Below are 57,671 nucleotides of genomic sequence, written 5' to 3'. Positions count from 1 at the left end.
GGCTACATCGCGTCCGCCAATGCCATGAGCCTTACGGCCCACCAGCAATTGATCAACACCGGCAAAGGCATCATCAGCACCCAGCAGGGTCTGACGATCAGCGGCGGTGCGGTGGACAACACCACCGGCAGCCTGCTCAGCCAGAGCGGCATCACTGCAACCTTGAGCGAGGAATTGAACAACCAGGATGGCAGCATCATCACTCAGACCGATGACGTGAACATCGATGCCAAGGCCGTCGATAACCGTGGCGGCGTTTTGGCGAGTGTCGCGGGCAAGCTCAAGACCACCCTGGCGACAGTGTTGGATAACGGCAAGTCGCTCAGTACGCCCGGAGAGGCGGGGCTGATTCAGGCTCAGTCGCTCGACCTCGGTGCCCAGCAGGCCGTGCTCAACAACGGCGGCCAAGTGTCTGCCCTGAATGGCGATGCCCTGATCACCAGCGCCACCCTCGACAACCAGGGCGGCGCCTTGCTGGCCAAGCAACAGCTGGTGGTACGCGCTTACGACCTCAACAACACCCAAGGCCGCGCGGCCGGCGACGCCATCGATTTCGGCCTGACCGGCGCACTGAACAACCAGTCGGGCCTGGTCGAGGGCAGCAGCGGTTTGCTGATCGACGCCGCCTCCATCAACAACCAGAACGGCAAGTTGCGTTCCCTGGGCCAACAAGGCACCGCCAGCGTGGCCAGTGCGCAGTTGCTGGATAACCAGAGCGGCATGATCGAAGCTGCTAACCATGACGTCTCGTTGCGCATGGCCAGCTTCAATAATACGGGGGGCAACATCCAGCACGTCGGCACCGGGACCTTTGGCGTCGATCTGGCGAAGTTCAGCAACATCGGCGGCAGCATTGCCACTGCCGGCACACTGACCATCGATGCGGCCAAGTGGGACAACAGCACCGACGTTCAGGCCGATGTACTGAACGTCACCGTAGGCCAGTTCAACCAGGCCGCTACCGGCAAGCTTGCCGCCAGCCAGCGTTTCACCGGTCAGGGCGACACCTGGACCAATGCCGGGCGCATCACCAGTGGCGGGGCGTTCTCCCTGACCGCGACCAACGTCATCAACACCGGTACCCTCGGCGGTGCCGGCAAGGTGGATCTGAACGCCGAAGCCGTGCGCAATGACCACGGCCTGATCTTCAGCGGCACTGACATGGCGCTGCGCTTCAAGAACCTGACCAATTACTACGCCGATATCTACAGCCTGGGCGGCCTGAGCATGATGGCGCGCGACGGCGTGGCACGCAGTGCGTCGTTGGAAAACATCTCCAGCCATATTGAAGCCACCAACGACGTGCTGGTGCGCAGCGACAGCGTCATCAACCGCAAGGACGTATTCAGCACCGTCGACGAGGCGGTGTCGGGCTATCTCAGCGTGACCTGTTACGACTGCGGCGGGGACCACCACAACGTCGACTACGTGGCGCACGAAGTTTCCAAAAGTGTAGTGGTGACCGATTCGGCCAGTTCCTCGATCCAGAGTGGCGCCAAATTGACCATTGACGGGTCCAGCGTGCTCAACAAATACAGCACCATGGCTTCGGCCGCGGATCTGCTGATCACCGCCGACAACTTCGCCAACATCGGCGCTACCACCGGCACCAGTACACGCACGCGCACCTGGAACACCGGGCGTATTACCGACGGTACGGACGAGCGCTTTCGTGCGAACTGGATCTATCCCTACAATGCACAACCCAACCCCAAGGTATTACCGGTAGGTGCGCTCAATTCCTTCAGCCTGGTAGGTGATACCACCACTGTGACTCCGGGTACGCCCATTGCCTCGGTGATTCAAGCGGGCGGCAATGTAAGCATCCAGGCTAGCCAGCAGCTGGAAAACAGCAGCATCGTGCAGTTCACGCCGCCGGCTCCCGTCACCGACAAGGGCGGCGCCACTGCGGTGAACAAGCCCGCCGTGGTCGTGCTGAACCCACAACTGCCACCGGACCTGGCACAGCAACAAGTCAATCCGACCACACTGCCGGGCTTCACATTGCCGAGCGGTACGAACGGCTTGTTCCACGTAGTCGACAGCGCCGCTGCTGCCAAAAACAGCCAGGACCTGAGCAAGGCCAGCATCCAGGGCTCGGATGCCAGCCGAGTGATCGTCGGTCCCAAATACCTGGTGGAAACCAACTCGGCCTTCACCGACCTCAAGCAATTCATGAGCTCGGACTACCTGCTCGGCCATCTCGGCTATGACCCGGAAACCAGCTGGAAACGCCTGGGAGACGGCCTCTACGAGCAACGCCTGGTCCAGCAAGCCGTCACTGCCCGTACGGGCCAGCGCTTTATCGATGGCCAGACCACCGATGAGGGCATGTTCAAGTACCTGATGAACAACGCCATCGCCAGCAAGGAACAACTCAACCTGGCCGTCGGCGTGACCCTCACGCCACAACAAGTCGCCGCACTGACCCACGACATCGTCTGGATGGAAGACCAGGTGGTCAATGGCGAGCACGTGCTGGTGCCCGTGTTGTACATGGCCCAGGCGAACAACCGCCTGACGGCGGATGGTGCGTTGATCCAGGGCAAGGATGTGACGCTGATCGCCGGCGCCGACCTGAAGAACGCCGGGACCTTGCGCGCCAGTGACAGCCTGTCGGTGGCAGCGGGAAATAACCTGGTGAACACCCGTCTGGCCGAGGCAGGAGAAAAGCTCAAGCTGGTTGCGGGCAAGGACCTGGTGAACATGCAGGGCGGCATCCTCAAGGGTAAGGATGTCGAACTGAGTACGCTCACGGGGGATATCCGCAATGATCGAACCATCACCACGGTTGAGAACAGTGGAAAAGGGTTCAGCTCAAAGACGGCTGTCGTCGATAGCGCTGCGCGGGTAGAAGCCGGGCGCGATCTGACGATGCACGCGGGTGGTGACCTACTCAACGTAGGCGGCGCCATTACTGCTGGAAACAATGCAGACCTGAGCGCAGGCAAGGATGTTGTTATCGCGGCGGCTCGCGAAGAGACCGGGTCGATGCGCCAGGATAAGCGGCATTTCTGGGAGCAAAGCCAGACGGTTCAGCATGCCAGTGAGGTCAGGGTCGGTGGGGATTTGGAAATCGCCGCCACGAAAGATTTGGCGATCGTTGCTAGCAATGTAACAGCCGAAGGCGATATCAATCTTTCGGGCAACGACGTGAGCTTACTTGCCGCAGCCAATGAAGCATCGAGTGAATACCGTTACAAACGCAGCGGGAAAAAAGTTAGCCAGGAAGAGGATCATGTCAAACAACAGTCCACAACGATAAATGCGGGCGGTGACGTCAATGTCACTGCGCGTAATGATCTGTCGATGGTGTCGAGCAAGCTAATCGCTGGGCAGGAAGCCTATCTGGTCGCGACAAACAAGCTAAATCTGCTTGCAGAGCAGGACCGCGATCATTCCCTCTACGATATGAAAAAGAAAGGGAGCTGGGGAAGCAACGCGGCGAAGCGCGACGAAATAACGCAAAACACGAACGTAGGTAGTGAAATTAAGACCGGCGGCGATCTTACGCTCAAGAGCGGTGGCGATCAGCACTATCAAGTGGCAACACTGAATAGCGGTAAAGACCTGACGTTGGATAGTGGTGGTCGCATCGTATTTGAAGGCGTGAAGGATTTACACGATGAAAGCCACACCAAGAGTAAAGGTGACTTGGCTTGGTACAAGATGAAGGGCGAGGGGAGAACAGATGAAACTCTTCGACAAAGCGCTCTTATTGCTCAAGGCAAGCTTGTCATCAAAGCTGCCGAAGGCATTCGCATTGACATTAAACAAGTTGATCAACAGAGCGTAAGTCAGACTATCGATGCGATGGTCCAGGCCGACCCAAGTCTCGCTTGGATGAAGCAGGCGGAGGCCCGCGGCGACATAGATTGGCGTCAGGTCAAAGAAATCCACGATAGCTTCAAGTACGAGTCTTCTGGGTTGGGTGCAGGTGCAAAGATTGCCATCGCAATCTTGATGTCCTTCATCCTCGGCCCAGCAGGTTTCGGGTTACAGGGCGCCAACTTGGCCGTGGCGACAAGCCTGAGTACTACGGCAGTCACAAGTACCATTGATAACAAGGGAAATCTTGGGTTAGCAGTGAAGGAAACGTTCAGCGCGGGTAGCCTGAAAAATGCGGCAATTGCGGGCTTCACTGCTGGGATGCTGGATTACGCCAACGACAATTGGTTTGCGGCCGCTGATAAGGCCGGCACAGTTGCACAAGGTGTCCAGCCTTCTACAGGTTCCGCACTGAGCACGACTAATAGCTCCCAGGACATTTTCCATTGGAGTAGCGCGACTGACGCAGCTACCAGGGTAGTTGGGCGAGCACTGATTACCAGCGGAATCTCGACGGCCATAGGTGGTGGTAGTTTTGGCAGCAATTTCAATGCTGCCTTGCTCGGGGAGGCTGGGAATATGGCTATGGCCACCGGCTTCAATTGGGTCGGCGACACCATTACTTTCCCAAATGGAAGTGTTCAGAAAATTGCTGCTCACGCGATCATGGGCGGTCTACTGGCAGAGCTGACTGGAAGCGATTTTAAAACGGGAGCCGCAGCGGCAGGGCTAAACGAAGCCTTGATCAACGGAATGGCGGCCATAGCCGGAAAAAATAAAGAGTTGCAGTTGGTGCTTTCTCAGCTTACCGGCCTGGTGGGAGCGGCCGCTGTCGGGGGGGATCTCAATGCAGGCTCGGTGATTGCTCAGAAGGCGACAACGTTTAACTATCTTTATCACGAAGAAGTCAAAGAAATGCTTCGGGAGATTGAAAGCAAACAAACTGAGGCTGAGAAGCAGGAGGTAAAAGATCGCTATAATGCGCTGAGTGCGAAGAGAGATGCCGAGCTGGATGAGCTTTGTATCAGATCTCCCGACCAATGCCGGGCAATTTCTATTCAGCTTGCCGAAGACTATCAAAAGTCCGTAGATTTGATCTCAAAGCTACGACACGAGGGAAATCCTGCCGCAGGAACAGTAGCTTGGTTTATAGATGTAAATTTTGCATCTACTGCCACTATCGGCGCGATAATCAAATCAAAGGGAGGTGGGCCGTTAACGCTTTTGGCTGCTGAGGCGGTTAAAGCTGGTGTTTTCATCGTACCCGGCAGGCGTCCGGGTGCTACGAAGGAAGGGAGTACTTCTCCTGAACCAGAAATACTCAATGTCAAATTAAGAGTCACGAAAAATCAAACCCGCTTAGGTGGTGAGCCAGGGGAGCCGGGTATTACCATTACCTACAAAGACGGCACCTCATTTGACATGACCAGGACGCGCGTGAAAGAGACGGAGCCGAATCCGTATGTCGAAGGCGGCATTCGCCCTGTGAAATTCGAAAAGGCAATTGACAATTCTGGGAAAAAACGGGCACCTACTCAGCAGGAACTAGAATGGTTTAATAATATAAAATGGGATTGATTTTATGATTGATTCAATATTGGGGGCGCGCGTTGTGGTGCTCGAAGATAGTGTGTATGGCCCATACATAATAGTGTCCGGCTTTGAGGATAGTAGCATTCTCGAAGATTTGTTGGATGATAAGTACCACATACCATATTGGATAAAAAGGCCAGCACCTCTTTTGAGTCTGGGCGGTAACGAGTACTACTTTGGCTGGGTTGTGGATACAGTAAAGCTTCAAAAAATACTTGATTCAATAGGTTAGGTGGGTAGGATTTTATGTTTGATAGAAAATCCGATCGTCATGTAGTGGTAAGTATTGATGAGGTTTATGGACCTTATTTTGAGATTTTTTCGGAAGTTGAGCCACTTTGGTTGGAGGAAATTCTTCAGGGAAAATTTTATCTGCCTTACTGGGTTGTTAAGAGAAAGGCTGATGACGCCTTTACTATACTTGGCTACTATTTTGGTGCGGCTGCTGATCCGGAGAAATTGCAGCGGATATTAGATGTAATTGATTTTGAAGCATATGGTAATGCGAAGTGACGGATTTTATGTAAATATCCAATTGTTTTCTCAAGGGTTGAATAGAGATATTTGCTGAATGAGAAAGTTTGATGCGGTTTGACTTTGTTTGGCTAACTCGCCCAGGGGGACTAATGGTTAAGTATTTTGTTTTTCTTGCTGTTTTGCTTTCAGCTCTTTCGGGGTGCACGAATACTGTAGGTATTGACCTGAAGAAGCTGGATTCGTCTAACACCGCTATAGCCCGCTCGTTCGAACAAGCTATCAAGATTGCTCCGTCAACGCCTTTGCCTGTGAACCGTGGCTTATTTCCGGAGCGGTGGAGCGTCGGAGTAACGGACCCACGACTGGAAATTGAGCAACCGCTTGGTAATTACCGGGTTTTTGATTTCAAATTACGCAAGGGGCAAGCCTACGTCATCAATGTTGTTTCAATGTGCAATAACATGTGTTTCGGGTTTTCGAAAACAATACTGAAACCGCGCGTGGCGGTGGTTGATGGGCAGGGTAGTGTGGTTGCAGACCACCTCGCCGGGCGTAATCCGTTGGTGATCGAATGGTCCGGCGTTGCTCCAGCCGACGGCAGGTATTTTCTGATTGTGGCTGCGGATAATCAGTCGCCAGGCGCGACGGTATTGACCGTGAACGCCCCTGTACCTGGATATACCGGAATGGCAGTGCCGGTGGGTATGGCGAGTGCCCCGTTCGGCAAGGTCATAGCCTATGTGGAGTTTCCTGATGGCTGAGATTTTTTAAAGTAACGCCGCAATCGTCGTTTAAGCCTTCGACCCCGGCGCGTTTTATCTCCCACAGCGAAGCCTCAGACCCGACACGAGGCTACGAGCCGCGATAGTCGAGAAAACTGAAGCCCCGGTTCATTGCAAGCAGCGAGGGTGGAGTTCAAACACTCAACGGATTGTGCGTTCAATGTGTTGATCGCGACGATGTCTTCGTTGAGTAACTCGATCACTGATCGCTGCTGTTCGATAGCCGGTCGGCGACAGCCACGCGTAGGTGCTGTCGTACCTGAAAGCGGTGGCTAGGGTTGAATGAGCGCTCTGGTTTGCCTGGCGATTGCAAGGCACGAGGTCAGGCCCGGGGATTCGATGCCGAAGAGGTTGATCAACCCGGGGATGCCATGCTCCTGTTCACTGCTGATGAGGAAGTCGCGGGCCGGCTCGCCGGGTGCCGAGATTTTTGGGCGAATACCACTGTACCCCGGCTGCAAGCTGTTATCCGGCAGCCCGGGCCAGTAGCTGCGAATGGCTGAGTAGAAACTGTCCGCGCGGCCGGGGAGTACATCATAACGCTCGGTTTCGACCCATTCGGTATCTGGACCGAAACGGGCTTGCCCACCCAGGTCTACCGTCATGTGTACACCGAGGCCGGCAGCTTCGGGCGCGGGATAGATGAGATGGGTGAAAGGCACGCGTTTGGAGCAACTGAAGTAACTGCCTTTGCACAGGTAGTCCTGAGGCACTGTTTGTTGCGGCAAGCCTTCCATACGCCTCGCCAAAGCCGGCGCCTGCAACCCGGCGGCATTGATCAGCAAGCGGCAGGACAGGGACATCGGCGCTGCGCCTCCAACATGCAAAAGGAAACCTGCGGCGGTCACTTCCGCACTGAGTAGCGGCGAGAAAAACGCGATGCTGGTTCCGGCTGCTTCGGCATCTCCCTGCAGTGCCAACATCAGTGCATGCGAGTCCACGATGCCGGTTGAGGGCGAATACAACGCGGCGACGCACTCAAGCTCCGGCTCAAGAGCCAGTGCCTGCTCGCGATTCAGCAGTTGCAAATCATCTACGCCATTGGCCTGCCCACGCTCGAGCAAAGCCTCAAGCTGACGAATTTGTTCTGCGTCTTTGGCGACGATCAGTTTTCCGGTCCTGCGTGTACTGACACCGTGGCTTTCGCAGTAGGCATACAGCGCATGCCTGCCTTCCACACACAATCGGGCTTTGAGGCTTCCCGGCGGGTAGTAGATACCCGCGTGGATGACTTCGGAGTTGCGCGAGCTTGTGCCGATACCAATGGCTTCCCCGGCTTCAATGACCAGCACCTCATGACCTGCCAGCGCCATTTCGCGTGCGACGGCAAGGCCGACCACTCCCGCACCTACGACAACGCAATCGATATCGACACTCACTGTTGCGACTCCTTTCAGTCGTTAGATGCCGCCGAGGCAGAGGTATTTGATTTCTAGGTAGTCTTCGATGCCGTACTTGGAGCCTTCACGCCCCAGCCCCGACGACTTCACGCCACCGAACGGTGCCGTTTCCGTAGAGATGATCCCGGTATTGATTCCGATAATGCCGTACTCAAGCGCTTCGGCCACACGGAACACGCGGGAAAGGTCCCGGGCGAAGAAATACGCGGCCAGACCAAACTCGGTATCGTTGGCTTGCGCAATCACATCCGCCTCGTCGCTGAAGCGGAACAACGGCGCCAATGGACCAAAGGTTTCTTCGCGGGCGACCAGGGCGTTCTTGGGGACATCCACAAGGATGGTCGGTTCGAAGTAAGTCCCGCCGAGCGCATGAGGTTGACCCCCCGTAATGACGCGCGCGCCTTTACTGAGGGCGTCGGCGATGTGCTCCTGAACTTTGAGCACGGCGTTCTCGTCGATCAGCGGCCCCGTGGTGATGCCTTCGTCAAGGCCATTGCCCAAACGCAGTGCGGCGACGGCTGCCTGCAATTTATCGGCGAATTCGTCGTAGACGCTGTCATGGATATACAGGCGGTTGGCACAGACGCATGTCTGCCCGGCGTTGCGGTATTTGGAGGTCAGGGCACCGGCGACCGCTGCATCCAGGTCGGCGTCTGCGAAGACGATAAAAGGTGAGTTGCCGCCGAGCTCAAGCGATACTTTTTTGATGTCCTTCGCGCATTCGGCCATCAATTGGCGGCCGATTTCCGTCGAGCCGGTGAACGACAGTTTGCGGATGGTCGGGTTACTGGTCAGTTCCGCGCCGATCTGCGCAGCGGAGCCGGTGACCACGCTGAGAACGCCTGCAGGAATACCGGCACGCGCAGCGAGTTCTGCCAGCGCAAGGGCTGAAAACGGCGTCTGGCTGGCCGGTTTGATCACCATGGTACAACCGGCAGCCAAGGCCGGCCCGACCTTGCGGGTAATCATCGCGCAGGGGAAGTTCCACGGTGTAATGGCCGCGGTCACTCCGATGGGTTGCTTGATGACCAGCAAGCGTTTGTCTGGCTGATGACCGGGAATGATGTCTCCGTAAACGCGCTTGCCCTCTTCGGCGAACCATTCGATGAAAGACGCCGCGTAGGCGATTTCTCCTTTCGCTTCAGCCAGCGGTTTGCCCTGTTCAAGCGTCATCAAGCGGGCGAGATCATCCTGGTTCGCCATGATCAACTCGAACCAGCGACGTAATACAGTCGAACGGTCCTTGGCCGTCAAGGCACGCCAGGCCGGCAAGGCTTTCTCGGCTGCCTCGATGGCACGCCGGGTTTCGTCGGCCCCCATTTTAGGCACGCTTCCCAGGATCTCGCCCGTTGCCGGATTATTGACCTTGATGGTTTGCCCGTTGTCCGCTTCGCTCCAGACGCCGGCGATATAGGCTTGTTGGCGGAACAGACGGCTATCTCGCAAATTCATACAGAACTCCAGTTGATGAAGAGGGGAGGACGATGGCGGACGATTCAGACGTGCTGACCGCCGTTGACTTCGATTTCGGCACCATTGATGTAGGAAGCACCGTTGGTGCAGAGGAAATAAATGAGCGACGCCACTTCCTCGGGCTTACCGAGTCGATGCATTGGAATATCGCGTTCGACGATGACTTCGGTGCCAGGGGAAAGAATGGATGTTTCAATCTCACCCGGCGCTATCGCATTGACCCTGATGCCATGCTGGCCATAGTCATAAGCCATTTCCCGAGTCAGGGCTGACAAGGCGGCTTTCGACGTCGCGTAAGCCACGCCTGCGAAGGGGTGCACCCTGGAACCGGCAATGGAGGTGACATTGATGATGGTGCCTTGCGCCGCTTTCAGTTCCGCAAACAGGCCGCGGGCAAGCAATGCGGTAGAGAACAGATTGACGTTGAACACCTGCATCCACGTCGCATAGTCGGTTTCCAGCACACCCAGTCGGCCGCCAGACGGTCCTTTCGGGCTGATACCCGCGTTATCGACAAGGGCGTGAAGTTTGCCGTCACCGAGCTTTTCCTTGATCAGTTCGATACCGGCTTCGAGGCTTCCAATATCTTCCAGGTCAAGGTGAACGTGATTTTCCTGACCGTCTGCCCACGGGCATTCAGCGCCCCAACTTTGGCGAGAGGCGGTGAATACCCGCCAGCCCGCCGCGTTGAAGTATTTGACGGTGGCATGCCCGATGCCTCGACTGGCACCCGTCAGCAGCAGCGTTTTTTTCTCGCTCATCAACAGACCCTCGATACGCAATAGTTTTGATGCTTGATGCATCATGTTTTTAAAAGCTGACGCTGTCAATTTATTCTTCTGCCTGCCGCGTCGTTCTGATGCATCCCTCCCGTTGGGTCCTCGAATGCCTCTCTTGTTCGCTGAGCGTGAGGAGGCTGGCACATATTATGCTGTGATTTTGAAGTATAAAACATGATGCATCATGATCGAAGGTGTGATTAAAATGAAACCGCGCAAACCCGAGCTCCAACTTCAAAACAACAAAAAAGCAGGTGAAGCCATGAAGACTGCCTCCCCTTATGTCCGCTTCCGAGGCGTGCAGAAGAGCTACGACGGCGAACAGTTGGTGGTAAAAAAACTCGACCTGGACATCCAGCGCGGTGAATTCCTCACGTTGCTTGGCCCCTCGGGGTCGGGAAAAACCACAAGCCTGATGATGCTGGCAGGTTTTGAAACGCCGACAGAGGGCGAGATTCTGCTCGACGGCCAACCACTGCACACGGTGGCGCCGCACAAGCGCGGGATTGGAATGGTTTTCCAGAATTACGCGCTATTCCCCCACATGACCGTTGCACGGAACCTGGCGTTTCCGCTGAAGGTGAGGCGCCTTGGCAATGCCGATATCGAACTGAAGGTCAAGCGTGCACTCGACATGGTCCAGCTAGGCCATTTGGCCGAACGCTATCCGGCCCAGCTTTCCGGTGGACAACAACAGCGGATCGCCCTGGCCCGTGCGTTGGTGTTCGAACCCAGCCTGGTGCTGATGGACGAACCTCTGGGCGCTCTGGACAAACAGTTGCGTGAGCAGATGCAGCTGGAGATCCGTCGTCTGCATCGACAGTTGGGTTTGACGGTGGTGTTCGTCACCCATGATCAGGCAGAGGCATTGACGCTGTCCGATCGGGTTGCGGTGTTCAACGATGGCGTCATCCAGCAAATCGATACGCCGAAAGCGCTGTACGAGCACCCCGGCAATTCTTTCGTCGCGCATTTCATCGGCGAAAACAACGCGCTGCCTGGCACCATCATTTCCGTCTCTGGAACGCAGTGCCGGGTTCGCCTGGCCGACGGCTCAGAAGTGGGCGCCCGCTCTGCTACGGGCTTGCCAGTGGGCGCCGCGACGTCGCTCTCCATTCGGCCAGAGCGTGTGGGCCTCGACAAAACGTCTTCCAATAGCCTCCCCGGGCGCATCGAGGAACTGATTTATCTGGGCGATCACGTTCGGGTCAGGCTTAACGTCGCGGGCCAAAACGCATTCACCGCCAAAATCCCCATCGCCGAAATGCAGGACGATTGGTCTACCGGTATTTCGATCCCTGTCAGTTGGTTCAGTCACGACGCAAGTGCGCTTGATCCGTTGGTCGTTCATTAAAACATTGCCCAAAAACACTGCAGAGGAGCGTTTCCATGTTCAAGAAAATAGCAGCATTGGTACTGATGACAGGCGTTATGAGCCAGGTACAGGCTCAGCAACTGACAGTGGTGTCCTTCGGTGGGCTCAACAAGCAGGCCCAGGAGAAGGCGTTCTATCAGCCTTTTTCCAAAGCCAGCAAGACCGACATCGAAGCTGGCGAGTTCAATGGCGAAATGGCCAAGATCAAAGCCATGGTTGAAACCGGCCAGGTCGGTTGGGATGTCGTCGAAGTCGAGAGCCCTGAGTTGGTGCGCGGTTGCAGCGAAGGGCTCTTCGAACCGCTGGATTGGTCCAAAGTGGGTGACAAAAAACAGTTCGTGGATTCGGCGGTCAACGAGTGCGGCGCCGGGATTTTCATCTGGTCTACGGTGTTGGCCTACGATTCGAAAAAACTGGCAAAGGCCCCCACCGGTTGGGCGGACTTCTGGGACGTGAAAACTTACCCGGGAAAGCGTGCCTTGCGCAAAACCGCGAAGTTCACGCTGGAAATCGCCCTGCTTGCCGATGGCGTCTCACCCGGCCAGCTCTACAACGTTTTGGGTACCCCGGAAGGGGTGGATCGCGCATTCAAGAAGCTGGACCAGATCAAGTCCAGCATTCAGTGGTGGGAGGCCGGTGCGCAGCCGATGCAATGGTTGGTTTCGGGGGATGTGGTGATGACGTCCGCCTACAACGGGCGAGTGACGGCTGCACAGAAAGAAGGCCATCCTTTCTCGATTGTGTGGAATGGCAGTCTCTACGATCTGGACAGCTGGGCCATCGTCAAGGGTTCGAAAAACAAGGCGTTGGCCGAGCAGTTTATTGCCTTCGCCAGCCGCCCTGAAAATCAGAAAGTGTTTGCCGAGACCATTCCCTATGGCCCTACAAACACGTCAGCCATCGCGCAGATTGATCCAAAGGTACGCCCTGATTTGCCAACGGCGCCGGAGAACCTCAAAGGTGCTCGCGGTGTGGACACGGAGTTCTGGATCGAGCACGGCGAAGAGTTGGAGCAACGATTCAACGCCTGGGCGGCGAATTAACCCGTATCTACCGGCTTCAGTTTTCCTGAAGCCGGTTCAGCCATATCTCTGGAGACCAGCATGTCAGAAGTCAGCCTGACGGCTATCGATCACTCAACTGAAAAGGCCTCCTCGCTCAAGCAGCGCTTGCTGCTTGCAGAAGGTGCGTACCGCAAGCGTTCAATGCTATTGATCGCCCCCTTGCTGCTGTTTCTACTGATCAGCTTCGTTTTTCCCATTGGCAATATTCTCTGGAGGAGCCTGGACAATCCGGAAGTCGGCAACGCACTGCCGAACACACTTGAGGCATTGCAAAACTGGGATGGAAAGGAGCGGCCGGAAGAAAAAGTCTATGTGGCCTTGGTCAATGATTTATCCGTCGCCAAAAACCAGGGGCAGATTCCGGGCTTGATCAAGCGATTGGGTTATGAGGATGGTCGCTTCCGGACACTGCTCTCATTGACGGTGCGCAAGCTGCCCGATCCCGGTGTTGAATCGGTGAGTCGCGTGTTGATTTCCCAATCGACGATGTGGGCGGCTCCCAGCACATGGCGCAGTATTCAACGGGCAGGGCGCCCGGTAACGGCCCTCTACTTGCTGGCGGCATTTGATCGTCAGGTCGACGCTGAAACCGGCGCTATCGTTGAGCTGCCCAAAGGGCAGGCGCTTTACCTGTCCGTGCTGCTGCGCACCTTGTGGATGGCCGGCATCGTCACGCTGTTTTGTGTGTTGCTGGGTTATCCGGTGGCGTATTGGCTGGCCAGACAGCCGAGCGGCCGCGCCAACCTGTTGCTGATCATGGTGCTGCTGCCGTTCTGGACCTCGTTGCTGGTACGAACTGCGGGCTGGATCGTGCTGTTGCAGAATGGTGGGTTGATCAACAATTCGCTGATCGGCCTCGGTTTGATTGAGCAACCCTTACAACTGGTATTCAACCGGGTCGGTGTTTACATCTCGATGACCCACATTCTGTTGCCGTTCGTCATTTTGCCGCTTTACGCGGTCATGAAAGGCATCTCGCCCAACTATGTCCGTGCTGCGATTTCACTGGGTGCGCATCCATTCAGAGCGTTCTGGACGGTCTACGTGCCACAGACCTTTGCGGGGGTGACTGCCGGTGCGTTACTGGTGTTCATCATGGCCATCGGTTACTACATCACGCCTGCATTGCTGGGTGGTCCGGGCGATCAGATGCTCAGCTATTTCGTAGCCTTCTACACCAATACCACGATCAACTGGGGCATGGCGGCAGCCCTGGGCAGCCAGTTGCTGGTCATCGTTCTGTTGCTCTATTGGGTGTATTCACGCGTCACCCGTCCAGCCAACCCCGCCCAACGTGCATGAGGTGTTTAATGAACCATCATTCCACATGGATTGAGCGCCTCTGGGCGCCGGTCTTCAGCGTATTCAGTTTGGGCATGCTGATTTTTCTGGTGGTGCCGATCCTTGTGATCGTGCCCCTGTCATTCAATGAAGGCTCCTTCCTCAGCTATCCGTTGAGCGGGGTTTCTTTGCGCTGGTATCAGGAGTTTCTTGGCTCACAGGAGTGGATGCGCGCATTGCGCAACAGCCTGGTCATCGCGCCGGCGGCGACATTGCTGGCGACCGCGCTGGGAACACTGGCGGCGGTCGGGCTTTCGCGTGGGGAGTTTCGTGGCAAGGGATTGATCATGGCGATTTTAATATCGCCGATGATTGCGCCTGTGGTGATCATCGCAGTGGCACTGTATTTCTTTTTTGCCCGCCTGAATTTACTCAACAGTTACCTGGGATTGGTGCTGGCACATGCCGCGCTGGGTGTTCCGTTTGTGGTGATAACGGTTGTAGCGACGTTGCAGGGTTACGATCGCAACTTCTCACGCGCGGCCGCAAGCCTGGGCGCACCGCCGTTCATGACGTTTCGCAAGGTGATGCTGCCGCTGATCGCCCCCGGCGTGATCAGCGGCGCCTTGTTCGCATTCGCCACGTCCTTCGATGAGGTGGTGGTCACGCTGTTCCTGGCCAGCCCCGCACAACGCACCTTGCCGATGCAGATGTTCGGTGGGATTCGCGAGAACCTCAACCCGACGATCGCCGCCGCAGCGACCTTGATGGTGGCGGCTTCCGCAGTGCTTCTGCTGTTAATGGAGTGGTTGCGTCGACGCAATGAACGCCTGCGCACCAGTAGCGTTCTCTGACCCCATCAAGCAAGCGGACGATTCCGGCGTCGACCTTGCCGACGCCAAAATGTCGATGAACCCGTTCGGCGAAATCGCGGTGGCTTCCACCGCCCCACCAACAAGCCCTGAACTTAAGAGTCCGGTCTAACCGGTCCGCCTACAAAAAAGCCCGACCTGGTGGTCGGGCTTTTTAGCTTCTGTGTTAACCCTTGACCCATCGGCTAGTGTCATCCAGGGCCATCCCAAAGCGGTCCAGGAGCGACTGTACTTCGACTTCCGAAATGATAAGGGGAGGGCAGAAGGCAATCGCATCGCCCATGTTTCGGGTGATCATGCCGTGTTCCTGTGCGCGTCCAGCGAGGAAGCGGCCAAGCGTCCCGGTTGCCTCAAGAGGCGTCTTGGTGGCGCGATCGGCAACCAACTCGACGGCGGCAATCAAACCTGCGCCACGCACTTCACCCACTAACGGATGATCACTGAACTGCTGCAACCCGCGACGCAGCACTTCGCCCATGTGCGCTGCGCGGGCGACCAGGTCTTCTTCATCAATGATTTTCAGGTTTTCCAATGCAACCGCCGCCGCGACCGGGTGACCTCCGCCGGTAAAGCCATGACCCAGCGCGCCGAAGCTTTTGGTCTGATCGGCAATGCCTTCGTAAATCCGCTCATTGATCAGGATGGCTGAAATGGGTTGGTAGGACGAAGACAGCTGTTTGGACAAAATCATGATGTCCGGCTCAATGCCGTAGGTCTGGCTGCCGAACATCTGCCCGGTACGGCCAAAGCCGCAAATCACCTCGTCCGCAACAATCAGAATGTCGTGCTTGCGACACACCTTCTGGATCTTTTCCCAGTAAGTACGTGGCGGCACAATCACACCGCCCGCGCCCATCAGAGGCTCGCCGACAAAGGCGGCAATGGTATGTGCGCCTTCATGCACGATCAAAGCATCGAGTTCGGCGGCCAGGCGATCAGCAAATTGCTCTTCGGTTTCGCCCGGCAATGCGTTGCGATAATGATGCGGGTTGCCTGCATGCAGAAAACCGGGCAGTGGCACATCGAAGCCTCGTTGGTTGGCTGGCAGCCCAGTGAGGCTGGCGCTGGCCAATGTGATCCCGTGATAACCACCGATTCGGCTGATGAATTTTTTTCGAGCGGTCTTGCCTTGGGCGTTGTTGAGGTACCAGACCAGCTTGATAACCGTGTCGTTGGCCTCGGACCCCGAGTTGGTGAAAAACACCTTGCTCATCGGCACAGGGGCCATGCTGATCAGTTTCTCCGCGAGCTGAATGCTGGGCGAATGAGATTTGTGCCCGAACAGGTGATAGAACGGCAACGTCGACATCTGCTTTTCGGCGGCGGCAACCAGACGTTTATTGCTGAACCCCAACGCCGCGCTCCACAGGCCCGCCATGGCTTCGATGTAAGGCTTGCCGTCTTCGTCAAAAACGAACACCCCTTCACCCCTTTCTATGATCAGAGGTCCGGCCTCCTGGTGGGCCCTGGCATTGGTGTAGGGGTGCAGGTGGTGGCGGATGTCTTTCTGGGCTAACTCAGAGCGTGTCTTGTTCATGGTCTTCTCGCGGGTTGGGGGGAATGACACATGAATCTTAATGCATGATGCATCATGTTGTGTAGCTGGTTTTTTTCTTGTAAAACCGCGATGATGCAGCCTGCTGTGGCCAGGATCTCCAAAACCTGCCCAATAGAGCCTTCCCTCACTCGGATCTGATATGAGCTATCCAATTGGCGAAATAAAACACGCGTATTTAGGCACCAGCGTTTATTCATCGCTGCGCGAAGCCTTGGTCAGCGGCAAGCTCAAGCCAGACGACAAACTTCGGATTCGGGATTTGGCCACCCAGCTGGGCACAAGCGTCACGCCTGTTCGCGACGCCATTTTGCAACTCGCCAAAGAGCAGGCGCTGGTCATGCGGACCCCTAAAGACATCCGGGTGCCCTCGTTGACTCGCAAGCAATACCTGGAAATTCGCTCGGTGCGCCTGGCCCTGGAGGGGCTTGCCGCGGAGTCGGCTGCGCAAATCGTCACGGATGAAGACTTGCAGCGGATCGAAGACAACATCCGCGCGAACCTTGATGCAATCCACAGGGAAGACATGGCCGAGGCCCTGAAGCTCAACCAGAGCTTTCATTTCTTTTTTGCTGAAATCGCTCAAATGCCGCTGTTGCGCGGGTTCCTCGACAGCCTGTGGATGCGCACCGGCCCGTTACTTGCACTCGCTTATGACCACTTCTCGGAGCGTGTCGCCATCGAGCATCACTGGGAAGTCTTGAATGCGTTGAAGAATCGAGACGGTGCTGCCGCCAGGCAGGCCATCTGCACGGACATCCTTGATGGCAACGAGATGATGCTTGAGTTTATCGACTCGCAAGCTTGATCCGCTGGAGCATGTTCTTGAGGCCAGTCTATCGAGCGCTGCTGAGCCTCCCGGGTGCGCCGGACTAAACGTTGACGAGAAACCACTGACATCCCGACGCTATCCCGGTCGCCCAGGATGCGCTTGATCTGAGGCGCCATGCCGCCAACTCGGCTCCACCCCCCGAACAACCTCACCCACCCAATCGACAAAAGCGCGAACGGTGGGTGAAAGATGACGGTTCTTGGGATAAATGACCGACAGCGGCACAGACGGCGCATGAAACTGCGTGAGGACCGGCACCAGTCTTCCGCTCAGCAGGTGGTCGCGCACCATGTAGCTGCCCGGGCGTATCAGGCCCAGGCCTTCAAGGCCGCAGGTCACATAGGCGTCGGTGTCGTTGACGATGAGACGTTCCTGCATCCTGACGCAGCGCTCTTCGTCGTCCACCACGAATTTCCATTCCAGGGTGCGGGCCGTACGGCTGGACAGATAGCCCACCGCGTGATGCTCCGCCAAGTCGTCCAGTGACGTCGGCGTGCCGTGGCGGCTCAGGTATTCGGGCGAGGCGCATGCGACCCAATCGAAGCCTCCAATCCGCTTGGCCACCAAGGTGGTCGAATCTTCCGGCGTACCGGCGCGGATCACGCAATCAATGCCTTCCTGAACCAGTTCCACCGTGCGATCGGACATCGTCAAGGTGAGTTCGACCTCGGGGAACCGGGCCTGGAAATCCTTGATGGATGGCAGCACCACAAGGCGCGCGAGTGACAGGGTCATGTCGACGCGCAGGCGACCGCGCGGTTGGCCTGCCGAACCTGGGAAGCTGGATTCCACCGCCTCGATGTCGGCCAGCAGGCGCCTGCAATGGTCGTAGTACAGCGTGCCTTCCGGCGTCAGGCTGATGTGGCGGGTGGTGCGTCGCAACAAACTCGCGCCCAAAAACGCTTCCAGTTCCTTCACGGCTCTGGTGACTCGGGAAGGCGGCAGCGCCAGGCTTTCCGCTGCACGGGTGAAGCTGTGCATTTCTACGACGCGGGCAAAAATGCGCATTGATTGAAGGCGATCCACTGTAACGCTCCGCGTTCGAATTTATTGCAAAACAGGCAATAGCTGCCGCGTATTCATGCTGGAAGCCCTTTGGCTCAGGCAAGCTGGCAGGATGTTCGCCAGATTATTCTATTCAAGGCAATAAAGTTACCCAGATTCCAGCCTAGATGTCCATGTGCGCACTCCTCAGACTTGAGGGCTGTTCACTCTCGTCAGCATCTCCTATGAAGCCTTTCCAGAAACACCCGGGCACGGTTCTCGCCGCTGCCATCGGGCTGCTCGTCGCCGGTGGCGTCTTCCTGAGCAGCGAATCGCACGTCCATGCCGAAGCCGCGTCGGGACTTCCCGTCGTGACCTACCAGAGCGCCATTCAGCACGCTGTGGCCGACACCCAGGACTACACCGGACGCCTTGAGGCCGTGGACCTGGTGGATATTCGGTCACGGGTGCCAGGCACCTTGCTGGCCGTGCAGTTCAAATCGGGCCAGCACGTACGCAAGGGCGACCTGCTGTTCACCATCGATCCGGCGCCCTATGAGGCGAAGATGCGTCAGGCCCAGGCCCGCATGCTTGCGGTCGCCGAGCGCCAACGCCTCGCGCAGACCGAGCAGGCCCGGGGGCGCCGGTTGCTTGAGTCCAACTCTATCGCCCGCAAGGATTTCGACGTCCTCGACAATGCGGCCCGTGTCGCCGCCGCCACGTTGAGTGCCGCCCAGGCCGAGTTTGCCCATGCGCAGTTGCAGCTCGGTTACACCCAGGTTCGGGCGCCCATCACCGGGCGGGTTTCCCGGGCGGAAATCACCGAAGGCAATGTGATTGGCGCAGGCGGGGAGTCCGCGCCCCTGACCCGCATCGTTTCCGATGACAAGCTCTACGCGTCGTTCAACGTGGACGAGCAAAGCTACCTCAGCCTGATCGCGCCATCGCTCCGGGCCGCTGCGCAGCCGAGGATCAGCGTCGGCCTGGCCAACGACAGCGCCTTTCCCTACGCCGCCACCCTCGAAGCCCTGGATAACCAGATGGACACCCGCTCGGGAACCGTACGGGTCCGCGCCCTGATCAGCCACCCGAGCGCACAGATGCTGCCCGGCCTGCAAGCGCGGGTGCGGGTGCAGGCCGGTGTGACGTATGAGGCGGTGAAGGTCGATGACGCGGTAATCGGGACCGATCAGGACCGTCGCTACGTGCTCATCGTGAACGCGCAAAACAAGGTCGAACGCCGCTTCGTGGAACTGGGGGCCGTGCAGGGCCGGGAGCGGATTCTGCTCAAGGGCATCGAGCCCGGCACCCGGATCATTATCGACGGCGCTTTCCGCGCGCCGCCGGGCACCGAAGTGGAGGCGACACCGGCCAAGACCGCCGACGCCAGCGTCAGCAGCCTCGGTGGGGATCGACCATGAACATCTCCAAGTTCTTCATCGATCGCCCGATCTTCGCCTGCGTGATTTCCGCGCTGATTCTGCTCGCGGGCATCGTCTCGGCGTTCAACATGCCGGTGTCGGAATACCCGCAAGTGATCCCGCCTTCGGTGGTCGTGCATGCGCAATACCCCGGCGCCAACGCCAAGACCATCGCGGAAACCGTCGCCGCGCCGCTGGAGCAGTCCATCAACGGCGTGGAAGGCATGCTCTACATGGACTCCAAGGCCAGCGGCGACGGCCATCTGTACCTCACGGTCACCTTCAGGCTGGGCACCGACCCGGACAAGGCTCAACAGTTCGTGCAGACCCGGGTCTCCCAGGCCCAGGCACGCTTGCCCGAAGACGTGCAACGCCTGGGCGTCACGGCGGTGAAGAGTTCGCCGGTGATCACCATCGCGGTGCACATGGTTTCGCCCAAAGGCACCTACGACAACAACTACGTCAGCAACTACGCCATCCTGCATGTGAAGGACCGGCTGGCGCGCATTCCCGGTGTCGGCGAGGTGTCGATCTGGGGCCCTGGTGGCTACGCGATGCGCGTCTGGCTGAATCCCGATGCACTGGCCGAGCGCGGCCTGAGCGCCAACGATGTCGCCGACGCCATTCGCCGCCAGAATATCCAGGCGGCGGTGGGCACCATCGGCAGTGCGCCCACGCCGTCCGACACCGCGTTCCAGCTCAACGTCAACGCCGATGGCCGCCTCAAGACCCCCGAGGAATTCAGGGGCATCGTGATCAAGGCCGACGCGCGTGGCGCCGTCACCCGTCTGGGCGATGTGGCGCGCGTGGAACTGGGTGCCGAGGACTACGGCATTCGCGCCACCCTGGACAATGCGCCGGCGGTTGCCGTGACCGTGCAGGAAGCGCCGGGCGCCAACTCGTTGCAGATTTCCCGGGAAGTGCACCGGGTCATGCAGGTGCTGGAAAAAGACTTCCCCGAAGACCTGATCTATCGCGTCGTGTATGAGCCCAGCCGGGCCGTCCAGACCGGCATCGATGCGGTGATCGAAACGCTGCTGGAGTCCGTGGCGCTGGTGGTGCTGGTGGTGTTTCTGTTCCTGCAGACCTGGCGCGCATCGATCATTCCGCTGCTGGCGGTGCCGGTGTCGATTGTCGGCACCTTCACCTTCCTGCTGCTGGCCGGCTACTCGATCAACACGCTGTCGCTGTTCGGCCTGGTGGTGGCCATCGGTATCGTGGTGGATGACGCCATCGTGGTGGTCGAAAACGTCGAGCGCAACATCGCCTGCGGCCTGAGCCCGCGCGAAGCCACCTACAAGGCCATGCGCGAGGTCAGTGGACCGATCATCGCCATCGCGCTGACGCTCTCGGCGGTGTTCCTGCCCCTGGCGTTCCTCAGCGGCTTGACCGGAGAGTTCTACAAGCAGTTCGCCGTGACCATCGCCATCTCCACGCTGATCTCGGCGGTCAACTCCTTGACCCTGTCGCCGGCCTTGTCGGCACTGCTGCTGAAGGGGCACAACGCGGCGCCGGATGCGCTCACCCGTCTGACCCAAAAGCTGTTCGGGCGTTTCTTCACCCGTTTCAATCGGCGTTTCGAGCGCACCTCCGAAACCTATGGCGCAAGCGTGGGCGGCGTGGTCAAGCGCAAGGGCGCCATGCTCGGCGTCTATGTCGTGTTGCTGGCGGCGACCGCGTGGCTCACCGGCCACGTGCCGGGCGGTTTCGTACCGGCCCAGGACAAGGAATACCTGGTCAGCCTCGCCCAGCTTCCCGAAGGCTCGACCCTGGATCGCACTGAAGCGACCATGAATCGCATGAACGAGATCGCGCTCAAGCACCCGGCGGTCATGGGGACTTCGAGTTACAGCGGCCTGTCGATCAATGCGGTGACCAAGAGTTCGAGCACGGCCTTGAGTTTTGTGCTGCTCAAGCCGTTCAAGGAGCGCCAGGGCATCAGCGCCAACCAGGTCGCCGCCGACCTGGCACGTGAGTTCGCCAGCATCGGCAATGCCTTCACCGGCATTTTCCCGCCGCCGCCGGTGTTCGGCCTGGGCACCCTGGGCGGTTTCAAGCTGCAGATCGAAGACCGTGCAGACAGTGGCTACGAAGCGCTTTACCAGGCCACCCAGGCGTTCATCAAAAAAGCGTCCGAAGCCCCGGAACTTGGCGCGCTGTTCTCCACCTACACGGTGAATGTGCCGCAACTGAAGGTCGACATCGACCGCGTCAAGGCGCAACAACTGGGGGTTGATACGCCCGCCGTGCTCAACACCCTGCAAGCCTTCCTGGGCTCGTATTACGTCAACGATTTCAACTTCCTGGGCCGTGTGTACCAGGTGCGCATGCAGGCCGACAGCCCGTTCCGCGATCGCCCTGAGGATATCGGTCAACTGCATGTGCGCAGCACCACGGGCGCGATGATCCCGATCGCGTCGCTGGCGCGAATCAGCCAGACCTACGGCCCCGACCAGGTCGTGCGCTACAACGGTTTCACCGCAGCGGACGTCAGCGGCGGCCCGGCGCCGGGTTATTCCTCCGGCCAGGCGATGGCGGCCATCGAGCGCATCGCCAGCGAAACGTTGCCGGCCGGCATGACCTACGAATGGACGGACCTGACCTACCAGCAAATCATCGCGGGCAACACGGCGGTGTGGATTCTGCCGCTGTGCGTGCTGCTGGTGTTCTTCGTGCTGGCCGCCCAATACGAAAGCCTGACACTGCCCCTGGCGATCATTCTGATCATCCCCATGAGTGTGTTCTCGGCATTGCTGGGCGTGTGGCTGACCCAGGGGGACAACAACATCTTTACCCAGATCGGTCTGATCGTGCTGGTCGGCCTGGCGTCGAAGAACGCGATTTTGATCGTTGAGTTCGCCCGTGAACTGGAGATGGCCGGCCACTCGACGCTCAACGCGGTCATCGAAGCCTGCCGCCTGCGCCTTCGGCCGATCCTGATGACCTCCATGGCGTTCATCATGGGCGTCATTCCATTGGTCGCCTCCACCGGTGCCGGTGCGGAGATGCGCCAGGCCATGGGCATCTCGGTGTTCTTCGGCATGATCGGCGTGACCCTGTTCGGCCTGTTCCTCACGCCGTTGTTCTACGTGGTGGTCAGGGCATTGGGCAAAGGCAAACCGCTGCGTTCCGCGGCTCACCATCAATCGCCAGCGCTCGTTCCCCATCACATCGGGCAGCCACGCTCGGAGGATCAGGCATGACTTATCAACCTCACACGCAAGGGCGAACGGCACGTGCGTCCAGCCTGAAACTGGCGATTGCCATGGGCCTGGCGGTGCTGACCGGGTGCTCGCTTACACCCACCGAAAACCGGCCTGAATGGCCAGTGCCGGCCCGCTTCAAGGAGGTTGATCCGCAACCCTCGAACCCCTTGGAAAACCCTGGTCGCTGGCAGCCGGCGCGGCCTGCCGACCAGCAAAAACCATCGCCCTGGTGGTGCGTATTGGGCGACCCGCAGCTGGAGCAACTGTTGCAACAGGCGCTTGAGGCCAACCCGGACGTCGCCATCGCGATGGCCCGTCTCAAGGCTGCGCGCGCCCTGACGTCGCGCAGCGAGTCGCAGCGTTTCCCCGACATCGACGCAGGCTTCGGCCCCACGCGTCAGCGCACCTCCGGCGCAGCTGACGGGCGCGGTGATCGCTTGGCGGGCACCACGCAAACCCTGTGGCGCGCGCAGGTCAGCATGGCGTACGAGGTCGACCTGTTTGGCCGTGTGTCCTCCAGTGTGGCTGCCGCTCGGGCCGACGCCGCGCAGTCCGAGGCGCTGGCGCACCAGATGCTGTTGCTGGTGCAAACCGAAGTCGCCAGGAGCTACTTCAGCCTGCGGCAACTGGAGGGCGAACAACGCCTGCTGCAAGAGACGGTAAAACTCAGAGAAGACGCGACCACCTTGCTCGAACGCAGGCTCAGTGACGGCGCCGTTGCCAGCTACTTGGTCGACCAGGCGAGAACCGAGCTGTTTGCCACACGCGCCGAGCATCTGGCGGTGCAGCGCCAGCTCGCCTTGACCTCCCATGCCCTGGCAACCTTGCTGGGCACACCACCGGCCAACTTTGCGCTGGCGCCACAGCCATTGCACAGTGTCACCGCGCAGTTGCCCGCCGGCCTGCCGTCGACCTTGCTGGAGCGACGTCCCGACATCGCCGCGGCAGAACGCGCGATGGCCGCCGAAAACGCCAGGATCGGCATGGCCAAGGCCGCGTTCTTCCCTGCGCTGTCGCTGACCGGCGCCCTGGGTTACGAGTCGCAAGAGTTGGGGCACTTGAGCCACTGGTCACAACGCACCTTCCTGCTCGGCCCGCTGGTCGGTACCGCGTTGAGCCTGCCGCTGTTCGATGGCGGACGGCGCGATGCAGACATCACCCGCGCCCAGGCTGTGTACGAAGAACGCGTGGCCGACTATCGCAAGACTGTGCTGCAAGCGTTCCGCGAAGTCGAAGACGCCCTGGTCTCGGTGCGAACCCTGGACAGCCAGATCGCCGAACAACGCCACGCCGAGGCATCCTCGGCACGCTTTGCCCGCTCCGCCCAGGCCAGGTTCGACGAAGGCGACGTCGACTACCTGGTGGTGGTCGACGCGCAACGTACCTTGCTGGGCAATCGCCAGTCACTCATCCAGGCCAACGGCGAACGGGCCCGCGCGACGGTTGAGTTGGTGCGGGCGTTGGGGGGCGGGTGGGAGGTGCCTGCGCTCTAAACGGTCACAGCGCGAGCGGCGCCGCCCGCCACCCCTCCAGCGTCCGCCACAACTTGCGCATGGTCGGGTTCTGATTGGCGATCGCGCAATACGAGCGAATCTCCAGGCGGGTGCTCCATTCTTCGCCCCCGGCGCGCACCAGCAGGCCGCGCTCCAGTTCATCCACCACGGCGCTTTGCGGTAGCCATGCCACGCCGTAGCCTTCGATGGCCATGCGCATCAGCAGCATGGCCATGTCGGCTTCGTAGCAGCGCTCCAGCAGGGCGGGGGCGGGGCCGTTCTTGATCACGATTTCGGCCACGCGCCCCAAAAAAGTGGTGGCGGTGTAGGCCAGGTGCGGCACCGGTTTGGCCGCGCTGCCGGGCAGGCGATAGAGGGGGCGGCCGCGTTTGTCCGGTGCGCACAGCGGGATGAATGCGTCGTGCCCCAGGGCCAGGCTGCCGAAGCGTTCCGGGTCGAGCAGGATCGGCGCCAGCGGGTGGTGGTAGACGATCATCAGGTCGCAGCTGCCTTCTTCGAGGGCGATCACGGCGTCATGAATGTTGGCGGCCACTACCCGCGCATTGAACTGTTCGGTCTGGCGCTGGAACTGCGCGAGCCATTTGGGCAGGAAGGTCATCGACAGGCTGTGGCCGGCGGTCACCTGGATCGAGCGCCCTGGCATGCGCTCGACTTCGCGCAGGCTGGCGCGCAAGCGCAGCAGGCCGGCGAGGGCGTCGCGGCTTTCGTTGCAGAAGGCGGTGCCGGCAGCAGTGAGTTGCACCGGGTAAGTGCCACGGTCCACCAGTTCGACGCCGACCCATTCTTCCAGCGAGCGAATGCGCCGTGACAACGCCGATTGGGTCACGCAGCGCACCTCGGCGGCGCGGGAGAAGTTCTTCCACTCGGCGATCGCCAAGAGGTCGTCCAGCCATTTGATCTGCATGCCTGTTCTCCAGCCTGTGAGCCCTGAGTGTATGTCGCCGCCGCCAGGCCCGGCGCGGGTTTTTGCAAACTATTCCAAAAGCGCATGGGGTTAGCCGGATTACTCATCATGGCATTCGCGGGCCGTCCCTAGAATTTGTGGCACACAACAAAAACCAGCTGAGGGCCGCACCTGTGAAGAAGAACAAACTCCCCCGTCGCATTGCAGCCGGCATCGCCCTGGGCGTGCTGGTGGGTTGGGCGTGTCACCAGTTTGCAGGCAGCGAGCAAGGCGCCAGGGAGCTGGCCGGGTATTTTTCGATGGTCACCGATATCTTCCTGCGCATGATCAAGATGATCATCGCGCCGCTGGTGTTCGCCACCCTGGTGGGCGGCATCGCGAGCATGGGCAGCTCGCGCTCGGTGGGACGCATCGGCCTGCGTGCGATGCTGTGGTTCGTCACCGCGTCGCTGGTGTCGCTGATGCTCGGCATGGCGCTGGTCAACCTGTTTCAGCCGGGTGCCGGGCTGAACATGCAAGTGGTGCAGCACGCCACGGCGGTGCCGGTGAACACCGGCGATTTCAGTCTCAAGGCGTTTATCAGCCATGTGTTCCCGCGCAGCATCGCCGAGGCGATGGCCAATAACGAGATCCTGCAAATCGTGGTGTTCTCACTGTTTTTCGGCTTTGCCCTGGCCGGGGTGAAGCGCGCCGGTTACACGCGCATCACTGACACCGTGGACGAACTGGCCAAGGTGATGTTCAAGATCACCGACTACGTGATGGCCTTCGCGCCCATCGGCGTGTTCGCGGCGATTGCATCGGCGATCACCACCAATGGCCTGGGCCTGCTGGCCGACTACGCCAAGCTGATCGCCGAGTTCTACCTGGGCATCGCCTTGCTGTGGGGGCTGTTGTTCGCCGCCGGTTACCTGTTCCTCGGACGTTCGGTATTCACCTTGGGCAAGCTGATTCGCGAACCGATCCTGCTGGCGTTTTCCACCGCCAGCAGCGAGTCGGCCTACCCGAAAACCATGGAAGCCCTGGAGAAGTTCGGCGCGCCCAAGCGGGTCTCCAGTTTCGTGCTGCCGCTGGGGTATTCCTTCAACCTCGACGGCTCGATGATGTACCAGGCGTTCGCCATCCTGTTTATCGCCCAGGCTTACAACATCGACCTGAGCTTTACCCAGCAACTGCTGATTCTGCTGACGCTGATGATCACCAGCAAAGGCATGGCCGGCGTGGCGCGGGCCTCGGTCGTGGTGGTGGCGGCGACGCTGCCGATGTTCAATCTGCCGGAAGCGGGACTGCTGCTGATCATCGGCATCGACCAGTTCCTGGACATGGCGCGCACCGCCACCAACGTGGTGGGCAACAGCATCGCCACGGCGGTGGTGGCCAAATCCGAGGTCGAGGACGAACCCGCCGACCTGCCGCAAGGGGTGCGCACATGAGCCGCACTTCCCGACTGGGCATCGTCGGCGGGCTGGGTTCCCTGGCTGGTGGCGATCTGTTCTACAAACTGGTCAAGTCCCGCGCGGTGCTGGAAGACCAGGGGCGCTACCATTTCCTGTTCGAACAGCACCCGTTCAAGGACGTGTTGCTGCCCCTGGACCGCAACGCCAGCATGACTTCGCGCAAGTTCTATGTGTTCCAGGTGTGCAAGACCTTCGAAAACAGCGGCGTGGATGCCGTACTGCTGCCGTGTTTCGCCAGCCACACCTTTCGCGAGGAGATTCAGCAGGAACTGGGCATTCCGGTACTGGACATGATGCAGGCGCTGGTCAGCCACATCCGCGAGCATGTTACGCCGGGCACATCCCTGGGCATCGTTGCCTCGGACTTCGTGCGCCACTGTGGGTTGTTCGAAGACAGCCTTGGGCAGGATTTCGAGCTGGTGTACCCGGACGCCGACGCACAGGCCGCGCTGATGGAAGCCATGTATGGCGTCAACGGCATCAAGGACGGGCACCTGGAAGGCGTGCCGCTGGAGGCGGTATATCAGGCATGCCTGTCGTTGCAGGCCCAAGGCGCGACGTTGATCGTGCCGGGCATGACCGAGTTGTCACTGGTCTGCGTCGACCTGCAACGCCGGGGCGTCGGCGTGCTGGACATCAACCAGATCTATGCCGACTTCGCCACCCACGCCGACGGCCCGTCCCGGCGCCCGCCGTTCAAACTGGGCATCGTCGGCGGTGTGGGCCCGGCGGCCACCGTGGACTTCATGGGCAAAGTGGTCGCCCACACCCCGGCGGGCAAGGACCAGGACCATATCAAGATGGTGGTCGAGCAGAACCCGCAGATCCCTGATCGCACCGCCAATTTGCTGCACGACGACACCGACCCGACGCTGGCGCTGTACGCCACCTGCAAACGCCTGGAAAGCGCCGGCGCCCAGGCCATCGCAATTCCGTGCAACACCGCCCATGCGTTCGTCGAGCGGATCCAGACGCACCTGCGCGTGCCCATCGTCAACATGCTCGGCGAAACCGTGGAGTGGATCGTCCAGACCTACGGCAGCGGCCAGGCGGTCGGCTTGCTGGCCACTTCCGGAACCGTGCAAAGCCAGGTCTACCACCAGGCGGCGCGACGCTCGGGCCTGCAGATCATCACCCCGGGGCGGGATTACCAGGCCATGGTGATGGACGCGATCTACGGCGAACGCGGCATCAAGGCCGGCTTCACCGAAGGCCTGTGCCGCGAGCAATTGCTGCTGGCGGCCGAACACCTGTGCGAACTGGGCGCACGGGTGCTGATCCTGGGGTGTACCGAGTTGCCGCTGGTGCTGGCGCACAGTGAGGCGTACTCGATCAATGGCTATCAGGTGGCGCTGGTCGATCCCACCACGATTCTGGCGCGGCGGTGTGTGGGGTTGGCACGGGCTTGCGGGTGCTCGACCCTTTAATCCCCCAACCCCGCCTTCTCCAACACCTTGTCAATCCAAGTCTGCCGCACCGCTCCGCTGGCGATCTCGGCCTTGACCGCTTCTTCGTGCTCGGCATGTTGCGCGGCGCGGCGCAGGACTTCGGTGGCGTCGGCCTGGGAGAAGGCCACCAGGCCGTCTTCATCGCCCACCACCAGGTCGCCGGGGTGGATCAGCATGCCGCCGATGGACACCGGCACGTTCACTTCGCCGGGGCCGCTTTTGTAGGGGCCGGTGTGCACCACGGCGCGGGCGTAGCAGGGCGTGTGTTCAAAGCTGGCCACGTCACGAATCGCGCCGTCCACCACAAACCCCACGCAGCCGCGTTGCTGGGCGTAGAGCTTGACCAGTTCGCCGATCACCGCGTTGTTGGTGTCGCCCTGGCCGTCCACCACCAGCACGTGGCCGGGTTGCAGCAGGGTCATGGCTTTGTAGATCAGCAGATTGTCGCCGGGGCGGGTCTTCACGGTGATTGCGGTGCCCACCAGCTTGCCGGTGCGGTTGTAGCGCGTCAGGCCACGGGCGCCGATGTGTCGGCCGAGGTTGTCGCTGATATGCGGCGTGACCACGTGGGCGAACGCGTCCACCAGTTCGGCGGGCGCCAGCGGCGCGTTGGGCAGGATGCGGGAACCGGGCAGGGCCATGGAACATCTCCAGAGTTCGGGTAGCGAGGGCGATGGCCGGATCTTAGGCGCGATGAATGCGCAGTTTTAGCGATATTTTATGATGTGTTAGCATCGCTTTTTGTCATGAGTGGCCGCCGTGATCACCTTCAAGCAAATCGACGCGTTGTTCTGGATCGCCGAATTGGGCAGCTTCGAAGCGGCGGCCAACAAACTGAATATGTCCCAGTCGGCGATTTCCAAGCGCATCCAGGAGCTGGAAGACACCTTCGAGGTGGAGATCTTCGACCGCAGCAAACGCAACGCCCGGCTCACCGAGAAGGGCGCCGAACTGCTCGACCATGCCAAGGACCTGCTCAAGCGCCGCGACCAATTGCTCGAACGGGTCAGCGCCCGGGAAGTGCTGGTGCGCAGGTTTCGCCTGGGCGTCACCGAACTGACTGCCCTGACCTGGTTGCCGGCGCTGGTGGACGCGTTGCGCCAGGCGTACCCCAAGGTGCAGATCGAACCCTCGGTGGAACTGAGCAGCGAGCTGTTTCGCAAGCTGGAAAACGATCAACTGGACCTGGTGATCGCGCCGGAGGTCTATCACGACCCGCGCTTTCTCGGCACCCCGTTGCACAGTGTGGAAAACGCCTGGATCTGCGCCCCCGGGCTGATCGCCGACGCCGACCCGGTCAGCCTGGAGACGCTGGCCCGCTACACCGTGCTGACCCAGGGCGCGCAGTCGGGCACCGGCCTGATCTACGAGCGCTGGCTGGCGGCGAACAACGTGCAACTGCCGCGCACGCTCACCAGCCACAACCTGTTGGTGCAGGTGGGGTTGGCGCTGTCGGGGATTGGCGTGAGTTACCTGCCCAAGGCCTGCCTGTCGCACTTGATCGAGCAGGGCGCGTTGCGTGCGCTGGTCACGGAGCCGGCATTGCCCAGCGTGCGCTATGTGGCGGTGCACCGCGCCGACCGTCAGTTCGGCCTGAACCAGGACGTGGTGCGCATGGCGCAGGCGCATTGTGATTTTTCCCGGTTGCTGTTCTAGGCGCTGTACCCAAAGCCTTGATACTCGGTGCTGCTGCATTGAAAACAGCCCCTAGCCCTCGTCATCCCCCTGTGCGGCCTGCCGAGCCAGCGTAGCGAGCGTTTCGATCAACTCGCTGCGCCCATGCTTGAGGAACGCCAACTGGTAGTTGACGGGCGCGGGTGGCACCTCCAGCGCCACTTCCTGGAATTCGCCGCGCTCGATCTCGTCCACGAACAGGCTTCGCGGCAAGCAACTGATGCCCACCCCGGCGCGAATGAGCGCGAGCAAGGCAAACAGGCTGTTGCTGCCGTACACATGATTGAACTCCAGGCCCTGCTCGGCGAACAGTTGTTCGCAGCGCTGGGTGATGCCCGAGTCACGGCCCTGCACGATGATCGGCCACAGCGCCAACTCCTTGAGCGACAGGGTGGTGCCCGCCGGAAACAGCCGGGGCGGCGCGAGCCAGGTAAACGCGATGGACTGTAACGGGATCGCGGCCATGGCGGCGGTCACGTAGTCCTGCGGGATCACCACCAGGTCGAGGTCGCCATCCAGCAGCTTGCGTTGCAGGCGCGCGGAGAGGTCCACGTCCGGGTGCAGTTCGATGTCCGGCAGGCGGGCCTTGGCGCGGGCGACGAAGTGGGTGAACCACGTGATGGTCACCAGCTCGGTCAGGCCCATGCGCACGGTGCGTCGGGCCTGGTGGGTGGCGCCGCGCAGGGCCTCCAGCTTGGCCAGGCTGTCGATCAAGCCTTCGCTGGCTTCCAGCAATTCTTCACCCTTGGCGCTCAGCCGGGCTTTCTGGCCGTGGGCTTCGAACAGCGGCAGGCACGCTTGTTTTTCCAGTTCCTGCAAGCGCTTGGTGGCCGCCGACTGGGTGATGAACAGGCGCGTGGCGGCGCGTTGCAGGGTGCCGAGTTTTTGCGTCCAGTAGAACGCTTCGATCTGTTTGACGTTGATCATGCCAGCCGTCCGTAGGTGTGTTGCAGGTCGCACTGCTCGACCATCAGCTCCACCACATGCCGATGGAACGGGCTGTAGCTGTCGGCCCGCGCCAACGCCACGTAAGGCGTGGAGGGCAGTTGCGGCTCGACCCTGAGTTTCACTAGCTGCCCGCTGGCCAAGTACGGTGCGGCGGTGGCGTCGGGCAGGTAGGTCACGCCCAGGCCAGACACCGTCAGGCCGATCAGCGCCGCCAGGCTGCTGCACGGGATGTACGCGTTGGGGCTGGCTTGATGGGTGGCCAGCCAGTGATCCACCAGCACGCCGGCGCCCGACAGCTTGCCCTGGGTCAGCAACGTGTGGCGGCTCAGGTCGGCCAGTGCCAGCGGCTGCCGGTGATCGAGCAGGCCGGGTGCGCAGAACCAGCTGTTATGGACCTCATCCAGCGCCACGCGGATCAGGCCGTTGGTGCTGAACGCGTCGGGCACCACGATCACATCGACCTGGCCAGCCATCAACAGCCCATGCAGGCGCACGCTGAGGTCGACTTCCGGCTCGATGCGCACCTTGGGGTAGTGGCTGGCAATTGACTGGATCAGGCGCGGCAGCCAGGTCAGGGCGCTCAGTTCAGTGAGGCCGATGCGCAGTTTGCGACTCAGTACCTCGGGGCTGATCAGGCAGCTGTTGACGATGTCGCGCTGGAGCAGTACGGCGCGTGCCTGGGCCACCACCGGAGCGGCGAGGGGCGAGACTCGCGCGCCACGGCCCGTGCGATCGAACAGTGCAAAGCCCAGCCAGTGTTCCAGCTCCTGGATCTGCCGGGAGATGGCTGACTGCACTTGACCCAGGCGATTGGCGGCGCCGTCGAAGGTGCCGTGATCGACCACGGCGACCAGCGCTTCCAGTTGTTTGAAGGTGGGCACAGGCGATATTCCATCTGGTTTTGGAATGTTTTTAGTTCATGGAATATCGCTATGTCTACTGGAATTTCATCGGCACTATCCCGCTCACGGCCTCCTGCGGTGAGGTTTCTGCCTGGCGGGGCCGTCCATAATTCCAAGAAAACCGGTGAACCCATGAAAGCCGATTCCAAACCCGCCAGCCATTTTCGCTGGGTGGTCGCAGCGCTGTTTTTTCTCGCCTACATGGTGGCCGGCGCCGACCGCGCCAACATCGGCGTGGTGGTGCCGTTCATCAAGCAGGAATACCACCTGAGCAACACCGATATCGGCGCCCTGGCCAGTCTGTTCTACCTGACCTACGCCCTGGTGCAGATCCCTGCCGGCTACCTGTTCGGGCGTTTCGGCATTCGCAAATTGCTGACCGGATCGCTGGTGCTCACCTCCCTGGCCACCTTGCTCATCGGCTTTACCAGCAGCGTGCTGCAACTCAAATTCGCGCGGGCCTTGCTGGGTGCGGCGGAAGGGCCGATCAACATCGGCATCGTCTCGGTCATCAACCGCTGGTTCCCGGCGAGCGAGAAGGGCCTGGCCACGGGTATCTTCATGTCGGCGGCCAAGTTCGCGCCGGCCATCGTGCCGCCGCTGTGCGCCTATATCGTGCACCTGTATGGCTGGCGTGAGGTGTTCTACCTCTTCGCAGTGCCGGGGTTCTTCGTGGCGCTGCTGTGGTGGTGGCTGGTGAAGGACGACCCGGCCGACAGCCGCCATTGCTCGCCCAGCGAGTTGCAGCATATCCAGGGCGCCGATGCCCATGGCCATTCACTGATCCAGCCCGGAGTACGCATTCCGGCGTGGTTCGACCGGCTGATCCGCACCCGTCAGATGCCCTTGCTGGCCGACAACCAGAGCATCCTCGCCTCGTGGAACGTGTGGGCCTGCGCCATGGGGTACTTCCTGATGGTGGGCATCACGTATTCGATCATGACCTGGATCCCCACCTACCTGATTACCGTCAAGCAGTATCCTGTATTGAAGATGGGCATGGTCGCCGCAGCCCCCTGGGTCGGCGCGATCATCGGCAACCTGCTGGGCGGCTGGCTGTCGGACCGAGTGTTCGACCGCCGACGCAAACCGGCGATGCTGATCAGTTCGCTGGCCACGGTGCTGATGATGGTGGTGCTGCTCAATGCGCCGAACGATCCGTTGTTGCTGTCGGTGGTGTTCCTGCTGGCGGGCATTTTGCTGAACATCGGCTATTCCACGTTCCTGGTGTACCCCATGGGCCTGGCGACCAAGGACCGCGTGCCGTTCGCCGCGTCCATCGTCAACACCGGCGGCTCCCTGGGCGGTGCCTTCGCGCCGTTCGTGGTCGGGCTGCTGCTGGACAGTTTCAACTGGGACGCAGTGTTCGGCTTTCTGGGGGTGTGCTCGCTGATCACCTTCGCCATCTTGCTCACCATGGTCGAGCCGCGTCCTTCGACCCCAGCCAACCCTCAACCCTAGGAGCCCGGATGAACGCGTTCTCAGCTGTCATGCAAGTCTGCCGCCTGGATTTCTGGATCAGTCCAGTGTTCGACGAGCTGATCCACGGTAATCCCCAGCTGGCCTTGCAGGTATTGCCGCGCCAGGGCGACGACGCTCACACCCTGGCCGCGCTGAGCCAGGCCCATGCCTACCATGTGTCGGCGGCCAAGGATGAATTGCCCGCACAGTGGTACGTCAACCCGGCGCTGATCGAGCAGTGCCCACGCCTGCTCTGTGTGTCTTCAGGCGGTGCGGGTTTCGACACCGTGGATGTGGCTGCGTGCAGCCGCGCGGGGATTGTCGTGGTGAACCAGGCCGGGGCCAATGCCCATTCGGTGGCCGAACACACCTTTGGCCTGCTGCTGGCGGTGGTCAAGCGCATCGTCGAGTCCGACCGGAAGTTGCGCCATGCCACCGGGTTCAGCCGCGAAGACCTGATGGGCGAAGAAATCCACGGCCGCACCCTTGGCCTGGTCGGGCTGGGGGAGATCGGGCGTCGCGTGGCGCGTATCGCCGCCGGCTTCGGCCTGGAGGTATTGGCCTACGATCCTTACCTGCGTTCCGAACAGATACTGGCCCAGGGCGCCACGCCGGTGACCTTGCCGGAATTGTTGCGGCGTAGTGATTTCGTCTCGCTGCACTGTCCATTGAACGCGAGCACCCGGCACTTGATGGGCGCCGAGCAGTTTGCGGCGATGAAAGCGGGGGCGGTGTTCCTGTCGACGGCCCGGGGCGGAATTCATGACGAGGAGGCCTTGTACCACGCCTTGAGTCGTGGGCACCTGAGTGGCGCCGGGCTGGACGTATGGGCCTGCGAGCCGCCAGCGCAGCAGGCACCGTTGTTGACCTTGCCCAATCTGGTCGCGACTTTTCATACCGCCGGGGTAACCCACGGTGGTCGGCGGAACGTGGCGCGTTCGTCGGCGGCGCAGATTGCCGCGATCCTGCGCGGCGAGCGTCCACCGCATCTGCTCAACCCCGAGGCCTGGCACTTGATGGGCGAACGCATGCGCAGCATGACAGGGGTGTGACAGTCATATTTTTAAAGTATCCAAACACCGTTATTTAGATATTTTTCATAGGTGGGCAGCGCTGGTAGTCTCTTAAAAAAACAAGAGAAGTGTCTGGTCATGTTCATACGCCTGCCCACCTCCATGAAACCTGCCAAAACGTTCGCCACCGTCTTGGGGTCCCTTGCCCTGATGGGCGCGCTGACCAGTTGTGCCAAGGTCGACGTGCACGGCGACGCCGCCGACAAGCACGAAGATGAAGCTCGCCAGGTGCTGCGCCTGGGCCATGATGCCGGGGCGTATCCGTTCCTGGTCTACGCCAACGCCGATCTCTACAACCCGCCCCGCACCCTCGAACGCGCGGTGATCATCGTGCACGGCGTGCAACGCGACGCCGACCAGTACTTCAAGACCGGTCGCACGCTGCTCGGCAACGCCCACCTTAAAAGCGCCACCACCTTGTTGCTGGCCCCCAACTTCCTCACCCCGCAGGATTCCGGCGTCAGCAATGACATGCCGCTGTGGCGTCGTGACAAATGGATGCATGGCATCGAATCCCAGTTCGGCCACAAGGGTATCCCGGCGTTCCAGGTGCTGGACGATGTGGTCAGTTACCTGTCCGACCGCCAGCGCTACCCGGCGCTGAAGGAAATCGTGATGGTCAGCCACTCGGCGGGCGCGCAGTTGATGCAGCGCTACGCGGTCATGAATGACCTCGACGGCGGCCTCAAGGCCCACGGGCTGAGCATTCGGTATGTGATCGCCAGCCCGTCGAGCTACGTGTATTTCGAAGAGAACCGCCTGCAGGACGGCGTGTTTAAGCCGGTGGTCACGGTGATGTGCCCCAGTTACAGCCGCTACCGCTATGGCGTCGACGGTGCGCCGGCGTACTTGCTCAACCAGCACTTGAACGACCGTCAGTTGTTTTCCCGCTATGCCATGCGGGACGTGACCTACCTGGTCGGTGCCCAGGACAACAATCCCACCAGCCGCGTGCTCGACACTTCCTGCGGGGCCAATTACCAGGGCGCGACACGCCTGGAGCGCCAGCTCAACTATGTGAGCTACGAGCGCTTTCTGTCGACCCAATGGCAAATCCCCATGAGTCATCCCCAACACACCCTCCCGGGCATCGGCCATAACGCGGCACGACTGCTCGGGGACAAGAACGTTGCACGGATGCTCTTCCCCTAAGTTTCGATAGCGCTACTCGCCCAACACTGCGTCTCGATAAAAACAATAAGAGAACTGTATGAGCATTCACTTTCCCTCCACCCGGGCGCCGCGCGCCTGGGGGCCAGGCGCGTTGACGCTGCTGGCCACCGCCCTGATCGCTGCCCATGCCCAGGCCGATACCTTGCCGTCGTCCGGCACGCTGTTCGACAACAGCCGCTCGGTGTTGCGCCCCACGGACAACGTGCAGCCGGCACCGCCCGGCAGCGTGCGCATCGACAGCCCCAGCGATGAACCCGTGGCCAAGCCCAGCGGCTCGACCCTGCAATTGCAGGTCAAGCGCTTCGTGGTCAAAGGCAATCGCGAGCTGGGCGACACCCCGATCCAGTCGGCCCTGCAGCCTTACGTGGGCAAGACCCTCGGCCTGGACGGCCTGCGCGAAGCCGCGGCGCAAGTCACCGCGTTGTACCGCGCGCGGGGTTATCTGGTGGCTCGGGCCTATCTGCCGGCCCAGGACATTCAGAACGGTCAGGTCACCGTTGCGGTGTCCGAAGGCATCATCGGCCAGGTCAGTGCCGTGCCGGATTCCAACGTGCGCCTGCGTCCCGGCGTGCAGCAGCAATTCGTCAACGCCTTGCCGTCGGGCACGATCATCCGCGAGCAGGATCTGGAGCGCGTGCTGCTGCGCCTGTCGGACATCACCGGGGTGTCGGTGCACGCCATCCTGCGGCCGTCCAAACAGCCCGGCGCCGCCGACATCGTGCTCAAGCTCAGTGAAATGACGGCCTGGACCGCCCGTGCCGCCATCGACAACTACGGCAACTATTACACCGGCTCCAACCGCCTCACCTCCAACATCAGCCTCAACGATGCGCTGGGGTTCGGTGAAAGCTTTACCGCCACTTCGCAGAACTCGTTCGAGGGCCTGGACATCAAGGGCGTCGGCTACCAGCAACCGCTGGGCGCCACCGGTATCTCCGTGGGCGCCAACTATGCCGAGCTCGATTACAGCATCGGCAAGAACCTCAAGGGCCTGGATGCCAGCGGCACCGCCGAGGTGTCCTCGGTATTCATCAACAGTGCGCTGCTGCGCTCGCGGGACAGCAACATCAGCCTCAACCTGGCCGAGGACCACCGGCGTTTCGAAGACTCGGCCGGCGGTTTCACCGTGAATAAATCGGCGGTGTTCCGCAGCGCCACGCTGTACGGCAACTGGCGCGATGACTGGCAGGGCAGCAACGCCTGGAGCCTGTCGTACGGCATCGGCGACCTGGACAAGAAAACCCCCGCCGATGCCGCGCTGGACGCACTGACCGCCGACGCGGCCGGGCGCTACAAGAAAGCCAACGCCAGTTTCAGCCGCCTGCAATACCTGGGCGGCGGCTTCTCGTTGTTCGGGTCGTTGACCGGGCAATGGGCCGACAAGAACCTCGACTCCTCGGAAAAACTCAGCCTCGGCGGCCCCAATGGGGTACGTGCCTATCCGGTGGGCGAAGTGGCCGGTGACGAAGGCGTGCTGGGCCGCCTGGAACTGCGCAAGTACCTGGGACGTTTCTCCGGGGCGATTGCCGAAGGCACGCTGTTCGCCGATGCCGGCAAGGTCACGGTCAACAAGAATCCCTGGGACAACAGCGAAAACACCCTCACGCGCTATGGCTATGGCGTGGGCCTGAACCTCTACCACCGTGACCTGGTGATGAACGCCAGCCTGGCGTTTTCCCCGGGCGAGAGTCCGACCAGCGACGACCGCGCCGCCAAGCGCCTGTGGTTCTCGATCTCCGGTTCGCCCCAGGCGTTTGCCGGGTTGGCCAGCGACCTGGGTTCCAAGGGCGAAGACTTCGAAGTGCCCGAAACCGACACGGTGATCTACGGTTCGGTGGGCATCGTGCCCGAGTATGTCGACCGGCATGGCGCCACCCCGGCGTCACCCGCCGATCAAAGCCGCCTGGCCACCCCGAGCGGGCGCAACATGGCGAGCTTCTGGCGGGCCCGTGACAACGTCTCCGCCATCGGCGTGCACGGCGGTTACCCGCTGGCCGATGACTGGAAACTGCTGTGGCAGCTGGAATACGGCATCTCCATGAACTACACCGATGGCAAGGACGATTCGGTGGTCAAGTCCGCGTCCCCCAGCACCAAGCTGCGCAACACGGGTGCGGCGTTCAACCACGGTGACTACGGCACGCTGCTGTACGGCGTGTGGGACATGCCCATGAAAGAGTCCACCACACCGCTGGACCCGTTCAACGGCAAGACCAGCGCCGCGTACTTCAACATCATTGGTTCACCGGGCTTCAGCGCCGGCTTGTCCACCAACGTCAACGGCCCGCAAAGCTACAACGACACGGCGGTCAACGGCGATGCCGCGTTCAACCGGCGCCAGGCCGGCGTGGTGGAATACTGGACGCCGGAATGGAACGGCCTGCAACTCAAGCTGGCCTATTCGAACAACGGCATGAGCGCCGCCAGTGATGTGGACAAGGGCTACGTCTACGGCAGCAGCCTGGTCTATAACAATGGCGGCTTCATGGCGGTGTTCGCCACCGAGCGGCATATCAACTACTTCGGCATTGCCGACCTGGGCCGCAACGCGCGTGGCCTGGGCAGCAGCACCCACGTCACCGCCGGCACTTCGTCCGATGACTTCAGCCTGCGCTACGGCCTGGCCTATGATTTTGGCGCGACCAAGCTGTCGGTGATCGCCGATGACCTGTCGTACTCGGAGGACGGCGTGATCAACAACAGCACGACCACCAGCGACCTGTCCAAGTACCGGCGCCGCGCCTACCTGCTGGGCGCCTCCCACAAGATCGGCGCGCTGACCCTGAAGGCGTCGTACGGCAAGGCGTTGCCGGGCAAGTGCGAAATGATCCGCGCCACCGAAGTCGACTGTGACACCCACGGCATGGGCGCCACCCAGTACGCCGTCGGCGCCAACTACAAGCTCACGCGCAACATTGACCTGTTCACCCAGTATGTCCTGTTGAAAAACCAGTCCCTGGCCAACTACAACTTCGCCCTGACCGGCGTGTTTGCGGCCTCCGGCTATTCGCCGGGCGCGGGTACCACCATCAGTGCCATCGGCACTGGCATCAACTATTCGTTCTGAGGAGCAGGCCATGAGCAAACCCCAATCCAAGCCCGCCTTGCCTGTGCTCAAACCCTTGAGTTTTGCTGTGCTCTGCGCCCTGTACGGCCTCGCGCCCATGCCCGCGCAGGCCCTGGACAGCAACGCGTTGCCCACCAACGGCCAGGTGATCGCCGGCAGCGGCACCATCAGCAGCAACGGCAATGTGCTGACGGTGAACCAGGGCAGCGATCGCCTGATCGCCACCTGGGACACGTTCAATATCGGCAGCGGCGCCCAGGTGAATTTCCTGCAACCCGGCGCTTCGTCGGTGGCCCTCAACCGGGTGACCGGCAGCGACGGCTCGCAGATCCTCGGGCACTTGAACGCCAATGGTCAGGTGTTCCTGATCAACCCCCAGGGCGTGTTGTTCGGCGCAGGTTCCATGGTGGATGTGGGCGGGCTGGTGGCCAGTTCGCTGAACATTTCCAACAGTGATTTCATGGCCGGCAAGAACGTGTTCGCCGGGCAGGGCGGCGGTGCGGTGGTCAACCAGGGCACGATCAGCGCGCGGGACGGCGGCAGTGTCGCGCTGCTCGGCGGCCAGGTGCGCAACGAAGGCACGGTGGTCGCACGGTTGGGTTCGGTGGTGCTCGGCGGCGGTGAAAAAATTACCCTCGATTTCACCGGCGACGGCCTGATCAATGTCGAGGTCAACGACCCGGCCATCGGCGCCAGCGTGATCAACCGTGGACTGCTCAGTGCCAATGGCGGCGCGGTGACCATGACCGCCCGCGACTCCCAGGCCATGCTCAGCAACGTGGTGAACAACGAGGGCGTGATCGAGGCCCGCAGCCTGCAACAGCGCAATGGCCGCATCATCCTCGATGGCGGCGACAGCGGCGTGGTGGTCAACAGCGGCGTGCTGGATGTGTCGGGCAAGCACAGCGGCGAGCGCGGCGGCAACGTCACCATGACCGGGCAGTACGTCGGCCTGTTCGACAATGGCCGCATCGATGCCGACGGCGACTTGGGCGGTGGCACGGTGTTGATGGGCGGCGATTACCAGGGCAGCGGCAACCTGCACCAGGCCGACAGCACGTTCATGGGCAGCGATGCGCGCATCAGCGCGAATGCCCTGAGCAGCGGCGACGGCGGCAAGGTCATCCTCTGGTCCAAAGACAGCACGCAGTTCTATGGCGGCATCAGCGTGCGCGGTGCCGGCGCCCAGGGCCGTGGCGGCCTGGTGGAAACCTCCGGGCATGCGCTGGATGTGGCGGGTATCGTCGATCTCGGCGCGGTGTCAGGGCAGGGCGGTTCCTGGTTGATCGACCCGTTCAATATCAACATCACCAACACCGCCAGCACCGGCACGTCCACCAATTCGCCGTTCACGCCGAACGCCGGTGCCAGTTCCAACCTGAGTTCGGCGACGCTCAATGCGTCGTTGTCCGAAGGCGCGAATATCCTGGTGACCACCTCGTCGGGCGCCGGCACCTCGGGGGATATCAACGTGCTGTCCAACGTCAAGGGCGTGGGCAACGCGACCCTGACCCTGCAGGCGCACCGCAATATCGTGATGACCAACACCAGCATCAGCAATGGCACCGGCAAGACGCTGAACGTGTCGCTGGTGTCCAACTTCAACAACAGCGGCAACGGTTCCGTGGCCCTGAGCAACGCGAGCATCAGCACCAACGGCGGCAACCTGACCATCAGCGGCGCGGTGAACCCGGCGACCTCCTGGGCCAGCACCAACGTCAGCAATGGTGTGGGCATCTCGATGACCAACAACACGCGCATCAGCACCAGCGGCGGCGATATCACCTTGCGGGGCGCGACCTCGGCGAGCCTGGCCGCCGGGTCCACGGCCACGGCGATCAACATCAGCAGCAGCACCTTGAATGCCGGCGGCGGCAACATCAGCATCACCGCCGTGCAGGCGAGTACCACCGGCACCGGCGATGCCTTCGTCCTCACCGGCGGCAGCAACCTGCTTACGACGGGCGTGGGCTCCATCACCGTGGACAGCACCAACCTGGGCAGCGGCAACGGCACGCGGATCTTCAGCACCAGCAACACCATCGCCGCCAGCGGCAGTGGCAATGTCACCTTGCGCGGCAGTGCGGTGTCGGGCAGCGGCGTGCTGGTGTGTTCGACCGCCGCCACTTCGGCGCAAACCCTGAGCGTGGGCAGCGGCACCCTTACCGTGCAGGGCACCGCCAATTCGGGGCGGGGCGTGTTCCTCGCGGCGTCCACCACGGGCGCGGTCACCCTGAATGCGGGGGCCGGTGGCGATATGGTCATCGACGGTCGCAGCGCCGGTGACTCCGGCACGGTGGTCAACTCCACCGGTACCGCGTCGGTGATCAACCTCACCACCCAGGACGGCAACCTGTCGCTGAGCGGCACCTCGGGGCCGGCGTCGAGCGCGCCGGGCCTAGCCATTCGCAGCGGTGCGTCGGGGGCGGGCAACGGTGTGAATATCCTGTCCGGCAGCGGCGATATTCGCTTGCAGGGCACGGCCCAGGGTTCCGGAGCGGGGTTGTCGTTCAACGCCACCAACGCCCGGGGATTCAACAACGTGATGACCGGCGGCAGCGGCAACCTGACCGTCACCGCCCGCAGTGGCAGCGGGGCGGCGTTGAGCTTCGACAACGGCACCAACACCCTGCAAGTGGCCGACGGCACACTGCGCCTGGACCTGGACACGCCTTCCGGCAATTTCATTAACCAGAGCAACGGCACTGCCGCGATCACCGCCACGGGCAGCGGCGCGGTGTTGATCGACCGGGGTGGGCTGATCCACAACAGCCTGCTCGATAGCGCCTCCGAGCCGACACGCCAATACCATCAGAGCCAGATGGTCGGGGATACCTGGCGCCAGCCGTTGCTGGGCGACTACCGCCTCACGCCGCTGGGCGGCACCCTCGATCAAGTGAGTATCGACGTCGCCCAGGGAGCGTCGCGATGAGTGAGCCGGTGTTTTCCCTCGAAGCGTTCGAGTACCTGTGCTACACCCGCAACCACGAGGGCGGCGCTCGAGAGTTGTTGCGCCTGTTGCAACTGATCGACCGCAATTACGGCAAATTGTCCGAACAGTTTTCCTTGAGCGTGTCGCCGGCGATCACCCCGGGCGAGCTGGAAAGTCACGTGTTGACCCGTGTGACCTGCGCGATCACCGCGTTGTTTTCCGACCCGGGTTTCAGCATCAGCCCCGGCGGGTTCGGCCAGTTGATCAACCTGCAACGCTGGTTGTCCTCGCTGTTCGCCGCCAGTGCGTTCATCAACTGCGACCACATTTTGCGCTCGCTCAACCTGCTTGGCGCGGACGGCAGCGGCTACCGCCTTGCCGAACAGGACCTGGTGAAATTCTGCCTGCTGTACTCTCCCGAATCCCAGCTGCCGCTGGACGTGGACCTGCTGTGGGAACAAAACCCGACCCTGGCGGCGGCGCTGTTCATGGCGCTGATGTCGCCGCGTTTTCTCGGTACACCCGCTGCGCACTCCAAGCGCGAAACCTTGCTGGCCTGGCTGCCCGGACGCCTGGAACAACTGGACAGCCTGGACGCGCTGCCGCTGAACGTGCTGCACGACGTGTACATGCATTGCAGCTATGCCGATCTGCCGGAGCGGCACCGTATCAAGGCGTCGATCAATACGCTGATCGAACGCAAGCTGGCCAGTGTGGGCATCCAGAGCGTGCCGCCGACGGTGGTGCCGGCACGCGCCGCCGGGCAAAAGCCGTTGATGCTGGTGTTGCTGGAATGGTTTTCCGGCGGGCACTCGATCTATCGCACCCACTCGCTGACGTTGCAGGCGGCGCGGCGGGACTTTCAGGTGGTGGCGGTGGGTTACGGCGCCAATGTGGATGCCCTGGGCCGTGAAGTGTTCGATGAGTTCATCGAGCTGGCCGAGCCCGACGACCTGTTCGCCAGCCTGCGCCAGCTCACCGCGCTGGCGAGTGCGCGGCGCCCCGAGGTGTTCTACATGCCCAGCGTCGGCATGTTTCAGATCACGATGTTTGCCAGCAACCTGCGCTTTGCACCGCTGCAGGTGGCCGCGCTGGGGCACCCGGCGACGACGGCCTCACGGCATATCGATTGCGTCAGCGTCGAAGAGGATTTTGTCGGCGACCCCGACTGCTTTTCCGAACGTCTGTTGCAGTTGCCGGCCAATGGTCAGCCTTACCGGCCCTCGGCGATTCCCGTCGAGTTGCCCCGGTTGAGCCGCGAAGACGGCCCTTGGGTCAATGTCGCGGTGGCTGCCACCACCATGAAACTCAACCCCACCTTTTTGCGTGCCTGCCAGGCGATTGCCGTGCGGACGTTGCACCGCCACGGCAAGCGCGTGCGGTTTCACTTTTTGGTAGGGCAGGCCCAGGGTCTGTTGTTTCCGCAATTGGTACGCCTGGTCGAACGCTACGTGGGCGATGCGACGGTATATCCCCATCAGCCGTATGCCGATTACATGGCCACGCTGAACCGCTGCGACCTGTTCCTCAGCCCGTTTCCGTTCGGCAACACCAACGGCATCATCGACGCTTTCACCGTGGGGCTGCCGGGTGTGTGCAAGACCGGTCCGCAGGTGTTCGAGCACATCGACGAAGGACTGTTCCGCCGCGTTGGCCTGCCGGACTGGACCATCGCCCGCACCCATGAGCAGTACGTGGAGGCGGCGGTGCGCCTGGCCGGCGACTATGCCGCGCGCAGCGGCTTGTACCGCCACCTGGAAACCCGCGATCCGCTGCACGTGTTGTTCAGCGGTACACCCGAGGCCTTGAGCGAAGCGCTGCTGGCGGAGCTGGCGATGATGCAACGCTGTATTTGAGCGCCGAGTACTGATAAACAGGGGGGCATTCCCTGTGTGTCGATACGCGGTGTCATCCCATGAAGCGCCATTTTGAAGATTTGCAGCTGGGCAGCATCGAGTTGTTCTGCCTGGCCGCCGAAGCCAGCAGTTTCACCGCCGCTGCCCAGACCGCCGGGGTGACGCCGGCAGCGGTGAGCCGCAGCGTCTCGCGCCTGGAAGAGCGCTTGGGTTCGCGTCTGTTTGTGCGCACCACCCGCAGCATCCGCCTGACCGACAGCGGCAGGACATTTTTCGAGCAATGCCGTCAGGCGCTGACCCAACTGGTGGAGGCCCAACAGGAGGTGATGGGCGCCCAATCGGTGCCGTCCGGCCTGCTGCGCATCAGTATTCCCACCACCTACGCGCACTATCGGCTGTTACCGCTGCTGCCCAGGTTCCGTGCGCTGTACCCGCAAGTCAGCGTGGATATCCATATCAGCAACCGCAATATCGACTTCGTCGCCGAAGGCTACGACTTGGCCATCCGCGTGCGCGCCCAGCCGGATTCCTCGCTGATCGCGCGCCTGCTGGAAGACGCCGAACTGGTGGTGGTCGCCACGCCGGCCTACCTGCAACGCGCCGGCATACCGCAGAGCCTGGACGACTTGGCTGCCCATGAATGCATCCAGTACGAATTGCCCAGCAATGGCCGGCGTATTCCCTGGCTGTTCCAGGTGGACGGCCAGGCGCGGGAGTTTGCCGGGGAGGCGGGGTACAGTTGTGCCGACGACGTGTTGGGTGGCGTGACCCTGGCCAGGCACGGTGCGGGCTTGTTCCAGACCTACAAGTTCATTGTCGAGCAGGAATTGGCCGACGGCAGCCTGGTGCCGGTGTTGCAGCCATTTGGCGGGCGTTCGCGGCCGTTTACCCTGTTATATCCCCACGGGCGTTATGTGCCGCATCGGGTGCGGGCGTTCGTGGATTTCCTGATGGCGTGCCGGGACGAGTGGGCGGCGTGAGCGACGCGGCAAGATCCCACGTCAGCAAGAGCTGGCTGATCGCGCCATCGATCACGGCGTAAGGCACGTGGTCCCGTGCCAGGATCGAAACCCCTTGCAGGAAACTGTCGAACACCGCTGCCAGGGTTTCTGCGTGGGTATGCGTCGGCAGTTGACCGGTATGCACGGCGCGTTCGATGCAGGCGACGATCCCGGCCCGGGTGCGTAGCCGCGACTGGGTCAAGGCATCCGCTACCCGCGCATTTTCCGGGCTGGGTGCGCTCATCACGCCGAGCGCCACCATGCAGCCTTTGGGGTGGCCGTCTTCGCATTGCATGCGCGCCGACTGGCGCAACGCGGTTTCGACCGCCTGGCGCGGCAACAGGGTTTCGTCCCACAGGCATTCGGTGACCTGGGCGTAGGTCGCGAGATAACGCTGCACGCATTCGTCGAACAGTGCCTCTTTGGAACCGAACGCTGCGTAAAAGCTCGGCGCGGAGATCCCGCCACCCAGTCCGGCCTTGAGTTGGGCGAGGGACGTGGCGTCGTAGCCGTGTTGCCAGAACAGGTGCATGGCTTGTTCAACGGCTTGTTCACGGTCGAATCTGCGAGGGCGGCCCATTTGTGCCATGGGAAGGACTCCGGTGGGGAAACGAGATAGATACTAGTCGATACATAAGTCGTTGACAACGAGGTGCGGCGACCTGCAACATTTGTATCGATCAGTATTTAAGTCCCTTCAAGGAGCCTCCCGTGACCCCTTCACTCAGTTTGTCCGCTGCTTCCGACCGCCTGCCCATCGGCGCTTTGCTCGCCTTGGCCATGACCGGTTTCATCTGCATCGTCACCGAAACCCTGCCGGCCGGCCTGTTGCCGTTGATCAGCGCCGGTCTCGATATTTCGCCGTCGATGGCCGGGCAGATGGTCACCGCTTATGCATTGGGGTCGGTGCTGGCGGTGATCCCCATGACCATCGCCACCCGGGGCTGGCGTCGGCGCAATGTGCTGTTGCTGACCATCGTCGGGTTTCTGCTGTTCAACTCGATCACGGCGCTGTCGTCCCATTACGGCGTGACCCTGGTGGCGCGCTTTTTCGCCGGCGTGGCGGCAGGGCTAGCCTGGAGCCTGCTGGCCGGTTATGCCCGGCGCATGGTCGCGCCCCATCAGCAGGGCAAGGCCCTGGCGCTGGCGATGGTCGGTACGCCGATTGCGCTGTCGCTGGGGGTGCCGCTGGGTACCTGGCTGGGCGGGCTGGTGGGCTGGCGCACGACGTTCGGCCTGATGTCGGCACTGACCCTGCTGCTGGTGGTGTGGGTGTTGGTGAAAGTCCCGGACTACCCGCCCCAGGCGGCGCACCAGCGTTTGTCCCTGGGCAAGGTGTTGACCACGCCGGGCGTGCGTCCGGTGCTGGCGGTGGTGATCAGCTGGATGCTGGCGCACAACATTCTGTACACCTATATCGCACCGTTCGTGGCACCGGCCGGGTTGGGCGACCGTGTGGATGCGGTGCTGCTGGTATTCGGCGTGGCGGCGTTGGCCGGGATCTGGCTGACCGCCCGGCTGGTCGAGCCGATGTTGCGCAACACGGTATTGGCGAGCCTGGTGGCCTTTGCCGCGATCAGCGTGGCGTTCGGTCTGCTGGGTGAGGTGCCCCAGGTGGTCTACCTCGGCGTGGCGGTGTGGGGCTTGAGCTTCGGTGGCGCGGCGACCTTGCTGCAAACCGCATTGGCCGACGCGGCGGGCGAGGGCGCGGATGTGGCGCTGTCGTTGAATGTGGTGGCGTGGAACAGTGCGATTGCCGGCAGCGGTGTGGTGGGGGGTGTGCTGTTGCAGACCTGGGGTGTCGCTGCGTTTCCGTGGGCGATGGTGCTGCTGATCGGCGTGTCGTTCGTGATCGCCTGGAGCGCCCATGCCCATGGTTTCAAACCCGGCGCGCGGGCGGCGGGAAAACCTACGGCAGTCGGGCACTAATCTGACGAGTGACGGTCAATAATTCCCGCAATATCATTCACTTGGCTCCGTCAGCCGGAGCCTGTCGTCACTCTTTTCCTTCGAAGAATTCCTGCATGTACCTACGCAAAATCGCAATCGGGCTGTCGGCCCTTGTGTTGCTCTCGGCCGGGGCCAGTGCCCGCAGCTTGCCGGACCTGTATTCCAGCCAGGAAAAACAACTGTCGTTCGACAGCTGCGCCGACCTGTTCCCGGGCGCCCGGCCGATCAACACGGCGACGGTCCCGGCCACCCTGAAGCCTTTGGCGTTGTGTTCCGACCACTTTGCCGTGCTCTATTCGCAAACCAGCAAGACCCCACTGGTGGTGGTCGAGCGGTTGAACGCCGCGCAGTTGCGTGACGCCAAGGGCGAGGAACGCACCAACCAGTTCTATCCGGACCCGCGCATTCCCAAGGCGGGCCGTGCAGAGCTGAGCGATTACCGCGGCCAGCACCCGGCCATGGACCGTGGCCATCAATCGCCGGCGGCCGACGCGCCGAATGCCAATGCCATGGCACAGTCGTTTGCGCTGTCGAACATGGTGCCGCAGGACCCCACCAACAATCGCAAGATCTGGAGCAAGGTCGAGGCGGACGTGCGCAAGTTCGCGGTCCGTGCCGGCGGCGATGTGTATGTGTTCACCGGCCCGCTGTTCGACCCGGGCTACGGCACCATTGGCGACAACAAGGTCTGGGTGCCGACCCGCCTGTTCAAGCTGGTCTACGATGCTTCGTCCAAACGCGCCTGGGCCTACGTGCTGCCCAACGCTGAAACCCGCATCGAAAAACCGATGGACTACGACACCTTCGTGAAGACCACCGGGCTCAAGCTGCTGGGCAATCTGCCGGTGTCGGGGTCGGTGGGGCGGAGCTGATCGAGCGGCTCGCCCGCCAGCAAACCCTTGTCATGGGGTTTATACTCGCGTCCCTCTTCATGCAACCGAGATACCCCATGAGCACCTCCCTTCCTCTTGCCCCCGCGCGCAAGCCCGTCGCGCCGCTGGCGGCCTTTATCATTCTGGTGCTGGGCGCCCTGTTCCTGCAGAACAGCGTGGGTCCGCAACAGGTGTTGCTGCTGGTGGTCGGCGCAGCGCTGGGGCTGACGCTGTACCACGCGGCCTTCGGCTTCACTTCGGCCTGGCGGGTATTTATCAATGAGCGGCGGGGCGCCGGCCTGCGCGCGCAGATGGTGATGCTGGCGGTGGCGGTGCTGTTGTTTTTCCCGGCGCTGGGCGCAGGCACTCTGTTCGGGCAACCGGTGGTCGGGTTGGTGGCGCCCGCCGGCGTGTCGGTGGTGTTCGGCGCGTTTATCTTCGGCATCGGCATGCAACTGGGCGGCGGCTGTGCGTCGGGTACGCTCTTCACCGTCGGCGGCGGTAACGCGCGCATGCTGGTGACGCTGTTCTTCTTTATCTGCGGTTCGCTGATCGCCACCCATCACGTGGACTGGTGGTTTGCGCTGCCATCGTTCCCGGCGGTGTCCATCGTCAAGAGTTTCGGCGTGGGGCCCGCTCTGGGCCTGAGCCTGGTGGCCTTCGCGATCATCGCCCTGGTGACCGTGCACCTGGAAAAGGCCCGGCATGGCCAACTTGAAGCGGGCGTGACCAGCGAGCACACCGGGCTGCGCCGTTTTCTGCGCGGGCCCTGGCCGTTGGTGTGGGGCGCGGTGGGTCTGGCACTGCTGAACTACGCCACCCTGGCCCTGGCCGGACGGCCATGGGGCATCACCTCCGCGTTCGCGCTGTGGGGCGCCAAAGTGGCGAGCGGGTTGGGGGTGGATGTGGCCAGCTGGGCGTTCTGGCAAATGCCGGCGAATGCCAAGGCGCTGGCTGCGCCGGTGTGGCAAGACATCACCAGCGTGATGGACGTGGGCATCATTCTCGGTGCGTTGCTGGCCGCCGGCCTGGCCGGGCGTTTTGCACCGAGTCTGAAGATCCCCGCGCGCTCGCTGGTGGCTGCCGTGATCGGTGGCCTGCTGCTGGGTTACGGTTCGCGTCTGGCCTACGGCTGCAACATCGGTGCGTATTTCAGTGGCATCGCCTCGGGCAGCCTGCACGGTTGGGTGTGGCTGGTGGCGGCGTTCATCGGCAACAGCGTAGGTGTGCGCCTGCGACCGTTCTTCTTCGCGGGCGAGAAACCGCAGGTCGCACTGAGCGGTTGCTGAGTGCGTGCCTGACCCTCGCCTGCGGCCAGCGCAGGCGAGGGCGGCGGGCCTGTCAGGCTTCGTCGACCACCGGGTTGACCAGTGTGCCGATGCCCTCGATGGACACTTCGACCACATCACCCGCCTTCAGGTACACCTGGGGCGTCTTGCCCAGAATGACCCCGGCCGGCGTGCCGCTGACGATTACGTCGCCGGCTTCCAGTGTCAGCGCCTCGCTGAGCGTCGAAATAATGGTCGCCACGTCGAACAGCATGTCGCGCGTGTTGGCCGATTGCACCACCTGGCCATTGACGCGGGTCTCCAGCAGCAACCCCTTGCCTCCCGGCGGCAACTCATCCGCCGTCACCAGATGCGGGCCGAAGGCGCCGGTGTCATCGAAGTTCTTGCCAACCGTCCACTGCGGCGTGAGGAACTGGTATTCACGCACCGAACCTTCGTTGAACAGCGCATAGCCGGCAACGTGGTCCAGCGCATCTTCTTTGCGTATGTAGCGACCGCCCCGCTTGAGCACCACCGCCATTTCACCTTCGTAGTCGAGGGTGTCGGACGCGCGTGGGCGAACCAGCGGTCGGTTGTGCGCCGTCAGGCTGGAGCTCCAGCGGGGGAATACCGTGGGGTAGCTGGGCTGTTCGTACTTCGCCTCTTTGGTGTGATCGGCGTAGTTCAGGCCCACGCAGATGATCTTGGGCGGGCGCGCCATCAGTGGCAGGTAAGCGTCCTCGGCGATCTCGACCAGCGCGCCGTTGGCCTCGGCGCCGTGGGTTTGCAGGTCGACGCCGCGTGCCAGCAGCGATTCAAGCGATTCATTGCCCAGAACCCGCACGCCGTCGGCGGTGACGACACCCAGGGTAGGCTGGCCTTGATGGAGGAAGCGAACGTAGCGCATGGCGATTTCTCTCGTTGGGTAGAAGAGGTGAGGCGGTGTGGGGCCAAAGCTAAAACGCAAAAAATATATGGTCAACTAAAAAATATATATTTTTTCAAATTCAATAGATTTTCCAGTCTGTGTATGATTCGTCCATGCTTGTGTAAAAAGGACTCGACCGTGATCGACGGACCCTCTGCCGAACCCGCTGAAAAACGCACGATGGCTTCCCAGCTCGAAGCCCGTGTTCGCCAGGACATCATCAATGGCCAACTGGCCCCGGGTGCGCGCCTGCGGCTCAAGGAGTTGGCCGAGCGCTATGAGGTCGGTGTGATTCCCCTGCGCGAAGCGCTGTCGCGCCTCGCCACCAGCGGTTTTGTCGCGGCGGCGGATCAGAAGGGGTTCAGCGTCGGGCGAATTTCCGCAGCGGAAATTGCCGACATCACGGCGGTCCGCCTGCATGTGGAGTGCAAAGCATTGGCCGATTCGATCCGTCAGGGCGATGTGGAGTGGGAAAGCCGTGTGCTGGCCGCGCACCACCGGCTCGATCGCCTGGCCATGGTCGAAGGCCCTGATCGCATGCTTACACCGGAATGGGAAAGTGCCCACGAGGTGTTTCACCAGGCGCTGATTTCCAGTTGCCCGTCGCCCACGCTCCTGCGCCTGTGTGCAGCCTTGCGCGACCAAACCGCACGCTATCGATTCCTGTCGCTGCACTACGAAGACAGCACCACGCGCAATGTCCCCCATGAACACCGGCAGTTGATGGACGCCGCCCTGGCCAAGGACATCGACACCGCCTGCGCGCTGCTGACCCGGCATTACCAGACCACCACCGAGTCGGTGCTCAAGCATGCGCTGCTGGTCCAGGCCTGACCCATAGGGGATCCGGATGATTCGAGAACTCAGAACCTTCGTCTGCGCCGCGCGACGGGGCACTTTTGCTGCCGCCGGGCAGCAAGTGGGCTTGACGCAATCGGCGGTCAGCTCGCAGATCAAGCACTTGGAAGAGGCGCTGGGGGTGAAGTTGTTCGACCGCACCGGCCGCTCCGCCACGCTCAATTCGGCAGGGCAGCGCGCGGTGCCGCTGGCGGAGGAGATCCTCGATATTTTCTCGCGCATGGGCGCGCCCGACAGCGCCAACGACTTCCACGGGGCGCTGCGCATCGGCGCCATCGGCAGCGTGCAGACCGGCATCCTGCCGAGCGCCCTGGTGGCGCTCAAACGCCAGGCCCCGTCGATCGAGGTGAGCCTGGTGCCCGGGGTGTCGCTCAACCTGCTCAGCCAGATCGATGCGGGTGAGCTGGACCTGGCGATCCTGATCAACCCGCCGTTCAACCTGCCCAAGGACCTCAACCTCGAAGTGATCGCCCGTGAGCCGTTTGTGCTGATCACCGCGAAGGACGTGGCGGGCGATGACCCCTTGCAGATCCTGCGCGAGCAGCCGTTCGTGCGTTACGACCGTGTTTCGTTCGGCGGGCGTCAGGTCACGCAGTTTCTCAAGGCGCACAAGCTCCAGCCGCGGCAGGCGCTGGAACTCGACGAACTGGACGCCATCGTCAAGATGGTGCGCAGCGGCCTTGGGGTGTCCCTGGTGCCCCTGGCGGGATTGTGGCTGGAACACGGCAGCGACGTGCGCGTGGTGCACCTGGACAAACTCACGTTCTTTCGCGAAATCGTACTGCTGACCAAGTACAGCCAGCGCCATTCGCCGCTCTTCGCGCTGTTTCGCGGCTGCCTGGTCGGGGCGCTGAAGGCGGCGGAGTAAACCGCGAGCATCGAAAAAATCGACGCTCAGGGCACAGGATATGCGCTTTATCCGCCGATGTTTCTGGTGAAGAATCAGGCTCTAATCATCAGAAACCACAGGTAAACCGCCGTGAGCCTTTCGCCCTTTCACCTCGCAATTCCCGTGTATGACCTCGCCGCCGCTCGCCACTTCTACGGTGACGTGTTCGGCCTCTCGGAAGGCCGCTCCAGCGCGCAGTGGGTCGACTTCGACTTTTACGGCCACCAGTTGGTGATCCACGAACACCCCAAGACCGACTCCCAGGCATCGGTGCATTCCAACCCGGTGGACGGCCATGCTGTGCCGGTGCCGCATTTCGGTGTCATCTTGCAGTGGGCGCAATGGGAAGCCTTGGCGGACCGTCTGCGCGCCCGCGAGACGCGCTTCGTGATCGAACCCTACATTCGCTTCCAGGGCCAGGTCGGCGAGCAGGCCACCATGTTCCTGTTCGACCCCTGCGGCAACGCCCTGGAATTCAAGGCGTTCAAGGACATGAGCCAGCTGTTCGCCAAATAAGCTCGCCCTGCAACACGGATGTCCGAATACGTCCTGAAGCGGTCCGGCACCTGCCTGTTGCCCAACTGGCAGGATGCCTAGCATGGCTTGCATCACTCACCGTCATGCAAGCCAGAAAGGACCCATCATGAGCCGCAAAGCCCTTCTCGTCATCGATGCCCAGCACTCGTTTCGCCATTCCACCTATTGGTCCGAAACTGACCTGCCCGAGTACCTGGAAAAACAACAGGCCCTTATCGACGGGTGTGTTCAACAAGGCATCGCGGTGGTACAAGTTTTCCACGTGGAAGACCAGGGGCACTTTTCGATGGCATCGGGCAACGTCAGGGCATTGAGCGAATTGTCGATCAACCCCGACCTGATCATTTACAAGCATCATCACAGCGCCTTCGCCGGTACGCCGCTGGCTGCACGGCTGAGGGAGATGGGCGTGGCGTCGCTGATCATCAGCGGCATCCGCACCGAACAGTGCTGTGAAACCACCACGCGGCAGGCTTTCGACAGCGGCTTCAACGTGGACTTTGTCAGTGAGGCGACCCTGACCTTTCCGATGACCCATGCACGTACGGGGCGTCTTCACACCCCGGCGGAAATCCGCGAACGTACCGAACTGGTGCTGGAAGGGCGTTTTGCGCGCATCGTCACCGTCGCCCAGGCCTTGGAGAACTGAAGGGTGAAACGTCCGGTGCTGTTCGTGCTGTTGCCGGAAGTGCTGATGCTGGACCTGGCCGGCCCCGCCGAAGTGCTGCGCCTGGCCACGCAGGTCGAGGACGCGGCTGCCGTCGAGTTCGACTTGCAGTACGTCAGCCCGGTGGCCTCGTTGCAGACCTCCATCGGTCTGCCGCTGAACGGCCTGGCGCCGCTGCCGTCAACATTGGTGCCGGGCACGCTGGTGGTGCTGGTGGGGTCCACGACGCAAATGCCCAAGGCGCGACGGCGGGCGTTCGATGCCGCCGACGATACGCTGGTGCAATGGCTGCAAAAGGTGTTCGAGCCCTCGGGCGAGCGGCTGCTGTGCATTTGCGCGGCGGCCTTGAGCGCCGCCCGCGCCGGGTTGCTGGATGACCGCCTGTGCACCACGCATCACGCGCTGTGCGCGACCTTGCAAGCCACGGCGCCCCGCGCCCGGGTGCTGGAAAATCGCCTGTACGTCACGGACGGCCCGGTCAGTTGCAGCGCTGGCGTCACGGCGGGCATCGACCTGATGCTGCACCTGGTCGCCGAACTGTGCGGGCCACGACTGGCCAGTGCGGTGGCGCGGGATATGGTGGTGTATATGCGGCGCAGCGGCGCCGACCCGCAACTGTCGCCGTGGATGACAGGGCGCAATCACTTGCACCCGGCGGTGCACCGCGTGCAGGACGCTGTCGCCGCGGCGCCTTGTGAGCCCTGGACCGTCACGCGCATGGCCGGTCTTGCGTTTACCAGCAGCCGGCATCTGGCGCGGCTGTTCCATGAACATGTCGGCACCAGCCCGCTCGACTACCTGCACCGGCTGCGCTTGAGCGTGGCCCGGGATTTGTTGGCGGCGTCATCGCTGGACATCGAGAGTGTGGCCGAGCGTTCAGGTTTCGGCTCGGCACGTCATTTGCGGCGGGTGTGGGGCAAGTACGAAACGGGGACGCCTTCGGCAGTGCGCCTGAGCGTTTAGAGGGTGGTCTCAGGGGCTGTGGCGGGGGCCTGTTCGGCTTGCTCCGCCAGCTTCAAGCGATCCGCCTTGCTGATGTATTTGTCCTTTTTCTGCGGGGCCAGTTTGGCGCTGGCCTTCTTGGCATGGGCCTTGAGCAACTGATTGATCTTTTTGCGGCGGTTCATGGGGGCTACCCGGCTGGTTGGTGGGCGCATGATACCAGCTTGAAGGAGCCCGTTTCAGGGGTGCTTGGCAGCCGTCAGGAACCCGGTGATCAGCGCGATCGTCTGTTGCTGGATCACCGCCCGTGGCCGGGCGCTTTCACCGTCCGCGCAAATCATGCCATCGCCCGGCGAGCTCTCTTCGATCAACGCCACCGCACCGGGCTTGCACACGGCCATGAAGCTGAAATGGCTGGCATCACTGATTTCGACGTATTGCGTGGAGGCTTTGGGCAACCGCCGGGCCAGGTCGGCGGACTCCAGTGCTGCCGGCAGATCCTCCGACGGTGCACCTGCGGCGATCACCAAGACCGGCACCGCAATTGCCGCCAGGCTGGCGTCGGTCATGCCGCGCGACAGGCCCAGGTCCAGTGAGACCACGGCGGTGACGCGCGGGTCGCGCAGGTCGGCGGCCAGTTTGGCCTTGCCGGCGGGGGTGCCGGCAGGGTTCATCTGCTGGTACACCCGGCAACCGGACAACGTCGAGTGCGCGCTGCAGTCCTTGGCGAACAGGTCGGGGTCGAAACGGGCCCCTGCGCTTTCCAGCACGGTCCAGCCGCCGAGGGAGTGCCCTGCCAGAGCGACGCGGTGTCTGTCGACTTCACCAAAGCGCTTCGACGCAGCGAGCACCGCATCGATGGCGCGGCTCAGGTCTTTGGGACGTTGCCAGAGCTGGGCTGCCGCCTGCGGGCTGCGGTCGCGGCTGGTGGTGCCTGGATGGTTGACCGCCGCCACGATGTAGCCCTGATGCGCCAAGGCACTGGCCAGCCACACCTGATTGCCCCAATTGCCGCCGTAGCCATGGGACAGCACCACCAGCGGGTGGGCGCCACTGGCCGGTGGCGCGTTGGGCACCGCCGGGGCGCCGACGAACACCACGGTGTCTCCGATCAGCTCGGGCACGGCGGAAGTGGCGGCGGGGTACCACACGCTCAATTCCAATGGACGGACGTTTTGTGGGTCGGGCAGCGGTGCGGTCTGGAAGCCGATGGGTGTGTCGTTGGCGAAAGCGGGGGGGGCCAGGCTAGCGAACAGCAGTGCGGCGAGGGCTTTTTTCACGTTTATCGTCCTTGATGTGAGCGGCGCATCATGCCTTTAAGTTCGAGGAATGAATAGCCGCGCGAGGTCACATCCGGGGCATTGAAGCGGGTGCTTATGGCGCCGCGTAATCCTCATAGTTCAGGCTGATGCCATCGTCCTTGGGGTAGCTGACATACACCACCACCGTGTCGCTGCTCACCACCAGGGCGAAGGGCCATTTACCGTTGGCCTTGCGCATCTGCTCATACAGCGGCAGGAAAAATTCCTTGGTCTGACCGCGTGGGTCGTAGGGGGCCTCTCCGTGGAAGATCGGATAGCGACCGCCGTTGCACAACTCGATGCGGTCGAGCTGGAAGCCCTTTTTCTCCAGCAGCGTGCGAGTGGGATGCTGCCAGGTGGCGAGGTCGACGTCGTGGCAATCGTGGGCGGTGTCGCGGTACAGCGTTGTGTCTTGCAGGGCCGGGTAGGCGCAGGCCAGACCCGGTAACAGCAGCAAAAACAGGGGCAGGAGGCGCGGCATGGCAGTCGGTCCAGAGGCAGAGGAGGCTGGATTCTAGACCGTTTTCGGGCTGGTTTGATTGGATTGGGTGATCAATGCTTCACGTTTTCGCCACGCCCACCCGCCACTGCGCCGGCGGCAACAGCCCGTTGACCAGGTAGTTGCCCACGATCCGCGACTTGTACACGCGCGGGTTGTGGTTCGCCAGGGTGCGCGCGTTGCGCCAGAGCCGGTCCAGCGCCTTGTTGCTGGCGGTGGCGCTGGCGCCCAGGGCGTCGAACAGCGCGGTGGTGGCGGCGAGGGTGGCGTCCACCACCGGGTTCACCGCCAGGCACACTTCGAGTTCGGCCAGCGCCACCTGTGGATCATCGTCGCGCAGCGGTTGCCCATGGGCGATCACGTATTGCGCCGTGTGTTCCAGGCGCTGCGCCGCTTGCTGGGCGATGGCCTGGGCGGCGTAGGCCTGGCTGGCGACTTCACCGATGACTTGCAGCAGTTGCACATCGTGGGCGGCGGTGTCGGCGTTGCCGGTGGTGAAGGTGCGGGCGCGCTGGCTGAGTTCTTCGGCGCCGCTCAGTGCCGCGCGGCGGGCGATGCCGGCGAGGGTGCTGAGGTGGTAGAGCTGGAAGAACGATTGCCCATGGCCAAAGCGCTGCTGGGTGGGCCGCACGTCGTCGTCCACCGGGGCGTTATCGAAGATGCAGGTGCCGCTGGCGGTGAGGCGCTGGCCGAAGCCATTCCAGTCATCGACGATCTGCACGCCGGGGGCCTTGAGGTCGACCACGACCGTGTAGATCGTGCCGTCTTCGCCCGTAGCGATGGTGTTGATCAGGTCACTGTAAAGCGCGCCGGTGGTGTAGAACTTTCTGCCGCTGATGCGCAAGGTGCCCTCGGCGTCGCGGTGCAGGCGGGTTTCGAAATCGCCTCGGGTCTGGTTGCCCACCTCGGTGCTGCCGGGGGAGAGCAGGGCACCCTGGCCGAGTCGGTCCAGCCAGCGGGCGCGCCAGTCGAGGTCCTTGGCGCTGAGCACGTCTTCACAAAAACCGAAGTGCCCGCGCAGGGCCTGGGTGATGTTGGAGTCGGCGGCCGACAGCTCGGTGAGCAGGGCGAACAGCTCGACCAGCGTTGCGTCCTGGCCGCCGTAACGCTGCGGCAGGCGCCAGCGCGGCAGGCCCAGGGCGTTCAGTTGCCGGATCACTTCGGCCAGGCTGGCGCGTGTCTGATCCGCCTCGGCGGCTTGTGCGAGTATCTGCGCAAACAGTGGTCGGAACGGCGCAGCCAGTTGTTCGTAGCGGTCAGTGGGCGGGGCGCCCCAGATATTCAACGCGGGAATCGACATGCAATGGACCTTGCAGAAAAGGGTTCAGGTGCTGGGGTCCAGTGGTCTGGTGACGTCACCCTAACGCAGTGCCCGCCAAGTTTTTAATACGAAAAATAGCTAGCGACCTGTGGGACTGTTCTATCGATAGTGCGCAACAGTATTAAACCCCGACCTGTTATTGCGATAGCTTCTACGGCGAACGACCAGACTGCACGCCCACGGATGGTTGAACCTGACCTTCAACCCTGTGGGATTTTTTTATGCTCAACCGTCGAACACTGCTGTGCTTGCTGGGCCTTGCTTCCTTGACTCTGTCGGGCCCTTCCGCCCTGGCTGCAGAAACTCCCACGCTCACGGTGGGGGACCAGTTCTTCTCCAACCGCATCGTGCTGGAGCTCTCCGGCGAACTCAAAGACCTGCCGTACAAGATCGACTTCAAGCGTTTCAATACCGGCTCGCCGGTGGCTGCTGCCGTGGCCAGCGGTGCGCTGGACGTGGGCATCGTCGGCGATACCCCGGTGATCAGCCTGGCCGCCAACGGTGCGCCGGTGAAAGTGGTAGCCAGTACCCAGACCAGCCTGAATGGCGTGGGCATCGTGGCGCGCAAGGGCATCCACTCGGTGGCCGACCTCAAAGGCAAGACGGTTGCGATCTGGAACGGTTCGTGGAGCCAGCAACTGGCGTACAAGGCACTGGATGAGGCCGGCATCCCGCGCAACAGCGTGCACTTCAAATACCTGTTGCCGGCCGAGGCCAGCCTGGCGCTGAGCCAGGGCGATATCGACGCCTTCGGCACCTGGGAACCCTACGTGTCGTTGCAGGAAAAAGAAGGCAGCACCCTGATCCGCAACGCCAAAGGCTTGATGAGCGCGCCGACCTACATCGTCGCGTACGAACCGGCCCTGGCGCAGAAAGGCGCGATCATCAAAGACTTCGTCGCGCGCCTGACCCGCGCTCGGGAGTGGAGCAACAGCCACGTCGATGAGTACGCCGAAGCCTGGTCCAAGGCCAACCAGTCCGCCCCGGAAATTGCCAAAGTGTGGTTCAAGCGCGACGCGATCAAGGTGCTGCCGATCTCGCCGACAATCGTCAGCGAAGCCCAGGCCACGGCGGACTTTTTGGTGGATGCGCAGATGCTCAAGCAGCGGTACGACGTGGCACCGTTGTTTGATCGGGCGCTTTGAGTGGTGTTCGCCAGGGAATGCGCTCCTCAAGACGAAGCAGGATGATGCGGGAATGAGCTTGTGTAGGTTTGACCTGCGAAGACGGCGGCACGGCTAACATAAATGCGGCCTGACCCACCGCTTTCGCAGCCTCGCCGGGGCTCGACAGCTCCCACAGGGGGC

The 57,671-nt window shown here is 61.8% G+C and carries 45 protein-coding genes (1 of these 45 running past the window's edge); 30 read left to right on the top strand and 15 right to left on the bottom strand.

Annotated features, from left to right (window positions below; translation table 11 throughout):
• From ACW9IB_RS07430 to ACW9IB_RS07420, 3 genes are all read left to right on the top strand, one after another.
• Positions 1-5,406 carry the 3' portion of a two-partner secretion domain-containing protein gene (locus tag ACW9IB_RS07430; protein WP_457413000.1) on the top strand. Its footprint begins 1,683 nt before the window's first position, so 5,406 of the gene's 7,089 nt are visible here — the last part of the coding sequence; its start codon lies beyond the left edge, outside the window; it ends in the stop codon at positions 5,404-5,406.
• A gap of 261 nt (positions 5,407-5,667) precedes the next feature.
• Complete coding sequence (locus ACW9IB_RS07425) at positions 5,668-5,934, top strand: hypothetical protein (protein ID WP_457412999.1); 267 nt, start codon at positions 5,668-5,670, stop codon at positions 5,932-5,934.
• A 113-nt stretch (positions 5,935-6,047) separates the two neighbouring features.
• The gene (locus tag ACW9IB_RS07420) at positions 6,048-6,659 is read left to right on the top strand and encodes a hypothetical protein (RefSeq protein ID WP_457412998.1); all 612 of its coding nucleotides are present in this window, start codon (positions 6,048-6,050) and stop codon (positions 6,657-6,659) included.
• A 293-nt stretch (positions 6,660-6,952) separates the two neighbouring features.
• Here the strand turns inward: ACW9IB_RS07420 and ACW9IB_RS07415 are convergent, their stop codons facing one another.
• Genes ACW9IB_RS07415 through ACW9IB_RS07405 form a run of 3 tightly spaced genes read right to left on the bottom strand, consistent with a single transcriptional unit; the run spans position 6,953 to position 10,314 of the window.
• Positions 6,953-8,059 (bottom strand): NAD(P)/FAD-dependent oxidoreductase, encoded by a 1,107-nt coding sequence (locus ACW9IB_RS07415; protein WP_457412996.1) that lies wholly within the window; start codon positions 8,057-8,059, stop codon positions 6,953-6,955.
• A gap of 21 nt (positions 8,060-8,080) precedes the next feature.
• Complete coding sequence (gene gabD, locus ACW9IB_RS07410; RefSeq protein ID WP_457412995.1) at positions 8,081-9,532, bottom strand: NADP-dependent succinate-semialdehyde dehydrogenase; 1,452 nt, start codon at positions 9,530-9,532, stop codon at positions 8,081-8,083.
• 44 nt (positions 9,533-9,576) lie between these two features.
• A complete protein-coding gene (locus ACW9IB_RS07405; protein WP_457413030.1) occupies positions 9,577-10,314 on the bottom strand; it encodes an SDR family NAD(P)-dependent oxidoreductase in 738 nt (245 codons plus the stop codon).
• Positions 10,315-10,594: 280 nt separating this feature from the next.
• Between ACW9IB_RS07405 and ACW9IB_RS07400 the strand changes: the two genes are divergently transcribed.
• From ACW9IB_RS07400 to ACW9IB_RS07385, 4 genes are read left to right on the top strand one after another with little or no spacing between them, the layout of a single operon-like run.
• Positions 10,595-11,686, top strand: coding sequence for an ABC transporter ATP-binding protein (locus ACW9IB_RS07400; RefSeq protein WP_457413029.1), 1,092 nt, complete (start codon positions 10,595-10,597; stop codon positions 11,684-11,686).
• A gap of 35 nt (positions 11,687-11,721) precedes the next feature.
• The gene (locus ACW9IB_RS07395) at positions 11,722-12,750 is read left to right on the top strand and encodes an ABC transporter substrate-binding protein (RefSeq protein WP_457412993.1); all 1,029 of its coding nucleotides are present in this window, start codon (positions 11,722-11,724) and stop codon (positions 12,748-12,750) included.
• Positions 12,751-12,810: 60 nt separating this feature from the next.
• Positions 12,811-14,073 carry an ABC transporter permease gene (locus ACW9IB_RS07390; RefSeq protein ID WP_457412991.1) on the top strand — a complete coding sequence of 421 codons (1,263 nt, stop codon included), beginning with the start codon at positions 12,811-12,813 and terminating at the stop codon, positions 14,071-14,073.
• Positions 14,070-14,906: an ABC transporter permease gene (locus ACW9IB_RS07385; protein WP_457366026.1), complete on the top strand. Its 837-nt coding sequence runs from the start codon at positions 14,070-14,072 to the stop codon at positions 14,904-14,906. The genes ACW9IB_RS07390 and ACW9IB_RS07385 overlap by 4 nt, the downstream gene beginning before the upstream one ends.
• Positions 14,907-15,090: 184 nt before the next feature.
• Here the strand turns inward: ACW9IB_RS07385 and ACW9IB_RS07380 are convergent, their stop codons facing one another.
• The gene (locus ACW9IB_RS07380) at positions 15,091-16,461 is read right to left on the bottom strand and encodes an aspartate aminotransferase family protein (RefSeq protein ID WP_457412989.1); all 1,371 of its coding nucleotides are present in this window, start codon (positions 16,459-16,461) and stop codon (positions 15,091-15,093) included.
• Positions 16,462-16,621: 160 nt separating this feature from the next.
• On the opposite strand from ACW9IB_RS07380, the gene ACW9IB_RS07375 reads away from it, so the two are divergent.
• On the top strand, positions 16,622-17,287 hold the full coding sequence (locus ACW9IB_RS07375) for a GntR family transcriptional regulator (protein WP_457365985.1): 666 nt from the start codon (positions 16,622-16,624) through the stop codon (positions 17,285-17,287).
• 99 nt (positions 17,288-17,386) lie between these two features.
• Here ACW9IB_RS07375 and ACW9IB_RS07370 read toward each other — a convergent pair whose 3' ends face one another.
• Complete coding sequence (locus tag ACW9IB_RS07370) at positions 17,387-18,337, bottom strand: LysR family transcriptional regulator (RefSeq protein ID WP_457412987.1); 951 nt, start codon at positions 18,335-18,337, stop codon at positions 17,387-17,389.
• A 203-nt stretch (positions 18,338-18,540) separates the two neighbouring features.
• Here ACW9IB_RS07370 and ACW9IB_RS07365 point away from each other — a divergent pair, with 203 nt between their 5' ends.
• The 3 genes from ACW9IB_RS07365 to ACW9IB_RS07355 are packed head-to-tail and all read left to right on the top strand — an operon-like array spanning position 18,541 to position 24,415.
• Positions 18,541-19,716: an efflux RND transporter periplasmic adaptor subunit gene (locus ACW9IB_RS07365; RefSeq protein WP_457412986.1), complete on the top strand. Its 1,176-nt coding sequence runs from the start codon at positions 18,541-18,543 to the stop codon at positions 19,714-19,716.
• On the top strand, positions 19,713-22,919 hold the full coding sequence (locus ACW9IB_RS07360) for an efflux RND transporter permease subunit (RefSeq protein ID WP_457412985.1): 3,207 nt from the start codon (positions 19,713-19,715) through the stop codon (positions 22,917-22,919). Before ACW9IB_RS07365 ends, ACW9IB_RS07360 begins: the two co-directional genes overlap by 4 nt.
• Positions 22,916-24,415 carry an efflux transporter outer membrane subunit gene (locus ACW9IB_RS07355; protein WP_457412983.1) on the top strand — a complete coding sequence of 500 codons (1,500 nt, stop codon included), beginning with the start codon at positions 22,916-22,918 and terminating at the stop codon, positions 24,413-24,415. Before ACW9IB_RS07360 ends, ACW9IB_RS07355 begins: the two co-directional genes overlap by 4 nt.
• A 4-nt stretch (positions 24,416-24,419) precedes the next feature.
• On the opposite strand, the gene ACW9IB_RS07350 is transcribed toward ACW9IB_RS07355, so the two are convergent.
• Positions 24,420-25,340: a LysR substrate-binding domain-containing protein gene (locus ACW9IB_RS07350; RefSeq protein WP_457365983.1), complete on the bottom strand. Its 921-nt coding sequence runs from the start codon at positions 25,338-25,340 to the stop codon at positions 24,420-24,422.
• Positions 25,341-25,513: 173 nt separating this feature from the next.
• On the opposite strand from ACW9IB_RS07350, the gene ACW9IB_RS07345 reads away from it, so the two are divergent.
• Both ACW9IB_RS07345 and cuyB read left to right on the top strand, forming a co-directional pair.
• Complete coding sequence (locus ACW9IB_RS07345; protein ID WP_457412981.1) at positions 25,514-26,773, top strand: dicarboxylate/amino acid:cation symporter; 1,260 nt, start codon at positions 25,514-25,516, stop codon at positions 26,771-26,773.
• On the top strand, positions 26,770-28,224 hold the full coding sequence (gene cuyB, locus ACW9IB_RS07340; RefSeq protein WP_457412980.1) for a cysteate racemase: 1,455 nt from the start codon (positions 26,770-26,772) through the stop codon (positions 28,222-28,224). Before ACW9IB_RS07345 ends, cuyB begins: the two co-directional genes overlap by 4 nt.
• Here the strand turns inward: cuyB and ACW9IB_RS07335 are convergent.
• Positions 28,221-28,886 (bottom strand): RraA family protein, encoded by a 666-nt coding sequence (locus tag ACW9IB_RS07335; protein WP_457412979.1) that lies wholly within the window; start codon positions 28,884-28,886, stop codon positions 28,221-28,223. The two genes, cuyB and ACW9IB_RS07335, sit on opposite strands and share 4 nt — an antisense overlap.
• 118 nt (positions 28,887-29,004) lie before the next feature.
• Between ACW9IB_RS07335 and ACW9IB_RS07330 the strand changes: the two genes are divergently transcribed.
• A complete protein-coding gene (locus tag ACW9IB_RS07330) occupies positions 29,005-29,901 on the top strand; it encodes a LysR family transcriptional regulator (RefSeq protein WP_457365979.1) in 897 nt (298 codons plus the stop codon).
• A 51-nt stretch (positions 29,902-29,952) separates the two neighbouring features.
• Here ACW9IB_RS07330 and ACW9IB_RS07325 read toward each other — a convergent pair whose 3' ends face one another.
• The gene (locus ACW9IB_RS07325) at positions 29,953-30,846 is read right to left on the bottom strand and encodes a LysR family transcriptional regulator (protein ID WP_457412977.1); all 894 of its coding nucleotides are present in this window, start codon (positions 30,844-30,846) and stop codon (positions 29,953-29,955) included.
• A complete protein-coding gene (locus tag ACW9IB_RS07320) occupies positions 30,843-31,748 on the bottom strand; it encodes a LysR family transcriptional regulator (protein WP_457412976.1) in 906 nt (301 codons plus the stop codon). Before ACW9IB_RS07320 ends, ACW9IB_RS07325 begins: the two co-directional genes overlap by 4 nt.
• 153 nt (positions 31,749-31,901) lie before the next feature.
• On the opposite strand from ACW9IB_RS07320, the gene ACW9IB_RS07315 reads away from it, so the two are divergent.
• From ACW9IB_RS07315 to ACW9IB_RS07285, 7 genes are all read left to right on the top strand, one after another.
• Positions 31,902-33,230 (top strand): MFS transporter, encoded by a 1,329-nt coding sequence (locus ACW9IB_RS07315; protein ID WP_457365976.1) that lies wholly within the window; start codon positions 31,902-31,904, stop codon positions 33,228-33,230.
• 8 nt (positions 33,231-33,238) lie between these two features.
• On the top strand, positions 33,239-34,282 hold the full coding sequence (locus ACW9IB_RS07310) for a hydroxyacid dehydrogenase (protein WP_457412974.1): 1,044 nt from the start codon (positions 33,239-33,241) through the stop codon (positions 34,280-34,282).
• A gap of 99 nt (positions 34,283-34,381) precedes the next feature.
• Entirely contained in the window at positions 34,382-35,455 is a 1,074-nt protein-coding gene (locus tag ACW9IB_RS07305; protein WP_457365974.1) for a hypothetical protein, read from the top strand.
• A 58-nt stretch (positions 35,456-35,513) separates the two neighbouring features.
• Complete coding sequence (locus ACW9IB_RS07300; protein ID WP_457412973.1) at positions 35,514-38,543, top strand: porin; 3,030 nt, start codon at positions 35,514-35,516, stop codon at positions 38,541-38,543.
• A gap of 10 nt (positions 38,544-38,553) precedes the next feature.
• Complete coding sequence (locus ACW9IB_RS07295; RefSeq protein WP_457412972.1) at positions 38,554-41,475, top strand: beta strand repeat-containing protein; 2,922 nt, start codon at positions 38,554-38,556, stop codon at positions 41,473-41,475.
• On the top strand, positions 41,472-43,331 hold the full coding sequence (locus tag ACW9IB_RS07290) for a peptide transporter (protein ID WP_457412970.1): 1,860 nt from the start codon (positions 41,472-41,474) through the stop codon (positions 43,329-43,331). The genes ACW9IB_RS07295 and ACW9IB_RS07290 overlap by 4 nt, the downstream gene beginning before the upstream one ends.
• Positions 43,332-43,390: 59 nt before the next feature.
• Entirely contained in the window at positions 43,391-44,311 is a 921-nt protein-coding gene (locus tag ACW9IB_RS07285; RefSeq protein ID WP_457365970.1) for a LysR substrate-binding domain-containing protein, read from the top strand.
• On the opposite strand, the gene ACW9IB_RS07280 is transcribed toward ACW9IB_RS07285, so the two are convergent.
• Positions 44,217-44,921 carry a TetR/AcrR family transcriptional regulator gene (locus tag ACW9IB_RS07280; RefSeq protein WP_457412969.1) on the bottom strand — a complete coding sequence of 235 codons (705 nt, stop codon included), beginning with the start codon at positions 44,919-44,921 and terminating at the stop codon, positions 44,217-44,219. The two genes, ACW9IB_RS07285 and ACW9IB_RS07280, sit on opposite strands and share 95 nt — an antisense overlap.
• A gap of 122 nt (positions 44,922-45,043) precedes the next feature.
• On the opposite strand from ACW9IB_RS07280, the gene ACW9IB_RS07275 reads away from it, so the two are divergent.
• The 3 genes from ACW9IB_RS07275 to ACW9IB_RS07265 all read left to right on the top strand — a co-directional run bounded on the left by ACW9IB_RS07275 (position 45,044) and on the right by ACW9IB_RS07265 (position 48,443).
• Positions 45,044-46,261 carry an MFS transporter gene (locus ACW9IB_RS07275; RefSeq protein WP_457412968.1) on the top strand — a complete coding sequence of 406 codons (1,218 nt, stop codon included), beginning with the start codon at positions 45,044-45,046 and terminating at the stop codon, positions 46,259-46,261.
• 95 nt (positions 46,262-46,356) lie between these two features.
• Complete coding sequence (locus tag ACW9IB_RS07270; RefSeq protein WP_457412966.1) at positions 46,357-47,154, top strand: DNA/RNA non-specific endonuclease; 798 nt, start codon at positions 46,357-46,359, stop codon at positions 47,152-47,154.
• Between the two features lie 77 nt (positions 47,155-47,231).
• Positions 47,232-48,443 carry a YeeE/YedE family protein gene (locus ACW9IB_RS07265; protein ID WP_457365966.1) on the top strand — a complete coding sequence of 404 codons (1,212 nt, stop codon included), beginning with the start codon at positions 47,232-47,234 and terminating at the stop codon, positions 48,441-48,443.
• A 52-nt stretch (positions 48,444-48,495) separates the two neighbouring features.
• Here the strand turns inward: ACW9IB_RS07265 and ACW9IB_RS07260 are convergent, their stop codons facing one another.
• Positions 48,496-49,329 (bottom strand): fumarylacetoacetate hydrolase family protein, encoded by an 834-nt coding sequence (locus tag ACW9IB_RS07260; protein WP_457412965.1) that lies wholly within the window; start codon positions 49,327-49,329, stop codon positions 48,496-48,498.
• Between the two features lie 159 nt (positions 49,330-49,488).
• On the opposite strand from ACW9IB_RS07260, the gene ACW9IB_RS07255 reads away from it, so the two are divergent.
• The 5 genes from ACW9IB_RS07255 to ACW9IB_RS07235 all read left to right on the top strand — a co-directional run bounded on the left by ACW9IB_RS07255 (position 49,489) and on the right by ACW9IB_RS07235 (position 53,264).
• Positions 49,489-50,184 carry a GntR family transcriptional regulator gene (locus tag ACW9IB_RS07255; RefSeq protein ID WP_457365964.1) on the top strand — a complete coding sequence of 232 codons (696 nt, stop codon included), beginning with the start codon at positions 49,489-49,491 and terminating at the stop codon, positions 50,182-50,184.
• A 16-nt stretch (positions 50,185-50,200) separates the two neighbouring features.
• Positions 50,201-51,076 (top strand): LysR family transcriptional regulator, encoded by an 876-nt coding sequence (locus ACW9IB_RS07250; protein WP_457412964.1) that lies wholly within the window; start codon positions 50,201-50,203, stop codon positions 51,074-51,076.
• 111 nt (positions 51,077-51,187) lie between these two features.
• On the top strand, positions 51,188-51,613 hold the full coding sequence (locus ACW9IB_RS07245; protein WP_457412963.1) for a VOC family protein: 426 nt from the start codon (positions 51,188-51,190) through the stop codon (positions 51,611-51,613).
• Positions 51,614-51,740: 127 nt separating this feature from the next.
• On the top strand, positions 51,741-52,283 hold the full coding sequence (locus tag ACW9IB_RS07240) for a cysteine hydrolase family protein (protein WP_457365961.1): 543 nt from the start codon (positions 51,741-51,743) through the stop codon (positions 52,281-52,283).
• Positions 52,284-52,286: 3 nt separating this feature from the next.
• Entirely contained in the window at positions 52,287-53,264 is a 978-nt protein-coding gene (locus ACW9IB_RS07235) for a GlxA family transcriptional regulator (RefSeq protein WP_457412962.1), read from the top strand.
• On the opposite strand, the gene ACW9IB_RS07230 is transcribed toward ACW9IB_RS07235, so the two are convergent.
• The 4 genes from ACW9IB_RS07230 to ACW9IB_RS07215 form a co-directional block, all read right to left on the bottom strand.
• Positions 53,261-53,428 carry a DUF2986 domain-containing protein gene (locus tag ACW9IB_RS07230; RefSeq protein ID WP_457412961.1) on the bottom strand — a complete coding sequence of 56 codons (168 nt, stop codon included), beginning with the start codon at positions 53,426-53,428 and terminating at the stop codon, positions 53,261-53,263. The genes ACW9IB_RS07235 and ACW9IB_RS07230 overlap by 4 nt on opposite strands.
• Before the next feature lie 54 nt (positions 53,429-53,482).
• Entirely contained in the window at positions 53,483-54,523 is a 1,041-nt protein-coding gene (locus ACW9IB_RS07225; RefSeq protein ID WP_457412960.1) for an alpha/beta hydrolase family protein, read from the bottom strand.
• 94 nt (positions 54,524-54,617) lie between these two features.
• The gene (locus tag ACW9IB_RS07220; protein WP_457412959.1) at positions 54,618-55,025 is read right to left on the bottom strand and encodes a hypothetical protein; all 408 of its coding nucleotides are present in this window, start codon (positions 55,023-55,025) and stop codon (positions 54,618-54,620) included.
• Between the two features lie 79 nt (positions 55,026-55,104).
• Entirely contained in the window at positions 55,105-56,343 is a 1,239-nt protein-coding gene (locus tag ACW9IB_RS07215; protein WP_457412958.1) for an acyl-CoA dehydrogenase family protein, read from the bottom strand.
• Positions 56,344-56,585: 242 nt separating this feature from the next.
• Here ACW9IB_RS07215 and ACW9IB_RS07210 point away from each other — a divergent pair, with 242 nt between their 5' ends.
• On the top strand, positions 56,586-57,509 hold the full coding sequence (locus ACW9IB_RS07210) for an ABC transporter substrate-binding protein (RefSeq protein WP_457412957.1): 924 nt from the start codon (positions 56,586-56,588) through the stop codon (positions 57,507-57,509).
• Positions 57,510-57,671 lie beyond the last annotated feature (162 nt).

The organism is Pseudomonas sp. SDO524_S393 (assembly GCF_054071875.1).
This window is presented reverse-complemented; position numbering and strand designations above follow the sequence as displayed.

Excerpts from the sequence above, each read along its gene's own strand:
- ACW9IB_RS07425 (WP_457412999.1), top strand. The coding sequence starts at position 5,668 with ATGTTTGATAGAAAATCCGATCGTCATGTAGTGGTAAGTATTGATGAG.
- ACW9IB_RS07420 (WP_457412998.1), top strand. The coding sequence starts at position 6,048 with ATGGTTAAGTATTTTGTTTTTCTTGCTGTTTTGCTTTCAGCTCTTTCG.
- gabD (WP_457412995.1), bottom strand. The coding sequence starts at position 9,532 with ATGAATTTGCGAGATAGCCGTCTGTTCCGCCAACAAGCCTATATCGCC.
- ACW9IB_RS07405 (WP_457413030.1), bottom strand. The coding sequence starts at position 10,314 with ATGAGCGAGAAAAAAACGCTGCTGCTGACGGGTGCCAGTCGAGGCATC.
- ACW9IB_RS07400 (WP_457413029.1), top strand. The coding sequence starts at position 10,595 with ATGAAGACTGCCTCCCCTTATGTCCGCTTCCGAGGCGTGCAGAAGAGC.
- ACW9IB_RS07395 (WP_457412993.1), top strand. The coding sequence starts at position 11,722 with ATGTTCAAGAAAATAGCAGCATTGGTACTGATGACAGGCGTTATGAGC.
- ACW9IB_RS07390 (WP_457412991.1), top strand. The coding sequence starts at position 12,811 with ATGTCAGAAGTCAGCCTGACGGCTATCGATCACTCAACTGAAAAGGCC.
- ACW9IB_RS07385 (WP_457366026.1), top strand. The coding sequence starts at position 14,070 with ATGAGGTGTTTAATGAACCATCATTCCACATGGATTGAGCGCCTCTGG.
- ACW9IB_RS07380 (WP_457412989.1), bottom strand. The coding sequence starts at position 16,461 with ATGAACAAGACACGCTCTGAGTTAGCCCAGAAAGACATCCGCCACCAC.
- ACW9IB_RS07375 (WP_457365985.1), top strand. The coding sequence starts at position 16,622 with ATGAGCTATCCAATTGGCGAAATAAAACACGCGTATTTAGGCACCAGC.
- ACW9IB_RS07365 (WP_457412986.1), top strand. The coding sequence starts at position 18,541 with ATGAAGCCTTTCCAGAAACACCCGGGCACGGTTCTCGCCGCTGCCATC.
- ACW9IB_RS07360 (WP_457412985.1), top strand. The coding sequence starts at position 19,713 with ATGAACATCTCCAAGTTCTTCATCGATCGCCCGATCTTCGCCTGCGTG.
- ACW9IB_RS07355 (WP_457412983.1), top strand. The coding sequence starts at position 22,916 with ATGACTTATCAACCTCACACGCAAGGGCGAACGGCACGTGCGTCCAGC.
- ACW9IB_RS07350 (WP_457365983.1), bottom strand. The coding sequence starts at position 25,340 with ATGCAGATCAAATGGCTGGACGACCTCTTGGCGATCGCCGAGTGGAAG.
- cuyB (WP_457412980.1), top strand. The coding sequence starts at position 26,770 with ATGAGCCGCACTTCCCGACTGGGCATCGTCGGCGGGCTGGGTTCCCTG.
- ACW9IB_RS07335 (WP_457412979.1), bottom strand. The coding sequence starts at position 28,886 with ATGGCCCTGCCCGGTTCCCGCATCCTGCCCAACGCGCCGCTGGCGCCC.
- ACW9IB_RS07325 (WP_457412977.1), bottom strand. The coding sequence starts at position 30,846 with ATGATCAACGTCAAACAGATCGAAGCGTTCTACTGGACGCAAAAACTC.
- ACW9IB_RS07315 (WP_457365976.1), top strand. The coding sequence starts at position 31,902 with ATGAAAGCCGATTCCAAACCCGCCAGCCATTTTCGCTGGGTGGTCGCA.
- ACW9IB_RS07310 (WP_457412974.1), top strand. The coding sequence starts at position 33,239 with ATGAACGCGTTCTCAGCTGTCATGCAAGTCTGCCGCCTGGATTTCTGG.
- ACW9IB_RS07305 (WP_457365974.1), top strand. The coding sequence starts at position 34,382 with ATGTTCATACGCCTGCCCACCTCCATGAAACCTGCCAAAACGTTCGCC.
- ACW9IB_RS07300 (WP_457412973.1), top strand. The coding sequence starts at position 35,514 with ATGAGCATTCACTTTCCCTCCACCCGGGCGCCGCGCGCCTGGGGGCCA.
- ACW9IB_RS07295 (WP_457412972.1), top strand. The coding sequence starts at position 38,554 with ATGAGCAAACCCCAATCCAAGCCCGCCTTGCCTGTGCTCAAACCCTTG.
- ACW9IB_RS07290 (WP_457412970.1), top strand. The coding sequence starts at position 41,472 with ATGAGTGAGCCGGTGTTTTCCCTCGAAGCGTTCGAGTACCTGTGCTAC.
- ACW9IB_RS07285 (WP_457365970.1), top strand. The coding sequence starts at position 43,391 with ATGAAGCGCCATTTTGAAGATTTGCAGCTGGGCAGCATCGAGTTGTTC.
- ACW9IB_RS07280 (WP_457412969.1), bottom strand. The coding sequence starts at position 44,921 with ATGGCACAAATGGGCCGCCCTCGCAGATTCGACCGTGAACAAGCCGTT.
- ACW9IB_RS07270 (WP_457412966.1), top strand. The coding sequence starts at position 46,357 with ATGTACCTACGCAAAATCGCAATCGGGCTGTCGGCCCTTGTGTTGCTC.
- ACW9IB_RS07265 (WP_457365966.1), top strand. The coding sequence starts at position 47,232 with ATGAGCACCTCCCTTCCTCTTGCCCCCGCGCGCAAGCCCGTCGCGCCG.
- ACW9IB_RS07260 (WP_457412965.1), bottom strand. The coding sequence starts at position 49,329 with ATGCGCTACGTTCGCTTCCTCCATCAAGGCCAGCCTACCCTGGGTGTC.
- ACW9IB_RS07250 (WP_457412964.1), top strand. The coding sequence starts at position 50,201 with ATGATTCGAGAACTCAGAACCTTCGTCTGCGCCGCGCGACGGGGCACT.
- ACW9IB_RS07240 (WP_457365961.1), top strand. The coding sequence starts at position 51,741 with ATGAGCCGCAAAGCCCTTCTCGTCATCGATGCCCAGCACTCGTTTCGC.
- ACW9IB_RS07230 (WP_457412961.1), bottom strand. The coding sequence starts at position 53,428 with ATGAACCGCCGCAAAAAGATCAATCAGTTGCTCAAGGCCCATGCCAAG.
- ACW9IB_RS07220 (WP_457412959.1), bottom strand. The coding sequence starts at position 55,025 with ATGCCGCGCCTCCTGCCCCTGTTTTTGCTGCTGTTACCGGGTCTGGCC.
- ACW9IB_RS07215 (WP_457412958.1), bottom strand. The coding sequence starts at position 56,343 with ATGTCGATTCCCGCGTTGAATATCTGGGGCGCCCCGCCCACTGACCGC.
- ACW9IB_RS07210 (WP_457412957.1), top strand. The coding sequence starts at position 56,586 with ATGCTCAACCGTCGAACACTGCTGTGCTTGCTGGGCCTTGCTTCCTTG.